This window comes from Phycisphaerae bacterium, from assembly GCA_024102815.1.
In the GTDB taxonomy this organism is placed as follows: domain Bacteria; phylum Planctomycetota; class Phycisphaerae; order UBA1845; family UBA1845; genus JAGFJJ01.
The window spans coordinates 1-51,547 of record JAGFJJ010000042.1; the positions used below are offsets into that span (position 1 = coordinate 1).

Annotated in this window: 43 protein-coding genes; 23 read left to right on the forward strand and 20 right to left on the reverse strand. The window is 59.6% G+C overall.

Annotated elements, in window-relative coordinates; all coding sequences use genetic code 11:
- Positions 1-537, forward strand: a 537-nt coding sequence (locus tag J5J06_09295; GenBank protein ID MCO6437266.1) for a hypothetical protein, incomplete at its 5' end; no start/stop codon positions are given.
- 27 nt (positions 538-564) lie between these two features.
- Here the strand turns inward: J5J06_09295 and J5J06_09300 are convergent.
- The 10 genes from J5J06_09300 to J5J06_09345 form a co-directional block, all read right to left on the reverse strand.
- A complete protein-coding gene (locus J5J06_09300; GenBank protein MCO6437267.1) occupies positions 565-1,185 on the reverse strand; it encodes a response regulator in 621 nt (206 codons plus the stop codon).
- A 25-nt stretch (positions 1,186-1,210) separates the two neighbouring features.
- A complete protein-coding gene (locus J5J06_09305) occupies positions 1,211-2,350 on the reverse strand; it encodes a response regulator (GenBank protein MCO6437268.1) in 1,140 nt (379 codons plus the stop codon).
- Positions 2,314-3,516 (reverse strand): HDOD domain-containing protein, encoded by a 1,203-nt coding sequence (locus J5J06_09310; GenBank protein ID MCO6437269.1) that lies wholly within the window; start codon positions 3,514-3,516, stop codon positions 2,314-2,316. Before J5J06_09310 ends, J5J06_09305 begins: the two co-directional genes overlap by 37 nt.
- Entirely contained in the window at positions 3,513-4,649 is a 1,137-nt protein-coding gene (locus tag J5J06_09315) for a response regulator (protein MCO6437270.1), read from the reverse strand. The genes J5J06_09310 and J5J06_09315 overlap by 4 nt, the downstream gene beginning before the upstream one ends.
- Positions 4,649-7,942: a PAS domain S-box protein gene (locus J5J06_09320; protein MCO6437271.1), complete on the reverse strand. Its 3,294-nt coding sequence runs from the start codon at positions 7,940-7,942 to the stop codon at positions 4,649-4,651. The genes J5J06_09315 and J5J06_09320 overlap by 1 nt, the downstream gene beginning before the upstream one ends.
- Positions 7,943-8,301: 359 nt before the next feature.
- A complete protein-coding gene (locus tag J5J06_09325; protein ID MCO6437272.1) occupies positions 8,302-10,272 on the reverse strand; it encodes a recombinase family protein in 1,971 nt (656 codons plus the stop codon).
- Positions 10,273-10,465: 193 nt separating this feature from the next.
- The gene (locus tag J5J06_09330) at positions 10,466-13,018 is read right to left on the reverse strand and encodes a hypothetical protein (GenBank protein MCO6437273.1); all 2,553 of its coding nucleotides are present in this window, start codon (positions 13,016-13,018) and stop codon (positions 10,466-10,468) included.
- Between the two features lie 622 nt (positions 13,019-13,640).
- On the reverse strand, positions 13,641-14,492 hold the full coding sequence (locus J5J06_09335) for a hypothetical protein (GenBank protein ID MCO6437274.1): 852 nt from the start codon (positions 14,490-14,492) through the stop codon (positions 13,641-13,643).
- Between the two features lie 668 nt (positions 14,493-15,160).
- Positions 15,161-15,889, reverse strand: coding sequence for a DUF2971 domain-containing protein (locus J5J06_09340; GenBank protein ID MCO6437275.1), 729 nt, complete (start codon positions 15,887-15,889; stop codon positions 15,161-15,163).
- A gap of 514 nt (positions 15,890-16,403) precedes the next feature.
- Complete coding sequence (locus J5J06_09345; GenBank protein MCO6437276.1) at positions 16,404-17,843, reverse strand: hypothetical protein; 1,440 nt, start codon at positions 17,841-17,843, stop codon at positions 16,404-16,406.
- Between the two features lie 471 nt (positions 17,844-18,314).
- Between J5J06_09345 and J5J06_09350 the strand changes: the two genes are divergently transcribed.
- Complete coding sequence (locus tag J5J06_09350; GenBank protein ID MCO6437277.1) at positions 18,315-18,578, forward strand: hypothetical protein; 264 nt, start codon at positions 18,315-18,317, stop codon at positions 18,576-18,578.
- Positions 18,579-18,936: 358 nt separating this feature from the next.
- Here J5J06_09350 and J5J06_09355 read toward each other — a convergent pair whose 3' ends face one another.
- A complete protein-coding gene (locus J5J06_09355) occupies positions 18,937-21,966 on the reverse strand; it encodes a class I SAM-dependent DNA methyltransferase (GenBank protein ID MCO6437278.1) in 3,030 nt (1,009 codons plus the stop codon).
- A gap of 861 nt (positions 21,967-22,827) precedes the next feature.
- Here J5J06_09355 and J5J06_09360 point away from each other — a divergent pair.
- The 16 genes from J5J06_09360 (at position 22,828) to J5J06_09435 (ending at position 37,763) form a co-directional block, all read left to right on the forward strand.
- A complete protein-coding gene (locus tag J5J06_09360; GenBank protein ID MCO6437279.1) occupies positions 22,828-23,424 on the forward strand; it encodes a hypothetical protein in 597 nt (198 codons plus the stop codon).
- Positions 23,425-23,449: 25 nt separating this feature from the next.
- Positions 23,450-24,091 (forward strand): hypothetical protein, encoded by a 642-nt coding sequence (locus tag J5J06_09365; GenBank protein MCO6437280.1) that lies wholly within the window; start codon positions 23,450-23,452, stop codon positions 24,089-24,091.
- An 11-nt stretch (positions 24,092-24,102) separates the two neighbouring features.
- Positions 24,103-25,698 carry a hypothetical protein gene (locus J5J06_09370; GenBank protein ID MCO6437281.1) on the forward strand — a complete coding sequence of 532 codons (1,596 nt, stop codon included), beginning with the start codon at positions 24,103-24,105 and terminating at the stop codon, positions 25,696-25,698.
- Between the two features lie 412 nt (positions 25,699-26,110).
- Positions 26,111-26,422 (forward strand): hypothetical protein, encoded by a 312-nt coding sequence (locus J5J06_09375; protein ID MCO6437282.1) that lies wholly within the window; start codon positions 26,111-26,113, stop codon positions 26,420-26,422.
- On the forward strand, positions 26,419-26,868 hold the full coding sequence (locus J5J06_09380) for a hypothetical protein (protein MCO6437283.1): 450 nt from the start codon (positions 26,419-26,421) through the stop codon (positions 26,866-26,868). Before J5J06_09375 ends, J5J06_09380 begins: the two co-directional genes overlap by 4 nt.
- Positions 26,869-27,119: 251 nt before the next feature.
- The gene (locus tag J5J06_09385; protein ID MCO6437284.1) at positions 27,120-28,130 is read left to right on the forward strand and encodes a hypothetical protein; all 1,011 of its coding nucleotides are present in this window, start codon (positions 27,120-27,122) and stop codon (positions 28,128-28,130) included.
- A gap of 277 nt (positions 28,131-28,407) precedes the next feature.
- Positions 28,408-28,821 (forward strand): hypothetical protein, encoded by a 414-nt coding sequence (locus J5J06_09390; GenBank protein MCO6437285.1) that lies wholly within the window; start codon positions 28,408-28,410, stop codon positions 28,819-28,821.
- Positions 28,822-29,509: 688 nt separating this feature from the next.
- The gene (locus J5J06_09395; GenBank protein ID MCO6437286.1) at positions 29,510-30,238 is read left to right on the forward strand and encodes a hypothetical protein; all 729 of its coding nucleotides are present in this window, start codon (positions 29,510-29,512) and stop codon (positions 30,236-30,238) included.
- 51 nt (positions 30,239-30,289) lie between these two features.
- Positions 30,290-30,571, forward strand: coding sequence for an EsaB/YukD family protein (locus J5J06_09400; protein MCO6437287.1), 282 nt, complete (start codon positions 30,290-30,292; stop codon positions 30,569-30,571).
- 55 nt (positions 30,572-30,626) lie between these two features.
- Positions 30,627-31,310: a MotA/TolQ/ExbB proton channel family protein gene (locus J5J06_09405; GenBank protein ID MCO6437288.1), complete on the forward strand. Its 684-nt coding sequence runs from the start codon at positions 30,627-30,629 to the stop codon at positions 31,308-31,310.
- Positions 31,307-31,981 carry a biopolymer transporter ExbD gene (locus J5J06_09410; GenBank protein MCO6437289.1) on the forward strand — a complete coding sequence of 225 codons (675 nt, stop codon included), beginning with the start codon at positions 31,307-31,309 and terminating at the stop codon, positions 31,979-31,981. The genes J5J06_09405 and J5J06_09410 overlap by 4 nt, the downstream gene beginning before the upstream one ends.
- Positions 31,982-32,001: 20 nt before the next feature.
- Positions 32,002-33,201 carry a ThiF family adenylyltransferase gene (locus J5J06_09415; protein MCO6437290.1) on the forward strand — a complete coding sequence of 400 codons (1,200 nt, stop codon included), beginning with the start codon at positions 32,002-32,004 and terminating at the stop codon, positions 33,199-33,201.
- Positions 33,198-34,004 (forward strand): Mov34/MPN/PAD-1 family protein, encoded by an 807-nt coding sequence (locus tag J5J06_09420; GenBank protein ID MCO6437291.1) that lies wholly within the window; start codon positions 33,198-33,200, stop codon positions 34,002-34,004. The genes J5J06_09415 and J5J06_09420 overlap by 4 nt, the downstream gene beginning before the upstream one ends.
- A gap of 12 nt (positions 34,005-34,016) precedes the next feature.
- Positions 34,017-35,264 carry an FHA domain-containing protein gene (locus J5J06_09425; protein ID MCO6437292.1) on the forward strand — a complete coding sequence of 416 codons (1,248 nt, stop codon included), beginning with the start codon at positions 34,017-34,019 and terminating at the stop codon, positions 35,262-35,264.
- A gap of 39 nt (positions 35,265-35,303) precedes the next feature.
- Positions 35,304-36,344 carry a hypothetical protein gene (locus J5J06_09430; GenBank protein ID MCO6437293.1) on the forward strand — a complete coding sequence of 347 codons (1,041 nt, stop codon included), beginning with the start codon at positions 35,304-35,306 and terminating at the stop codon, positions 36,342-36,344.
- Positions 36,345-36,482: 138 nt separating this feature from the next.
- Positions 36,483-37,763 (forward strand): hypothetical protein, encoded by a 1,281-nt coding sequence (locus J5J06_09435; GenBank protein MCO6437294.1) that lies wholly within the window; start codon positions 36,483-36,485, stop codon positions 37,761-37,763.
- Here J5J06_09435 and J5J06_09440 read toward each other — a convergent pair.
- Positions 37,725-38,180, reverse strand: coding sequence for a hypothetical protein (locus J5J06_09440; GenBank protein ID MCO6437295.1), 456 nt, complete (start codon positions 38,178-38,180; stop codon positions 37,725-37,727). The two genes, J5J06_09435 and J5J06_09440, sit on opposite strands and share 39 nt — an antisense overlap.
- Positions 38,181-38,269: 89 nt before the next feature.
- On the opposite strand from J5J06_09440, the gene J5J06_09445 reads away from it, so the two are divergent.
- Positions 38,270-39,328, forward strand: coding sequence for a hypothetical protein (locus tag J5J06_09445; protein MCO6437296.1), 1,059 nt, complete (start codon positions 38,270-38,272; stop codon positions 39,326-39,328).
- A gap of 407 nt (positions 39,329-39,735) precedes the next feature.
- Here the strand turns inward: J5J06_09445 and J5J06_09450 are convergent, their stop codons facing one another.
- Both J5J06_09450 and J5J06_09455 read right to left on the reverse strand, forming a co-directional pair.
- On the reverse strand, positions 39,736-42,012 hold the full coding sequence (locus J5J06_09450; GenBank protein ID MCO6437297.1) for a phage terminase large subunit family protein: 2,277 nt from the start codon (positions 42,010-42,012) through the stop codon (positions 39,736-39,738).
- A complete protein-coding gene (locus J5J06_09455; protein MCO6437298.1) occupies positions 42,002-42,229 on the reverse strand; it encodes a hypothetical protein in 228 nt (75 codons plus the stop codon). Before J5J06_09455 ends, J5J06_09450 begins: the two co-directional genes overlap by 11 nt.
- Before the next feature lie 191 nt (positions 42,230-42,420).
- Between J5J06_09455 and J5J06_09460 the strand changes: the two genes are divergently transcribed.
- The 3 genes from J5J06_09460 (at position 42,421) to J5J06_09470 (ending at position 43,503) form a co-directional block, all read left to right on the forward strand.
- Positions 42,421-42,765 (forward strand): hypothetical protein, encoded by a 345-nt coding sequence (locus J5J06_09460; protein MCO6437299.1) that lies wholly within the window; start codon positions 42,421-42,423, stop codon positions 42,763-42,765.
- Between the two features lie 81 nt (positions 42,766-42,846).
- Complete coding sequence (locus J5J06_09465) at positions 42,847-43,077, forward strand: hypothetical protein (GenBank protein ID MCO6437300.1); 231 nt, start codon at positions 42,847-42,849, stop codon at positions 43,075-43,077.
- A 54-nt stretch (positions 43,078-43,131) separates the two neighbouring features.
- Positions 43,132-43,503, forward strand: a complete 372-nt coding sequence (locus J5J06_09470; GenBank protein ID MCO6437301.1) for a winged helix-turn-helix domain-containing protein — start codon at positions 43,132-43,134, stop codon at positions 43,501-43,503.
- Between the two features lie 110 nt (positions 43,504-43,613).
- Here J5J06_09470 and J5J06_09475 read toward each other — a convergent pair whose 3' ends face one another.
- The 6 genes from J5J06_09475 to J5J06_09500 form a co-directional block, all read right to left on the reverse strand.
- Positions 43,614-45,041: a DUF3326 domain-containing protein gene (locus J5J06_09475; GenBank protein ID MCO6437302.1), complete on the reverse strand. Its 1,428-nt coding sequence runs from the start codon at positions 45,039-45,041 to the stop codon at positions 43,614-43,616.
- A 31-nt stretch (positions 45,042-45,072) separates the two neighbouring features.
- Positions 45,073-45,498 (reverse strand): S-adenosylmethionine decarboxylase, encoded by a 426-nt coding sequence (locus J5J06_09480; protein MCO6437303.1) that lies wholly within the window; start codon positions 45,496-45,498, stop codon positions 45,073-45,075.
- Positions 45,495-46,103, reverse strand: coding sequence for an HNH endonuclease (locus tag J5J06_09485; protein MCO6437304.1), 609 nt, complete (start codon positions 46,101-46,103; stop codon positions 45,495-45,497). Before J5J06_09485 ends, J5J06_09480 begins: the two co-directional genes overlap by 4 nt.
- Before the next feature lie 98 nt (positions 46,104-46,201).
- Positions 46,202-47,470 carry an AAA family ATPase gene (locus J5J06_09490; protein MCO6437305.1) on the reverse strand — a complete coding sequence of 423 codons (1,269 nt, stop codon included), beginning with the start codon at positions 47,468-47,470 and terminating at the stop codon, positions 46,202-46,204.
- On the reverse strand, positions 47,467-48,207 hold the full coding sequence (locus J5J06_09495; protein ID MCO6437306.1) for a hypothetical protein: 741 nt from the start codon (positions 48,205-48,207) through the stop codon (positions 47,467-47,469). The genes J5J06_09490 and J5J06_09495 overlap by 4 nt, the downstream gene beginning before the upstream one ends.
- A gap of 165 nt (positions 48,208-48,372) precedes the next feature.
- Positions 48,373-49,848, reverse strand: coding sequence for a ParB N-terminal domain-containing protein (locus J5J06_09500; protein MCO6437307.1), 1,476 nt, complete (start codon positions 49,846-49,848; stop codon positions 48,373-48,375).
- Between the two features lie 1,318 nt (positions 49,849-51,166).
- Here J5J06_09500 and J5J06_09505 point away from each other — a divergent pair.
- The gene (locus J5J06_09505) at positions 51,167-51,514 is read left to right on the forward strand and encodes a hypothetical protein (GenBank protein MCO6437308.1); all 348 of its coding nucleotides are present in this window, start codon (positions 51,167-51,169) and stop codon (positions 51,512-51,514) included.
- Positions 51,515-51,547: the final 33 nt, after the last annotated feature.

Here is a 51,547-nt window from a genome sequence, read left to right on the forward strand (position 1 = left end):
TCAGCAGCTTTTCGCGCCACCGACGGAGATTGTCAGCCCCTTCGATCTCATGCAATGCGGTTGTTGCTGGTCTTCCTCGGTTCGCTTGGCAACTATTTCTTAAACGTGGATCCACACCCGAAAATCAACGCGCCGTGCACCATCGGCCCGGGCGGTGGCGACGCCTCCAGGAAGTGGTTCCACGGCCGCTCCGCCTCTCCCTGCGGATGTGAAGCTGGGTCCTTCACGCGGCACGCCGTTCCAAGCCGGATGCTCACCAACGTGGCCGTAGTGCTGGACGCGGAGCACGATGCAGCCCGCGCCGTCGGTGCCGTCGAGCAGGCGCGCGCAGCGGATCGGCGGTATCGCGGTTGCAATACTGGACTTGGGCTGGGCATGGGTCGGGAAGAGACTTCCCGTGCTGAGGAATATTACGCTGTGTTGAACGCCGAGGATGTAGCTGCAACCGGGACACGGTCAACGAAGTACGCTCGATCCGGCTCCGCAATGCACGCTCCCTTCGAGGCTGCGCCTTGCTCGCGGCAATGCCATGTATAACTTCGCTTCAGCCCGGGTATTCGCAAATCAGAATATTGATGGATCGTCTTGCGATAGCATGTCCTTGCTACGTTCAAGCTCGTCCTCGATTTGCTCAAGCAATTCTCGGGTTGTCTTGGGTGGAGACTCTCTTGTCACCACCGCGCTACGCTCGCGGTGAGACATCGACTGCATGCGTCGGAGAATCCGGGCCTCTTCGATTAGGGCGGATTGCCGCTTGGCGAGGTCAAGCAGTTTCTGGCTCTTTTCCAAAAGCTCCTTCTGTTCCATTGCTCGACGGATGGCCATGGCCAATTCGACTTCGTTGCAGGGTTTAGTGAAGTATTGGTAGACATTTCCTCGGTTGATCGCGGTGAGCGCTGATTGGAGCGTCGGCTGGCCTGTCAGAACGATTCCGATGATGCTGGGCATTTTTTCCTGCAAGCGCGCCAGGAATTCTGTGCCAGTTATGCCAGGCATTTGCTCGTCGGTCACGATCAGATCAACACGATCCGTTTCGACTACGAATCCAGCTTCCGTCGCCGAGGCGGCGGTCACCAACCGGTAGCCTTCTTTGCGGAGGGCGCGCTTCAGCCCTTCCAGTACATGGGGTTCATCGTCAATCAGAAGGACAGTACGTTGCATTAGTTCACTCCTGAACGCGGCCATTGACAGCACTCAGTGCGTCCGGCACTCACCGCGGTTTACGAACCAGAACTTGCAGCCGATCGCTAAGCCGTCCGCTTTCCGCGAAGTTCACCAGGCGTTGCTTCATACCCAAAGTCACCTGTTGCCCGCGGAGCACCAGCAGGAGACCGTCGCTTGTTCTGACGTCTTCTGCCAGAATCATGTGGTTCTGCAGATCGGCCGGCGCCAACACGTGCCGCTCGAATTGCTCATCCACGCGAAGCGCCGACTGCAAAGCGTTCAGCAGCTCTTGGTCCTGACCGCCTCGCTCTCGCAATCGTAAGATCGCATCAACCTCGGAGAGCCCTTGCTGTGTGAGTTGATCGAATTCGGCCGCCAGCTTGAGAATGCGTGCGCCTATGGGCGCCTCGGTTTCCGGTCGATTCTGCTCGCGGACGAGAGCGGCGACTGGCTCGAGCCTTGGAATGTGGGAGATCAGCGCTGCGCCGAGCACGGGATGCTCGGCGACTGCTTTCTGCTCCGCATCGGATAGGCCGCCGCCGCGGTACGCTTTGTCGAGAACGTTTGGCGGGAGAGCGATGCAACCGAGTTGCGAGAGCATGGCGGCGATCTCAACCTGCCATGCGTGCTTTACGCCCAAGACTCGCGCCAGTGCCCGGACAAGGCGATGCAGCCGATCAGCGCGACCGAACGCCATTGGATTGGCAAGGGACAGGACCTCACAGAGTACCTTGATCGAACCGCGCAGCGTCTGCTCGAGAAGCACTTTTTCTGCCTGAACCAGCTCGAACTGCCGCAGGCCTTCATTTAGTGCGGCGGCGAGGGTCTCGGGGGGACAGGGTTTGGTCAGAAATCGAAAGACGTTGCCTGCGTTGACGGCATCGATCGCCACGGTTAGCTCGGCACAGCCGGTGAGCATCATGCGAACGGTGTCAGGCGCGCGTTGGCGAATCTCGGTCAGCAGCGCGACACCGTCCATACCTGGCATTCGCATGTCGGATATGATCACGGCGTATGGTTCGCCTCGCTGTAAGCACTCGAGCGCCTCGGCGGCGCCTGTGGCAACGTCCAAGTCGAATTGATTGCGCAGATTTCGGCGATAGCCGTCAAGGACGTGCGGCTCATCGTCCACGCACAGCACACGACGGTTCATATTGCTGTCCCCGACCGTACATTCGATTGACATGCCTGCTCCCAATCCGGAAGCCGGTGGTTGAGGTTCAGGCGGACCAAATGCTCAATATCGACCACCTCCTCGAGTTCATCGTCGTCCTCTCCCCGGTGCTCCAGCGCATTGGCGACGTGGACTGCCGTGAGCGGTGCAAAGTCTGACAGCGGAGTGGAAGAGGGCGTGTGGTGAAATGCCACAGCTTCCACCAGAGCATCCGGCAGCCCCCAAAGTCCGAGAAGATAGGCTCCCGCCTCCGCGTGCGTCACGCCGAAAATCGTCCTCTCCAGTTCAATATCGGGCTTTTCGCCGTGGCGTTGCAAGACCAGTTCGTACTCCCCGGGGTGGCAATTCGCCAAGATGAGCTTGCCGGCATCGTGCAGCAGGCCGCCCAGAAAAGCATGGCTCATAAGAGTCTTCTCGGCTTCCTCGCTTCGACAGATGGCGCGGGCGAATGTCGCAACACCCAGCGAGTGCGCCGTGACGCGTTCAATGGCAATGCCGGCCGAACGCGCGCCGTCGAATTGGCGGAATACGTGCATCGTCAAGATCAGCGAGCCGACGATGTCAAGCCCCAGGAGCTTTACCGCTTCTGCGGCACTTGATACTTCATGACGGAGACCGAAAAAGGCCGAATTGACCAGCTGGAGGACTTTCGACGTCATCCCCACGTCCTGCTCGATGATCTTGCCCAACCGGCAGATGGATGGCTCTGGGGACGACAACTCTTCTTGGACCTGGACATACTGAGTTGGCAGGCTCGGCAAGGACTCGATGCCGCCAATCGTGCGTTCCAACTTGTCGTTGTGAACGACAGCCCGTAAAGCGATCGCTCGTTCGACGCACTGGCGAAGCCGGTCAGGATCACAGGGCTTGGCCAGGTACTGATGCGCCGGTCCCACAGAACGGAGGATCATCTCATTATCGGAATGTCCCGAGAGTATGATGCGCACGATGTGCGGGTAAGTCTCCCGAACTTCGTTCAGCAGCAGCGCGCCGTCCATTCCTGGCATACGCATGTCGGAAACGACAACATCAAATGGGTGCATTCGGAGTCGGTCGATCGCCGCTTCTCCACTTTCTACGAAGTGCATGTCCCAGGTATCGCGCATGCCTCGCAGCATGCGGCGCAGTCCGTCCAGAATGCGCGGCTCGTCATCCACGAACAGAATGTGCTTTTTCATAACACGCTCACCAATTCGAGCGCCGTGGCGTCGTCGGCGAGCTTCGCCTGCGTCACTCGAATAGCCGGAATGGCAGACTCGAAGGCACGTACGATCACTGGGTCGAATTGCGCCCCCGCCTCCGCCCGAATGACACTCACCGCATGATCGAACGGCAGCGCCGGCTTGTAGGGCCTCTCGGCGCAGATCGCGTCGAACGCGTCAGCAACGGCGACAATTCTCGCTTCCCGCGGCGTCTGGTCACCGCGAAGCTCCCGCGGATAGCCACGCCCATCCCAACGCTCATGATGGCCCAGGGCAATCCTGGCAGCCATTGCCAGCGCCGGGTAGACCGGATCGGCGCACGCGTTCGGACTCATCCTCTCCAGCATCATGGCCATCGGCGGCCGCTCTCGGAGGATGGCCTCGCCAATCCGGCAGTGCTCCTGCATCACCGCGCACTCCGCCGCGGTGAGAGGTCCCGGTTTGCGGAGAATGTGATCGGGAATTCCGATCTTGCCGACATCGTGCAAGGGAGCTGCGATTAGCAACTCTCCGCAGTAATCGTCGTCGAGCCGAAGTGCCTTGGCGACATGAAAGCTGTACCATGCCACGCGAAGTACGTGGTGCCCTGTTTGTTCGTCGCGCAGCTCGCCGGCTTTGGCCAGGCGCCAAAGGATCTCGCGGCGTGAGTCTTCCAAGGCGGCCGTGCGTTCCAGCACCCGCCGGTCGAGCCGGGCATTCTGCTCGTTCAATTCATCCTCGAAAGTCTTGATGCGCAGCGCGTTGCGCAATCGGGCGAGAAGTTCCTCGAACTGCACCGGCTTGCTGAGCAGGTCTGCGGCGTCAAGGTCGAGCGCCTCGCGCTTGAGTTCCGCTTCCTGGCGACCTGAAAGGAAGATCACTGGCACGCGGCGGCCTTCGGGCGTGGCCCGCAACTGCGTTATTAGCGCGAAGCCATCCATCGCGGGCATCGTGCAGTCGGATACGAGTACGTCTACTTCGCCCGCTACGCATGCCTGAAGCGCTTTGATCGAATCATCCGTGAAGTTCGAAACGAACCGATGCGATTGCGATCGCATCATCCGCCGCAGCCCATCCAGAACGGCCGGTTCATCGTCAACGAAGAGAATCCGTGCTGGATGTGCGGGCATCAATCGGCGCCTTTCCGAGAAATAGCCAAGGGCAATCGGATCACGAACGTGGTTCCCACGCCCGGCTCCGACTCGAACTCGATGGACCCGCCGTGCTGTTCGACGATCACCGACCGCGCGACAGCAAGGCCTTGGCCAGTTCCCTTTCCGACGGCCTTGGTTGTGAAGAAATGCTCGAAAACCTTCGGGCGATTCTCCGCGGCGATACCTGAGCCAGTGTCGGAAACTCGAATCTCCACAAGCTCACCCAGGTCTCTGGTCTCTACGGTGATGCATCCTTTGTTGCCGGAATTCCTGCCTATCTTCTCCTCAATTGCATGGGCAGCGTTAACAACTAGATTCAAAATGACCTGGTTGAACGAGCCGAGGGCGACCGGCACGGAAGGCAAGTCCGGCGCCAGCCGCAAATCAAGGTCGGCAACATATTTCCACTCGTTCCGAGCAATGGTGACAGTGCTCTCGATGGCCTTGTTCAGATCGGCCGGCGAGCGTTCGTTCGTCGCTGGATGGGAAAAATCCTTCATCGCCCGCACGATGCGCGTCACACGCTCAAGTCCTTCCAACGACTGCTCGATGGCTCTCGGAACTTCCTCGGAAATGAAAGCGAAATCGAGTGCCTCCAACGCGCGCTCCAGCGCCTCGGCCCGCTTGGCAACTTCCGGCGAGTCACCATCCTTGAGCAGATCCCTACACTTCTGGACTGCCTGTACCAGATCGCCAGCACTCTCCCGAAGAAAGCGGGTGTTGTCGCTGACGAATTGAGTCGGCGTGTTAATCTCATGGGCGATCCCCGCAGCGAGCTGCCCGATAGACTGAAGCTTTTGCGTCTGCAGTCTCTGTGATTCCTCTGCTTCTTCCGACGTCACGTCCGCCTTGATGGCCACAAAGTGCGTTACGTCATTGCTATGGATCCGCACTGGTGTAATCGTCATCCGTTCTGTATACACCGTGCCATCCTTGCGGCGATTCTTAAGTTTGCCAGTCCAGACCTGGCCGCTCAGAATCGTTCTCCACATCTCTTCGTAGAACGCCTGCCCGTGACGGCCACTCTTCAATCTGCGCGGATTCCCGCCAATGGCTTCCTCGCGAGTGTACCCCGTCAACAACTCGAATGCGTCGTTTACCCACTCGATTCGTGCCGACCGGTCCGTTATAACGATCGCTTCGTTGCTGGCCTGAAGTGCATTCATTAAGAGCTGAATGTGGCGCGTGGACTTTTCCCGGTCCGAGACATCTCGGAAGACGGCCAGTACACGGCATGGCAATGTTTCACCTAGCGAAAGCGCAGATACGTCGGCAATTACATGACGACCGTCGTGATGATGGAAGTCAACCATAAACCGCGTATCGCCTTTCCCCCACAGCAATGACGTGAACTCCAGCTGTAGCCCCGCCAGCGCCGTCTCTTCGAAAAGCCCCAATTGACTAAAGGTCTGGCCCACAAGTTCCTGGACCGGGAGTCCAAGGATCAGTGAGGCCGCGGGGTTCGTATCCACAATACGGCCTTCGGAATCCAACTGGACGATTCCATCAGGAATATTCCGGACCAGGTTGGACCAGCGCAGTTCACTGACACGCAGGAGCTCGACACTTCGGGCGCTGCGGAGCGAAATAGTCGCCAACTCGCCAAACGCTTGAGCAAGGTCAGCATCTTCCCTCGTGAATCCGCCCGGTTTGTTACGCAGAGCAAGCAGTCCAATAGCTTTGCCATCCAGCACCAGTGGGGCGAATAGGACATTCTCAAGTGGAATATGGCCTTCGGCCGTGAACTTTGCCCAATCAGATGCTGCGCAAGCGTTATCGAATACACAACGGCCCGAACGATGCGCTTCGGCGCGCAGGCCTTGGATAGGCATGGGTGCATTCGGATCGGCCGAACAAACTTCCCCTCCGGCGTCGTGGAACAGGACTTCGTGCTCCACACCACTTTCTGCGAGAAGCGCAACGTATCCGGAAGTAGCGCCAACAAGCGTCTTGCAGGCGGAGAAGATATCTCGGGCCGACTCCGCAAACGAATCATGCTCAAGCACGGTTTGGGCCGCCCGTAATAGTCCCTCCAGTTCGCGCCGCTTCCGCGTCGCGTCCTCGAGGGCATTATTCAGTTGAACCTCGGCCGCCTTGCGCTCGGTAATATCGGCGAAAATGCCGAGAATGCCGAAAATCGATCCGTCCGAACCACGAAGCGGCACTTTGCTGGTAAGCAGCGTCGCTTGAGAGCCGTCGGAACGTTGCTGAGTTTCTTCGATGTCTGTGATCGGGCGGCCTGACTCCATCACCTTCTGGTCGCACGACCGATACCAGCCAGCCTCGGTCGCGCCCCAGGGCATATCAAAGTCCGTCAGTCCTTTGATACTCTCCGGCCCATCCAACCCCGCAATCCGGGCGAAGTTTTCGTTGCAACCGAGATACTTTAACTCACGGTCTTTCCAAAATACGTAGTACGGGATGTGGGAGACAATTTTCTCGAGGAGTTCTGCGGACTCGACCAACTGCTGTTGCTCGGCGGTCCGGCGGGATATGTCTCTGGCGATTCCGACAGCGTGGAAGCCCTCACTGGACCTATAAGCGGAGAGAGTCAATTCGATCGGAATCGTCGTTCCATCCTTCCGCAATGCCGTAAGTTCCATTGGTCGGCCGACAGCAGGCCCCTTCCCGGCGATCGCGAATTGGTTCAACGCCGCACGTTTCTTTTCATGGCATTCGGCAGGAATGATCAGCCCTGTCATATCGCTCCCGATGGCTTCCGCGGCCGTGAAGCCAAAGATGCGTTCCGCCGAGGCGTTCCAATCCATGATCGTGCCTCTCGCATCGGCAACAACAATGGCGTCGTGCGCTGTGGCGATAATTGCTTTGTCTCGTGCCTCGGAGATATGCTGGTTGGCCTCGGCGAGCCAGCGGGCCGTGATGTTCTCGTGGGCGATGACCAGATACGCCTCACCGTTTTCGACAACGCGCGTAATTCGGCCCAGAAACCACCGCTGCTCGTTCGGTGAGTGGCATGGGTATTCGCATTCGAAGCACTTGCGCGTGCCCGCAAGGATTTCCCGGCCAGCACCGGCAAAGGACTGCGCGGTCTCGCGATCCTCTCCGCCCGCCGCCTCGCACGCTTCAAAATAGTTGGCGCCTTCGCATACGCTCCTGGAAGTTGGGCCGTTAAGTTCGGCAAAATGACGCCAAGCGGCATTGACGGCAATAATGGTGCCTCTTGCGTCGACGACAGCGATGTGCGCATCGAGACTGTCAAGGATTTTCTCGGCGAATGCACCTTGAAGAAGGCATGACGACATGACCATTTCCCCGCGGAGCGGTGGGCACATTCGAATTGTACAGCCCCCGGATCCGGCAGAACCTCTGAGTCAAATGAGTCGTAAAGTGAGTGACCGCACCCAATTCATGCTCATCGAATGCCGTCAATGACAATCCCGTGGTTGATATCGGCATCTTCAGACCGAAGTCCGATCTCTTGTCGTTAGGCCGTAATTCGCCAAAAGTTCCTCACTGCGATTGTAGGGGAAAACCCTCACTGCTCGGCCTGCCCCTAATCCGCTCAGGAGAAATCCCATTCGCGGAGGCTTGGAACTGAAGAAGCTGTGTCGGGAATGGTCGTGCGCCGGCGCGCGGCACGCAACAATCACCTGTAAATTGCAGCGCACTATCTTCGACGGCCGCTGGAAGTCGGCGACAGCCTCGCCATGTGACTTATCATGCTGAGGAGGGGAAGGTTTCCACAAGCGAACGAAAGGTCGAAAAAGTCTCCCTTGCACGCGACGTGTCGTTTTGAGGGCGGTTTCGTTCCCTCTAGTTTACCTCCAGGCGACCGCCGCGTTGCCGACCCGTTCGCCTGTCCCCGCTTCCGCCCGATTTCGCGAGACTTCTTCGAATCCTGTCCCTCGTCCATCAGACCCCGCAATGCGGAATTGACCCGCATGACCCCAGTCTTGGCCGCAGGGTAAATCACAATTTCATCCACGTAGCTCGCCAGAACGCACCGAACGTGCTCATTACGTCGGCCAGCCATCGCGTCTGCCAAACCGCCAATTCGACTTCGCGCCCAGGTTCGTAACGCCTTTTCGTCACACGAGTTGCGGTTTGACTGTGCAAGCCGGTACTCGCCCTCCAACTGCTCCTTCCGCCGACGCAGTTGGGTCAACCTGTCATTCAGAAGCGGTAGATTGGCAGGGTCAATCTCGGTGAGGATTCCATTTACCGTCGTTTCGATTTCCCTCAGATCTCGTTCGATTCGCTTCGTATCCGGCTCCTGGACGTGCGTCTTGTTCATCAGAGCGACGAACCGGTCGATAGCGTCGTCCACGCCGCGACTATCGGCCAACACAAGCTGCTGCAATCTCTCCAGTACCCATGTCTCAAGGGGATCGGCCTTTACATGCGTGGACTGGCGGCAACCGTTCTCTCCGTATGCCCATCGGCCGGAGCAGGTATAGTAGTTCGTGACGACCTCGGCGCGACCGGGGATACGTCCTTTGCGCTTCCGTTCACCCCAGAACAGGCTTCCACATTCACCGCATCTAAGCACGCCACTGAGGAGCCAGCGATTCGTTTGCTTGCCTCCTCCTCCCTTGGCTTCGGATCGGCGTCTAACCATCACCTGGGCGCGATCCCATGTAGTACGGTCTACGATCGCGGGAACGGCATCCTCGATGATAATCCAGTCGTCCTTGGGCATGGCCTCCGGGCGGCCCGATTCTCTGTGTGCCTTCATCTGGTCCGCCCGACCATTGCGAACGGCGTAGAATCTCGATTCAGTTCTTCGATTCCAGACAATGTCGCCGCGGTACACCGGATTCTCGAGCAGAGACTTTACGCTCGTGAAGCTCCACAGATGACCGCGAGGGCTCGCATCACCCCGCCGGTTGAGGTCATCGGCAATACCCTTGAATCCCCGACCGTCTATGCACAATCTGTAGATGTCGCGCACGACCTTTACACGCCGGCCCTCGCTGAGAACCAGCCGGGCGCGGCATTCCTTGCCAGGCTTCTTGAGAGATTGGCCCTTAACGTAGGTCGCTTGGAGGCGTCCGTCCCGGTCATAGACCTGCCGGCTTCCGCCGGGCATGAAACGGATGCGATAGAGCGGGGAGCCGTCCGGGCCAACGATCTCCCGGTCGTAGCCGTAGGGCGTAATCCGCCCTGGGTCGGACGCTGACAAGACCGAAGATATCTGGCCACGCAGCGTATTCTGCGACAGGCTTATTGAGAATTGGCGGTTTTGAAACTGCTTCACAGTCCGTAATACGTCGCCGTCGATCCCCTCGCGAGCGAGGTAGTCTTCGGTCACGGATAAGAGAACGGCCCCCGCCTTGCGAAGCAGGTATCGATAGTACTCGGTCTCTGTGATATCGCCACGGGAGAAGCGGTCGGAATTCCAGACGATGACCGCATCAAAATTGCCACGCTGAGCGTCAGCGATCATCCGTTGAAACTCCGGGCGCTTGTCGGCGGAAGTGCCCGAGATGGCGTCGTCGACGTATTCACGAAGAAGCGTGTACCCGTTTTCCTTTGCCCAACGCCGGATCTCCGACCGTTGGTCGGCCAGACTCTGCTCCTGGCGGTCGGTCGAGCGGCGAAGGTACGCAACGGCGGAGCGCGTTTCGTTCAGAATCATGTTTCCTCCTCGCGTTCGAGATCGCCACACCCTTCCCTCAACTCGCCCCGGAAATCAAGGACCGCGTTGCGGGGTTTGCGGGTATTGCGGGGTTATTCTGAGCCCGTTCCAGTTTCTCACGCGCGCGCATGCGCGCGTGCGCGGGCAATACGAATCAAACCCCGATAACCCCGCAAACGACCATAAGTGCTTGTCATTCAACGTCTCCCGCTGCGGGGTTTCCATTGAGCTGACCCCGCAATCCTGCGGGGTTAGCGGGGTTAAGCTCGACGGAATCGCCTGTGAACAGGGGCTTAAGCGTCCAAGTGCGAACTTTGGAATGTGTGTTTTCCCCTGCATCGCAAAGCTTGCGGTCGTTGAAGACGCGCCCCGTCATGCGCGATAAATGTCTGCCCAACGAACGCCGTAATGAGCCGGGGCCACCGTCTTTCGAGACCAGCATGGCATCGGGAAGTTCAACCGGATCGACAGCATTCTCTGCGAACATCGCCGAGAAGAGTCGTGCGACCGTAACTGGTCTATCGCCAAAACGTGACCACCAGGCATCGAAAAGTGTCGCCCACTGGCGGCTGTCTTCATCTTGCACCGAGCGCGTCTCGTCGAGGTTATCAAGGAAACCCGGCACTTCAGCGAACGACAACACGCTACCGATGATGCCTGCCCATTCGTCGAAACTCCCGAACGGACGCATCGTTACCCGTGGGCAACCTGCGGAGAACCAGCCGCGAACAATCGTCAGCGCGGCCGAAAGAAGCTCACCGCGGTTCTCGCGTGCATGCGCCTCGATGTCGGCAATTCGGAATCCGCTGCGCTCCCAGGGACGTTCTTTCTGAGCGTCGAGACGGACTGAAATGCATCGGCGCGGCAGGTCGCCGGCCACGCGGAAGTTGTTGCCCGTCGCAACCCAAATAGCTCGTGAGGGCACTCGTATCGTCAGGCTCTTGCTGAGGATTCGATCTGACCATTCCGCCCCCGTGATCGCGGCGGCCAAGGCAGGAGAATCGAGACACGCATCTTCGGGAACGTTGTCCAACAGAACGACTGGAGAAGATGCCATCAACAGTGACGTGATCTTCTTCCTCCACTCATCCTCGTTTTGCTTGGATGGCACGGCCTCAACTGAAAGACCCCCAACAGCAATCGTGACCAGCACAATTACCAGAAGCGTCTTCCCAGTTCCTTGAGCGGGGGCGTCGAAGATGAACAACGGTATGTGGCCACGGATGGCAGGCCGAAGCAGGATGGAAAAGAGCAGCGAAAGCGCGTTTGACTTGCTCGCTTGATCCACGAAAGGGAATTCCCCGATGAGATCAAGCAGCGATCGAGTGCATGACTGGATCTCACCCTTGGTCGGAGAATCTGGAATCCGAAGATGCTCCAGTCCGGAATCAGGCGCATAGAACAACATCGTAGCCGGGTCGTAGCCGGGCGCAAGACAAATCGTGCCGTCCGGTCGGACGATTGGGGTGCGAACGAGTCCCAGCAAGAGCGGAAACGGCCATTGCCCTTGGGCAAGAATATTCTCCGTTAGTGCCTTTGGTGGAGCGATCGCTGTTCTGATTTCGGAGTCCCTTAAGCGCCGTACGGAATAGAAATCCGAAACGTCAGCAAGCCGGGCCCGGACGCGGGTTTCATTGAGCAACTCGATCGTCGCGATTTGCTTTTCATCTCCGACGACTCGAACCAGCGACCCGGACCGCACGAAGAACACGGGCGGGGCATTGGCTTTTTGGAGCGCGTCGATTGCGCATCTCGTAAGGTCCCTGAGCTGCAAGTCCGTCACAATGATCGCCGGCCGTGATACGCCAATGGAGGAATCGGCGGGATCGGGTGTGCTTGGCACGGATCGCCGCGGCGAATATTGCCCTCGCACTGTGGCCAGGGCACCTTCAATGGTCATCTGCCCGTAGGTTCGTGCACCATGTTGCTCGTCCCACTTGGCTCGCATGAGACCGGAACGCCGAAACAGTCGATCAAGCTGTCCCACGCTCTTGGAATAGAACGCTAAGTAGCACACGAGCGCGGAATCGGCCTCGCTCTGCGAACCGTAAGTTCCCTCCCACCTGCCCTCCCAAAGGGACCTGAACTTGTCGCCTGATTTCCGACTCTGCGAGGCAATTCGAACTATTTCATCATCTTCAAGCAGAACGTGCCCGTTGTTTGAAATGCGAGACTGCTGGGGCGATGAGCCGTTGGGAAACACTAGGGAGTAGAACGCGTCAAGTTCGGCCTGGCGCTCCTCGATATCGGCAGTTGCGCCCGGAAGTCGTTGGCCGGTGATTGTGAAGAAACGATCGGCGTCATAAATCTCGACGGCGCCGCCTTCGATTGCACGCTTGCATCGCGTGCCCGGTTTCCGGGCGATGAGGATGGTTTTGACACCGGCGCCTGAAGGGCTGGTCTCGGCGTAGCTCGCAAGCCGGTCGAGGTGCTCTTGTGCCCACGGCTCTAGTGTCCCTGTTTGGGGATCGACGCAATGATCGAAGTCGATTCCGGTGTAGGGGTCCTGCTTCGAGAATACAAAGCCGACACCGGCCACGCCTCTGGATCGCTGAGCCGCTTCACATGCTTGCTCGAATGTCCCCCACGTCGATGGATCGGTGGAGGAAGCGGCCTCGCCATTCTTTGGGTCGACGGGCACCTTGGTCGGCTTCCCATTTCGCTGAACGTATTTCCAATTGACCCATTGATGGAGCTCCTTCAAGCGGCGCGGCACGTTGCGGTGAACGAGGTCGATGTCGATCATGATCCGCCTCCCTCGCTATGCCCGCGCAACCATTCATTCACGAGCCAGGCTGCCAACGCATCAGCGCGGTGCGACTCTAAGTGAGCCTCCTCGTTCCCCATGTCCGCAACAACGATGCACATCTCGTATCCGGCTACACGGTTGGTCACCGCAGACTCAGAGCTCCTTTCGGGAAGTTTGTGCTTCACTGCCCGCCTCCCGCCCTGCGGGCGTCGATGGCATTCAGTTCGTGCCGAACGTGCGCAATCGCGGCGTTATTCAAAAGGCGGGCGTTCGCCAGAATGGCCGCGAGTTCACGCAGACACTCAATCGGCGGTAACGGAGCGGATTCGTTCCGCTCGGTTGCGGCGATGCTTGGGGCGGACCGTCTCATCGAGGCGGCACCGCTTTCCCGGCGCAATCGCGCTGCCGGAGCGACCTCCGCAAGTGCTGCACCTCGGCCAATGGAAGCAGCGCCCGCAATTCAGCGATGCGCGCCCGCAAGGAATCGATTTCCCGTCGGATCGTCGACGGTTCAGGCAGGCGTGGTGTTTTGATTCCCATAGCACCGGACATGCTAGCCAGCGCTTGATCAAGAAAAAGCGCGCGAAGAATGTCCTAGGAATGTCCAAGTTATGGCCGACTACAGCATCGCGTAGCCGACGCCACCCTTCTTGGGACGGTCGATGATGCGTTGCAGTCGTTTGTCGAGCCGGTTCAGCACTCGGTCGGGCCGTTGACGGATTTCGATTTGTAGAACCCCGGCCTTTACGCGCTCGCCCCTCTTTTCTTGGAGCACGTCAAGCAAACGGAAGGCTGCTTCTCCGCGGATTCGAATGATCTTCCCATCGAGTTGCGCATGATGGTCACTGCCGTCGGACGACCGGCGCAATTCGAGACGTGCCCATGCCGGTCCGCGCGGCTTGGAATTCTTTGGGCGATTCTCGCCGCGGTTTCTATTCGAGTCTTCGAGGGCCGTTCGCGCGTCCATCTCATCGAGCAGCTTGTAGCCATCGGGCAGCAGCTGGAAGGAACAGCCCGCCCTCGTTCCATTCGCCCGCTTCTGTTTTGACGGGCTCTGGGCCTTCTTCGCCCCGGAACCGGGTGCCCAGGCGTAATGCCGGACGAACTGTTGACCGTCGGGCGCGATTGCGCCGGGGCGTCGAACCTCGATTTGAGTCCAGTTCGAGTCGTGGACAAGCACCGACGCCCCGTCTTCGGTCTGATACTCAATCGGTGCTCCAGTGAACTCCCGATACCGGTCATACTTCCTCAGGTATCCACGATTGCACAGATCCTGAAGAAGTTCCCTGCTCCCACCGCTTGCGCAGAGATGGCCGATTTCCGCCTGCATCACCTGTGAGGGGACGGTCTCAAATCGGATGACGCAACCCAACCCGATCTCAGATCCTATCTTCGTGGGATGGATTCCCTCTTTGAACCGCTTGGCGGTGCGAAGTGCTTGCAATTGTGCGGGGTGTGGCTGGAATGGCATTGCTCAAGCTCGATTTCGGCTCGGCCTGTTCGATCGCGGACCTGAGTCGCCCCTTTATGTTGGGGACGAAATCGCGGGCAGTCACTCTCGACTTCCGGTGCGGGCATCTTATTGCGCGGGCCAGCCGGGTTCGAGTCGCATCCGACCCCCCCAAAAAAACCAACTTCCGCCGGGTGTCAAGCGGCGAGAACCTGCGGATTTGTCAAACATTGAAGGGGGGACCTGACGTAAACTTCGGAACAGCGACGCCGGGGGGTTCGGTTGCGCGCCGCTACCCGCGGTCGAACAGCCACGCCTTGCTTCGTTTCCAGAGCGTCATGCGTCGTGCGCCGCGGCCGACACCAGAGCCAAACAGCGATCAGGAGCCACCGCGTCAGCCGTGCGTAGGCGACTAATTCCGTTGGCAAGGATGGCCGTCAATTCCCAGCGACGTTCATGGGGCGAGAGGTTGGCCGGGTCGTCGGATGCAGTTCGCGTGGGCGCGGCCTCCCAAGGCCCACGCCGACGCGCACTCCGCGCCCTTCCGGTCGTCCGCCGATCGTAGCGATACTCACCGCCGACTCGATGCGGCGGCCTATCTGATATGTACGCGAAAGTGGTTCGAAGTGTCGCCTGGGGGGCCGAACGCAACCCCTGTAGGACACGGCACCGATGTAGGCCGATTTACCTCAATGATAGCGCGGTTTGCCGAGGAGGGTTGAGGTTACAAGCCCCGCCTGCAGGCCAATAGACTCGGAGGCGCGAATGATCGCATCGCGATCTTCCCGTGAGAGCTGCGGGCCAAGGTGGATACGATCGATCAGCTTCTCAGGAAGAAATGGCACATCGATACCGTCCGCTGGAACGGGAACGCCGAACTCCTCGGCTTGACGCACAGAGATAACGACTCGAAACTCCCGTTCAAACTCGAACGCTCTGTGCTTGAAGAAGAACATCTGTTCCATGCTCACGTTGAGCCTTTCCTTATGGAGGTCAACGTAGCGGACCGCTCCCCACTGGGGCTCTTCTTCGCCGCATTTCGGGGCCAATCGAAACGGCAGAAGTGCTTCTTGAAGTCGTTGAGCCGTCGTCTGAATGGCCACTCCCTTGCGGTCGGCGGCATAAAGCTTCCACATCGCGTTACATTCGTAATCAGCCCGGTGCCAGCAGCTAATCTTGGTGAGGCGCCGCAACTCCGCAAAAGCTTCGTCAAGAGGGTCGAGGTCGGGATAAAGAGGATCGACCGGCCAGTCGTGTGGCAACACGGCCACGGCGCCCTCAAAGGGATCCTCAAACTGCTGTGCAGCCGGAAAATGCAGAGAACCCGACCGAAGGGCCGAGATAAGGCGATCGGTTCTGAAGTACCGCCAGAGCGTCTCTTCCGGTCTAATCTCCTCGCCAGGCCAAATCGGACGCATTCGCAATCTCGCTTCCTACTCATGGCCAGCCGTCTCCACCTCCCCGCGAAGGAGTGGCGCCACCTGTTTTCGCGCGCCTTCTTATGACGAGGCTTTCAGCAGCCAACCGAGTGCAATTCAGTCTGGTCGTGAACGAGAACCAACGCAAGAAGCCCTGATCCTGCCTCGGTGAGTACAGTCCCGGATGCGAGCGGTTTGTGTGGCATCCGGGCTGCGAACGTAACCCCGCGTAAACCAATCCGGGGTGTCAGCCGCGAGAGGCCGGCGATTCGAGAGTTTCGGGGGCGAGAGCGGGCCTCGCCGTTGAGGTCGCGGAATCGATGGGTTCGCGTCGCACGGCCTCCGCACGCCTGCCTTTCTGGCACGGCGCGGACGATGCCCACGACGACCTTCGCTTCGCGACCGGCGCGTCGTCCGGCGGGTGGAGGCCCAGCGGCCTCCTACATATTACATACGCAGGCGGTTACCTGGATGGTCGCGGAGGACCGCAGAGTCGAGCAACCGTTCGACCCGCTTACTGCCGGAAATTGCGACGGCCAGACGGGGTCACGCCAGCGGCTTGCAGTCGCTGAATCAACTTGTCAAACAATTGCGCCGGCAGGCCGCCCGTTCGGAGGCGGGACTCGTATGTCACAAGCATGAATGCCAGACTAGAGAGTTGTTCGCCGATCCTCCTGGAGGGCACTCTGTCACCCAGGACGTCCATCACCGTAAGCCCCCAGGCGAGTACCATAGGGGTAAGTGCCTCACGTACTTCGCTCCGCAGCTCGCGAGCCAGATCTATAATCCGCTTGGAATGTCTTGCCACACCGACGACAATTTTCTCGCCACCGATACTGTGCATTCGTAAAAATTCTGGAGTAATACCTGCAGTTATAAGGGAACTTGCAAACTGAGGCCCGATGCCGGGGCCGGCAAAGAGTGCCGCACCTCCACCCTCGTTCAAGCATCCCTCCTCCGATGCAACGAACTGCCAAAATTCATCAGCCTCGCCGCAGTAGGCCGAGAGAGCCGATAGGAACCGGCGGACGAAGGGCCGTTCAGCGTAACTTCTCGCGAGCTGGCGGCGGAGGTTTTTCAATCTCTCAAGCTCGTGAGCCTGTCCTCCGCGGCATGCCAGCATCGTAAGAAAGAACAGCGTGGGCACTGTCACCAACACCCGCCGACCCGGTGAACCGCTGACCGCAGCGCGCATGACCTCAATATGTGCCTCTTCAATCCGGTCCCAAGCACGGTCCCACTGAGGGCGTTCAGCCTTGTCTCGCCCCAGCCAAGGCTTCGCAATCTCGTCATACGCACCGAGCACGTCCGGGGAATATGGGTTGTAAGCAGCGAACTCGGGGGTAAGGATCGCATCGAGGACGTCACTGTCGCTTCGCGCGTCGATAATCAGACCGGCGATTCCTTTTGCCTTAGCCTTGCGCGCGGCAACCGAATGGGTCTTGTAGGAGGTGACTCGGCCTTTTTGCCTCCGATCCCCTCGCTTTACACGCGACCGAGAATACGAATCCGCCTGCTCATCCGTTGCTCGCCGCGACACGCTGTCGATCAAGAGATTCTCGAGATTAGAACTCGACGTGCAGACCACCGAATCTGAAGCAACCGGATGAATTGCGTCGAAGTTAGTCTCATTCTTCTTTCGCCTCGACCATTTCGCCTGCTTGTTGACCTGCTCCTTGAACAATGCCACCACACTCAGAAGCCGCTCAAGTTCCTCCGCCGACGTCGCGGCGATAACTTGGCGCTCAACTTCCTTGACCTGCCCCCACTCGCCGGATTCTACCCGCAGGTGATGCATGCTCGCCTTTACCTGGCGTAGGTCTTTCGCGATGAGCTCTTGTAGCTGCCCGACAGTCATTGCAGTTCCCCGGCATGAGGTGGTGTACGGGTTGTAGCTAACCTCGGTCGCGGCGTCCAGAAAAAAGAAGCTTACCGGGGGGGTAATCTCGGCCATAGCTCAATGCATTATAGGGTGTCGGGACAGGGCGTTCCTGCCCGCAACAATCGGCTTATTGAAAGGAGTTAGAAATGGGGCTTGTCAGCCTGGTGGAGGACATCCTGGAGGCTATCGAGGTCGGGCTTAAGGAGATCGGAGGCCAAGATTCGGATGAGTAGTACCCGGCGGGGCCAAACGCACCCCGCGGGCGAACGTGCGGTCGAGCTTTGAGGCAGCTCGACAAAAAGTATTTCTTGCCTCGACTACTTAGCAAAGGAGCAGCCAAAATGGTTTTTTTCGAGTTTCTTGAGAGCTTCGTGGTAGGCGGACCGAACGATTGCGAGACGACGTCGGACGACTACAGCGAGGAGAGCGGCCCGGATAGCCCGCAGGTTACCTGGGGGCAGTCGTAAAGCACCACTGACGGGGGCCGGTCGGGTCTGGAGTGCCCGGCCCGGTCCCCGCCTCTTTATTCGACAGGAGGTATTCGTGTTCGACGCAACGACCTATGGCGGACGTTGTCCGTTCGATCCCACTCTTTCCTGCGAGCTTGGCTCCAGCGGTAACTGTGTCCACTCTATGCAATGTCGAGCCGCTATGATGTCGTTTGCCGACAGCAAAGAGGCGTGGCAAACCTACTACGACGCGCAGGCAGCCGATGAGGTGACGGCGATGGTCAACCGGATGTCGTTCGAGGCGAGACTCGATCTCGTTGCTCGACTATCTGCCGCTAAATTGTTGTCCGACCGTTAACTCACTGGATTCCGTTAACAAGAGAATTCGAGAGCGCGGGGCGGAAAAACGGGCCGGGGCGACCGCTGGGCGTCAACGCCGACCCGAACTGGCGTTCTCGCCTGCCGGCCGGCAGCGGCTCGGCACTCGTAAACTCTTGAAAATAAACGCGTTAGGAGCGGCTTGGGCGAGTTCTCTCGGGGCGGGTGGTAGCCGTGAACCGGCTGGTCGTGGCGCTCGCGACCGGACAAGAACCTCCCCGAAAGTAACCCTGGCAGCAACTCTCGCCGTAAAGAATCGCCGGCGGGCCGTGGTCGGTCGGCTGACTGCCGACGGATCCGGTGCCTCATCTGGGGACAGGCCGGGTCGCCTCGAAGAGCTATTTCGATCGTTCCAGGTTCATCCGCAACAAGTTCCCAAGGACGAGCTGGTCTATCTCTTTTCGGCGTACGGCCAAGGCGTGACCCGCGGGAAGGGGTGAGCCGGCGCCGGTCTCGGCCCAGACTTCCGCCCAATCCTCCTGCCAATTGCCGCCGGGATCAGTTTTCGCGTAGGCGGCGATGACGGCCCGGTCGAGTTTCTCGTGGGCGAGTTTCAGCCACGTCGGCCGTTGGTTGTAGAGGTTGGTCAGCGTGCGCTTCTTGAGCTTAGGGTCCTTGGCGGCGCGGGCCATGATGGCCGAGTGGCGGATCAGCTCCCGAGCTTGCTCGGGCACGTCGCGGAAATCGTCCTGGGCATCGGCGCGCGCCGCGATGGGGTCGATCCATTCCGGCGGGTTGAGCCAGCGCTCACGGTGCTCGTCCAGTTCCTTTGCGGCTTCGGCGATTCGGGAATACGCCTCGTCGTTCTCATGCTCCTTCCCAGGAGGCCAAGGCAAGGGAAAAGTCTCGAAGCAAGTCGTCGGTGTGTATCGAAACCCCGATTCGGCCTCGCGGAGCTGCGTCCCACGTCGCCGGGCCCATAGTTCGTGAATAGAACTTTGCAGAAGACCGAAGAAGTAATCGTCGGATCGCGCGAACGCGATCAATTGCGCATCAGATAGCACGGCAGGACTCAGCCACACGAATAACCTATGCTTGGTCACGCGCGGAGTTGCAACATAACGCAATCTGTCCGCCAGGGCTGCCCGCATTTCCGGTCTTGGACACCAAAGCTGCCAGAATGGATAAACGGATGAGTGTGCATACTTGGGTTTACCATCTTTCAGTTCATCGCGCATCGTTCGAATGGAACCAGCGGCTTTCTCGAATGGTGCGTGGAAGGCGGAGGCCTCGGTTTCGCTCCGGCCAACTCCGAAGTCGATTATCCAACGTCCACGATTACGTCGAGTAATATCGGTACCGTTAACCCAAGGGCGGATGACCTCGTCGTTTCGATGTACCGTTGGGTTGGGATCTCGTAGCATGGACAAAGCGTCGTGATAAGAAACATCGAATTCACCGCTGTTGATCGTGCCCTGGAAGCTGACACCCTCGTTCTCCGCGAGCCGCCCGGCGACTGTCAGGTCAACACCCGCCGACAGGTCCGCGTTGATGATCGTCACCGAAACGCCATCAAGCGTTCGCACTGACTCATTTCCGGAATCGAATCCAATAATGGAGATGTGAACCATCGCCCCATCGAGTGCCCATTCCAGATCGGACCAAGCAAGGAAGATTTCCCCACTCTGCTTGATACGATCCAAGACATGTCTGTTCGACCCGCCGCGAATCCCCTGTGTTGCGAGGAGGCCGCAACGCAGACCATCCCATTCCTCGACAAACTCGCGCGATTTTTCGAACCAGTAGCAGCACAGGTCCGCGCCCTCTGGCAACTGATCCCGGTAGACCCTTTGAAGCAAATCCACGTATGAGTCAGTCAATTCCAGGCGAGCCTTGCGACTGCCCAGAAATGGCGGGTTTCCGATGATGAACTCGGCCTCCGGCCAAACGGCGGGTTTGGGGTTTTCCGCATCGGACCGATCGAGAATCGCGTCGCGGCATTCGATGGATTGCAGCGGTTCCAGGATCGGGTTGCGCGGGACGTTGAAGCCGTTGTCGCGCATCCATTGCAGGTATCCGATCCAGATCACTACCTGGGCGAGCTCCGCGGCGTAGGGATTGATCTCGATGCCGTGAAGCTGTGTGGGCCGGACCTGGGGTAGCAACGAGAGTGCGATGTCCGGTCGGGCGGCGAACGTCGTAACCTCTTTCTCCAGGTCGAGGAGTTGCTGGATGGCCACGTACAGGAAGTTCCCGGACCCGCAGGCCGGGTCGAGAATACGAATCGTGGCCAGCCGTTGCACGAAGGCATGCAACGCATCGGCAATGGCCTTGTCGGCCCTCCTCTTCGCATCGGCCTTTCCCTTGCGACGGCGCTTGAGCTGCGCGTTGATTCCTTCCTTGACCGCCTCCCACTCCCGGCGGAGCGGGGCCATGATCACCGGCTCGACGACGAGCATGATGTCGTCGCGGCTGGTGTAATGGGCGCCGATCTGTGCCCGCGTGTTCGGATCAAGGGAACGTTCGAACAAAGTACCGAAGATGGCCGGTTCGACGCTGCCCCAGTCTGATTGGGAGGCAATCAGTAGTTTGGCGATGTCGTGCGAGGTAAGACGCAGGGCGGCCGAGTCGTCGAACAGGCCGCCGTTGAAAAAGTCAATGGGTTCGGCGCCGAAATCGCCGCCGGTGCGCATGGTGGCGAATAGCTCGGTGAGTCGATCGGTCAGCTTGGCGGGGTCTTTTTGGTACCGACGAATCAGATTTCCAAACAGATCCTTTGGGAGGAGCTCCACGTCCTCGGCGAAAAGGCAGAACATGCACTTCATCAAGAAGTGGGCGACGGTGTGGGCATCGTGCCCGAACTGCCGAAGTGACTTGGCGATCGTCGAGAACTGCGTGGCGATGTCTCGGGTTACGGACTCCGGCGTGACCGTTGGTTTGAATGACGCCGGATCGGTGAAGATGCGGCGGAGGAGGTCGAGCGATTCCGGCTTGTCCAGGTCGGCAAGAGCGATCTCGTGGACCTGCTTGACCGTGCCCGTAAAGTTCGTGTGAATCTCGGTTCGCTCGATGTCCGAGACGATCAATAGGGGCGGATTTTCGAGCGCCTCGCGGTACTGGCAAAGTTGCCGGTAGGCATCCTTCAGGTCCCTGTACTTGCCGCGGCGCTTGTACTCCCATGCGAACTTGCCGCGCCACCAGACGTCAGCAAAGCCACGTTCCCCGGCCGAACCTCGGGAGGCTCCGCCGGCTGGCGCTACGCCTTTCTCGAAGGTGTACTCCGCCCCGGTAGCGTCGTGTTCGGCTGGCGTCGGCTGACCCAGAAGGCGGCAAAGGTCGAGGAAGTGTTCCTGGCTTGCGGCGCGCTCCGAAAGCTTGATTTCGGACCACTTGGCAACGAACTCGGCCGGCGTTGACGGTTGCGCCATGGCGGGAAGATACGATAGCTTCCGAAGGCCGTCTATCAGCAGTCGTAGCCTTGCCCGGGAAGGGCCCAAAGCGGGATACGTCGCGCCGGACAACGCCCTTGGCGAAGATCGATGCGACCTCGCGCCGACGATCGGCGGGAGAAAGAAGTTCGTCCGCGCGCTGCTTTGGCATAACGGGCTCCACGCGGTCGGGCATGATCGCAAGAATCGAACGCGTTGCCGCATCCCGGTTACCGGGCGCTGGATTCCGAGCACCAGAGCTGCTTGTCTACTTCGCCCGGTCAGCAGAGTGAACCCGGAGACGCAAGAGCGCTACGAGGCCAACCTGCCAACGGTCAGGCGGCAGATACAGTATTCGGCTGGTGGCGAGGCTGACTGTTCTTCCAAACCGCCGGCGTGGTTGGCCACGATGTCCCGCGCATCAGCCGCATCGAAGGACACATTCCACACCCAGCGGCAGAGTCCTTTAAGCTCGATGACGGCTCTCGACAACGTCCAGCTCGACGAACATTGGAACCGCCCTCCGGGAACACATAACTGATTCCGGCGCCTTAGGTTATGTTGTTGCGGTCAGAAGTCGTGAACTGCGATGCAGTTCGTAGAGGTATTGTCATTTGAAGACCATCGAGAATCGGCGGAAAGCGCTGCCCGGGTGTATTCGGAATCGCGCTATTGGGGTGATCCTCCCCGCTTGACATCTGGTCAAGTGTCAGTAAACCTTCTGAACATCAGACCAGAGTACGGCTCAACTGCCCTCGTCGAGTCGAATGCGAGACACTCATGCCTGACCACCTTCTCCAAAGAAACTTGGCTTTCTTTCCGTGGGGTAGTATTCGGACGCAAGCCGCGGGTTCGATCGCCATGTACGGGCTACTGGTGATTGGCGCGTGCACATTTCTTGGATGCCACGATCCGACCCCGCCGCCCGCGGTCGGCCGCGGCATGGGCACCAGCGATGTCTGGGGGCTGCGCCCGGGCGATTTGGAGTCCTGCGCCCAACGGATGGCACGAGACCTAATTACGGATCCCCTTCTGCGACGTCCTGACCCACCTGTTCGAATTGGGATCGTAAGCATCGAAAATCACACGAACGAGCCTTTCGTTGGCGGAAGCGCTGATATGGTACTCGATCGGGTGCAGACAATCATATTCCGCAGCCTTAGGGCAAACGCTCAGGAAAGCGGGAGCACAGCCAAGTTCGTCACCATGCGCGAAGGTGTTCGCCGAGCGATTGACGAACAGCGGGCGGGAAAAAGGTCCGGCGAATTGTCCAGCCGTGGGCTCAACGACTTGCACGGTGTGGATTATTTCTTGTCTGGCGTCTATCACGCAAACGACAAAGCCGCTGCCGGGAAGCGAATGATCGAAATGCTCATGACGTTTGACCTCACGGACGCCGAGTCCGGCGAGAGTTATTGGCGAAACGACTATCTCGTAAAGACTGTGACGCCGCAGTAGCGCGTGGCAACCAGGAAGCGAAAAGATGAGGATAGGGCGCGAACGTGCAGGGCAATACATTGGGGCGGTCATCTTGGTCAGCGCGATGACTGGATGCGCGTCCACGCCCAAGGATTCCGGTCGAAAGGAACTGATAACCGGCTCATTTCTGTCAGACGTAGAGATGTCACGCGTGGCCGATCTGATGGCCCGCGATCTTGTACGAAACGGCGAAATGCTGCACACCGGCGCCGCTCCTCGCATCGCGTTCGTGAAGGTCGAGAACGACACAAACCAGTACTTCTTTCAGAAGGGACGATCAGCATACCTGGAGCGAATGCGAACGCAGCTCCAACAAGCGTTGAAAGAACGCGTGAAGTTCGTGGACGAAAAGGTCGAACAGCGCCTCCGGGAAGAGCTAGCCGGATGGCATCTCGACGAGGAAGGACAAGACTCCCTGGTTAGAGGCAAGGGCGCTGACCAAGACGTTGACTACTTGCTCGGAGCGACGTTTTCATCCCTGGACAAGGTCGTCCAAGTGGCGGACAAGCGAGGCAGACTCAACAATCGCGATGTTGTTGAACTCCAGATGACTTTCTACCTCGTTGACGCGAAGAGTGCCGAGATCGCCTGGCAGAATGATGTCGTTTCCGCGGCTTCGTATTCAACCCGGGATTTCCAGAATTAGGAGGACTGCGCGTGAGGGCATTGTGGCACCCGGGCAGATTGCCCTTCAGGCCCAGTGGGATCTTCGCCGCTCTCGCGGCACTGAGCTGCGGATTGGGCTTCGGAGGTTGTGCATCGACGCCCAAGCAGCCGCCACCTCCCGCGTATTCGTGGGGTAATTGTGCTTATCGACTGGTTGCCGACAATCTCAAGCCCAAGGTACAAGCGGAGCTGGCCAAGCCGATGCGAAAAAGGGCGAAGGATGCGGGCGTGACGCTGCTCGACTATGCGTCCGCTTGTCTGGCCAGCGGGCGATACGAAGAGGCCCAGCGATACTTTTACGAGGCGATCCTACTGACCAATGATTTGGCGCTCGACAAGGCGGGGGGCGAGGCCAGCCTCACATTCGCGGAGTCTCTCAAGACTTGGCAAGGTGAGGCCTACGAGCGAGCAACCATCGAACTCCTGCACGGCATCGCGCTCATGCGATTGGGCGATTTTGATAACGCGCGCGTAGCCTTCGACCGCGCGATTTCGACGGACAGGTTTAGCAAAGGGGCCGTTACCGGATACGAAGGAACCTCGACGAAGAATGGTTTGGCGTTTCAGCCCAACGAGCGATATTCACAACAAGGTGGCAGCGTCTATCAGCGTGACTTCCTAGCCGCGTATCTTCTTCGCACGCTCTGCTATATTCAGGATGGGCGCTTGTCTCGGGCGCGAAGGAGCTACGACGAGTTCAGGCGAGTCTATGCGGAGCTTCGAGAGGCGGCAGAGGCTGCACCGGTCACCGCGGGCACGAGGACCTGGACCGGCAGCGAGGGGCGCTATTCCTATCCGAACGTTTTTCTTTCTCCACTTTACCCGTCCGACCCGGGAAAGGCGTTCGCACTTTCGTTCGATGATTTGCGATCCGCCAATCTCCTCGTTGTGTCCGCGAACGGCTGTCGTCCGCGAAAAGTCAAGACCGGCCCGATGGGCTACAACAAGGCACACTTTGTTCATGACGCGTATCTGCGCCCCAGCGAGCCCGTTCATAAGGTCGACATGTTTGTCGACGATCGCTACGTCGGTGCGTTGACTTCGGCGCTCAATCTGTTCGGTCAGGCAGCTGGTCGTGGACCGTCGGCGAAGGACATCGCGCAGGAGAAAAAGGGCGGGGTTGAGACCTTTGGCGAAATCCTGCAGCAGCATGGCTCGTACGGGATCCAGTACATTGGCGTGCTCATCCAGGCAGTCAACCAGGAAGAAGCCGACGTGCGGCAGTGGGGGCTTCTCCCCAATTCCATCCATCTGTGGATCGGCCATGTACCTTCGGGCACGCACAACCTCGAGTTGGTCGCGTCGGGAAGAAACATCCCCGTTCGCGAACAGGGTTGGCCGGCGTACTTTCCAGGAGCGATTCAAGGCGACGAACGGGCGTACCTGTCTGATTGGTCGGGGTGGGAATATGCCCCCGGCGGCAGCCCACTTGCGCCCAGACACACTCTTTCCGAAGACGTTGTCGTGCCCGACGTCGGATTGAACACCGTCTTTCTTGCTGAGAATTTCAATGGCGACGTTTCCTCTGTTGCGGATTCAGAGACCCGCAGCTACGAGCTCCTTCCCAGGCGGGTCCCAGAGAAATGAAATGAGGGCCTTATGAATCGGAGGAAAGCGGAGATTCGAGCCCGGCGACGGATCGCAGCCTTGATTTGCGCGCTTCAATTTCTGGTCGCGGTGGGCGGGTGTGCATCTTCGGCCCCCAAGAAGCAGGTGTATATTGACAATCTGAGCGAGCTTCCGCCCTATGTCGTTCGCACCCGGTCGTCTATTGACTCCGAGTCCTCTGTAGCACCGGAGCCGCAATCAGCGGCGACCAGTCAAGAAGCGCCATGAGAAACACCGAGCCGGAGAACCGCTGATGGCGAGCAATCGAAGAAGCACATGTCGAAGTCAAGCGACCTCGTTGGCGGTTGCCGTCGCATCAGCTTCCTTAGTGTTGTTGCACGGTTGCCGAGCCGCCGACAAGTCCCTCGCAGAGAATCAATCGGTCCGTGTCATGGGCCGCTGGCTTGAGAAGAACGTGAAGGCCGAAGTGACTCGGAATCGTGTTAATCCATCATCCGGGCTTTACGAACTGGACGCCACCGTTACGGCGAGTGCCTTGGAGCCCGGGAAACTTGATGGTTACAGAGTCGTCGCGCGTACGCTTTTCTACCGAGGCAGCCGCCAGAACTTGGTGGACACATCAGCTTGGGCGGAACTGGCCATGACCCCGGGTAAGCCGGTCGAATATTCATGCTCGAGCCTGGAGCCGGCGGACGATTTCGTCATTGAATTGGGATACCCTGAGGAGGCGGGACTGCGATGAACTTCTCGTTGTCACGAACAGCCTGCGCATTGGTTCTCTCGATTGGGACTCAGATCCTGGTCGGATGCAGCGCTACGCGTCAGGCCCACTCGCCGATGGAAGGCACGACCCGGACCGAAGATGTATCCCATGTGATTTACAACTACCCTTGGCTTAAGAAGAATGTTTACCTTCGCGATTTTCAAGTCGACCGTGGTGAAGGAAACATCCTCCGGGTTGCGGCTCAATTGCATTCCCTGGACGAGCACACGTCTCGAACAGTTTACATCAAGACCGATTTCTATTCCGGGGAATTTGCCGCGGGCGGCAGATTGGTCGATTCCACGGCGTGGGAGCCCTTCGTTCTCGAACCTCGCCGACGCATGACGTATCAGGCCAACAGCTTGGTTCCAGCGGATGATTTTCGAGTGTACGTCAACTACCCACAGGACATCGGCAAGCCATGATACCCCCAACGACACGTTACGTTCGACAAGCCGTCGTCACGACATTTCTCCTAGGTACTGTCGGCCTCTTGGGGTGTAACCGTCCCGAGTATGAGGATCCGATAGTTCACGTGCCGCCGCGCCAACCGGAATCTCCTCCGATTCCTGAACGCGAACCCGTGTACCGGCGGGAACTAACCCCGTGTGAAACAGACACGTTGGCGGCCCGAGATTGCTTTGATCTCGCCTACCGGAGCGCCGGATCTCCGCGGTTGACGTTTGTCGCCAACACCGCCGCCAGTATTGTGGCTGATACGCGGGCACCCTCGGTCGGCAGCGGTCCGGCGGCGGGTCCGGACGATGTCGCTCCGAAGGTCGAGGTGAAGGACTCTCCCAATGCCGTTGTCGTAGCTACTGGGCAGGGCGCTGCGAGACAGGACCCAGCTGGCGAGGGCTTGACCGCCACATCTGATGCAGTGGGGCTTCCCTCGGCCGAGCGAATGGCGGTTCCGGTTGATCGCGCCGCGGTGGAAGACCATTTCATGGACGCCTTCGCAGCAATCTCCCCCGCTGTTCGGATCATCAATCTGGGCGTAGCGCGCGAACAACTTGAACGGGAGGCGCGCACGGTCGGAAGCGGCGGCGATGAGTCGTTCCTTCAAGCCCTCCGCGACAGGAACTTGGCGGACATTGCCGTGTTGTTCGATGTACGCGTTCTGCGGCACGGAACACCTTCGAGGAACGACGTTTCTTTGCGAACTGAGGTTGCTGTCCAGGGGCGAACCGCTACATCATCGGCCGAAGGATCGGCGAGCACCTCTTCCATCATCACCATCGCGCTGACAGGGCGCGCGGTGCGAATCAATGACGGCAGCGTGATTGCCACAGTCACGCCGCCTCGAAGTGAAGTCGTTGGCGAAGTCGCCCTCGGACAAGCACTGCGCGACGCTTGCGAGTGCGGAGCCGCCGCCCTGGCGTCCAAGATGTGTCTCCGACTGGGCGATGCTGCCGGGCGAATCACAATCGCGACCGTTCGAGTGTTACAGGCTCCCAACAACGAGTGCATTCTCGAGTTGATGCACTGGATTGAGACGGAGTTTCCGGGTTCCCGGACGGTGTTCCGGAGCTTCAGTACCGGTCAAGGAGAATTCACGGTCGAGTTGCAAGGCGGGATGGGTGATTTGATCTTGCGGGCTACTCGGCAAACGCAGCTACCGAACCTCAAGCTGGACGCTGGACGATCGAGCGAGAATACGTTGACCTTCGTGGCCCGCAAGAGCTGAGGGAATCATTGTGAACAAACGAGTACGCTATCGTGGCACGCGGCCGTCGTCTCCAAGCGGACGACGCGAAGTGGCCGTATTGGCAACTTCGATATTTGCAGCGGCGATCGGCCTGCAATGCAGCAGACCCAAGACCTTGGCATGCTATTCACGAACACCCACGGACATCAAGGCCGTCAGGAATCTACCGCATGACCGGCCGCTGCGCGTGGGGGTTGCCGTTGACCTACCCGCTCCAGTCCGACCCGCCCAAAAGCATGATCGGGATTTTGACCCGATGCTCGCAGAACAATCGGCTTACCGTGCAGCCCGCGACACCGCGGAAGCATTCATCAGCCAGGCCAAGGATTCGGGAAGGTTCGAGTCGATTGGTTGGGTGCGGCCTGAAACAATGCAGGCGCTCGACTGTCAATTGGAGTTGAGCGTTAGCCTCGAATCGAGCAGCCAAAAGGGTGTTCGATATTGCCTCGGCCGAATCGTGGCCAACATCTATGATAATGAACATTCACGGTTGTTGGATCGCGTCGTTCTTTTCCACGAAGTCATGTACACACCCAGGAATAGCAAACAGCCCTACGTGGCCTACGACGGAAGTAGCGTTCACAAGATTGTGCGAACGGGGCTGTTCGATCAATTGATGTGCTATCTGGCGGACATCCCTTATTCAGACAAGAACTCTTGCTCAGAATGAAAACGGTGCACCATTCGGTCGAGCCTAATTGCAACAACACCGCCCCCTTTTACTCAGCCACCCTTCACATCCAGCATCCCTTGGCTGCTCATCGCCCGCGACTATTCGCAGCTGGTGGCATCTCGGCTCGACGCCCAAGCGGCTGCCTTTTAGGGATGAACTCAATGTCTATTTATTCTATCCAAAATTCCCGTTTTCACTCCCATGGGCCCACGGGGCCGACCCGAAGTCCGTTGCTTCAGCGTTTTCTCCGCTTTATCATCGTGTTGTGAGTCGCGGGTCTGAATGGTGCCCAAGTTTAACTGGGTCTCCACAGCCCGTAATCTGCGCTGGGCGCACCTCGGTTGGCTCGGGGCAACGACGATATGATGTCGACCTGGGGCTTGGAAACGGGGCTCTCGCTCGTGACCCGGGCGCCCGTACGGGTTGGAGGTGCCGTTGCATGGCCGTGCCGCGAGAGAAACAATCTGGCGTGCCGGACCCGCCGGGTCCAGGCGACCCAAGGCACTGCGCATTCTGCAAAGAACTACTGACCGCGAAGACCGCCAAGCAATTCCGAAACGAGCTAATCTGCAACGAATGCGTCGCTGTTGTTGCGGCAGCCCAGCGGACACCGAAGCCAGCGACAAGCATCGCAGACCGGGCGGCCGCGATCGACACCGCCGCCATCGCGATGAACCGGCTGGCAATGGGCGTTGTTCTCAGCCTCCTTTCCGTTGGAGGGGTGGTCATCGGCGCCATCCTCGTTGGGCATGCCACAGAGGATACATGGGAGCTGGACAACGCTGCGAAGATTCACACGCTCGCTGCCGAGGCTAATCGACTTGACACAACAGACCAAAGGGCAGCGCTGTCAAAGTACGAGGAACTCAATCGCCTAGTTGGAAAACGTCAGGTCCACGACCCGGAACTCAAGCAAGTCGTCGAAACAGCCAAGAACCGATGCGGCGAGCTTGAGTCGAAGTTGGCCGCCGAACTCGCCCGTGAGCGAGAGGAAGCCCGCCAGCGTGAGCAGTCAAAGCGCGACAAACGACGACGGGATGAACTGGAGCAGCAGCAGAAAGAGGAAGCCAGACAGCGGGAACTGGCGCAGTGGCAGGAACAGGAGCGGCGGGAGAAGGAGGCGAGGGACAAACCGATCGACATCAGCGACATCGGCGTTAAGCTCGTTGACACAACCCCGTCACTCGATTTGTGTACCTACTCCTGGAAGGCGACGGTTACGAATCGGACAGCCTCGCCGGTGTCACTCTCCGTCATCCTTACGCTCTATGACGAGGAGGGGTACGAGCTGGAATCCGATTACAAATTTGGAGTGATAATTGGTGGGCAAAAGAATGAGGTCGTCACGGGCCAAGGCATGACGAAACTATCGACTTTCAACCGGGCGGCGAAATACGGAGTCAGCGTTCGGTGAAATCTCTGCCAAAGTGGTAGGGCCTGAGAATGACAAAACGGTGAAACGAACATGGGCATGGTTAATGTCGAGATTTGGGGCAGCACGGGAAACAAGCGACAGAATGCCGAGCTTCCCGACGACGCGCCGGTGGACAAGATTATGGCCGTGCTCGTCGAACGGATGAATCTACCCCGAAACGGGCCGGATGGAGCGCCAATGTCGTACAAGTTCCACCACAAGGCGTCAGGGAAACAGCTTCAGGATGAGGACACGCTCGCCGGGGCGTCCGTGGCGAACGGAGACATCTTGCGGCTTGTGCCTGAGATCACAGCGGGACAGGTCGTCTGTTAAACGCGTCGCCAGCACCGCGTCGATATTCGGCGCCTTAATGTGCGAGGTAATCGGAATGGTGGACACGCTCTATTGGCTAACGCGAGGCGGCGTGTTGATGGTGCCGATCGCGGCCTGCGGAGTAGCGGCCGCTATTCTCATCATCGAACGCGCAGTCGCATACCGGCGAATGCTCTCCGATCCCTCAGAAGTGGTGTCGGCGATAACGCAACATCTGCGGCGGCTCGATGTTTCTGCGGCACTGCGGGAGTGCCAAGGGTCAACCGACATCAGCGCGAGCGTCGTCGCCCCGGCCCTCGTGCATGAGGTGGAATCCACTGGAAGGACGCGGTCCGATTTGACGGTCGTGCAGGCGATCGTCGAAGAGGAGATGCAGGTTTCAGCGCTCCCCCGAATGTATCGAAGGTTGAGCCTTCTGGCGACTGTCGGACGCGTGGCACCGTTGCTTGGTCTGCTGGGGACCATCCAGGGGATGATTCAGATGTTTCTTGTCGTAAGAGGCGCGGGCATGGGAATGTCGTCGGCACTTGCCGGCGGGATGGCCGTTGCCTTGTCTACGACGTTCGCCGGGCTTTGCGTGGCAATCCCGGTCCAAATCGCTGAGGGCGTATTTGAAGAGAAGATCGATGCGGCGATTCCACGCCTTCGGCGCGACGTCTCCGCATTCCTTTCAGCACTGCGGGAATTGAGATTCCAAGAGCGGGTGATACGCATCGAGCACGCGGATCTGGCGGTATGACCTGGATTCTGAGAAAGCACGGCGACGGCCGGACGTTCGGCCCCCTTGATGCTGAGATCCTTCGGCGCTGGGCCTGGGACGGAATGATTGATCCGGACGACGAGGTGTCGAATGATGATGGCTTGACCTGGATTCGTGCAAGCAATGATTCCGCGCTCGACTCGTTCCTCCGGGAACAGCTGCCGCCGCCGTCGCTCGTTGGAGCTGCGACGATTCTGGGGACCACGCGATCCCGCAGGCGCAAGAGAAGCCTGTTGGATATGACCCCGCTCGTCGACTGCGTCTTCCTGCTGCTCATCTTCTTCTTCGTTGCAACGACGTTCAATGCCGGGGCGCCGTCGGCCGCAGGATCAAACGCCGGCTCCGACGTGGTGCCCTTGGATGTTTCGATTCCGAAGATTGACGACAGGCCGGAGTACGCAATTCCCGAGCCGCGGCACATTCGCGTGGTGGTCTCCGAAAGCGGGGCAATCAGCGTGAATGGCCAGGAGGTACCACTAGCCTCGTTGGTGAATTCTATTCGTTCGCTCAGAGACCAACACGAAGGGGTCACGGCAATCGTCCTGGCCGACGCGCAGGTCAAGTACGGACAGATTGCCCGCGTTGTGGCAGCGATCGAGGCTGGAGGAGTTGAACGAGTCCTAATCGGTGCAGCAGGATCGGACAAGTGACCGGATCGGGAGGAAAACAGATGAAGGAGGGCGTCCTGCGTATCGAGAATCTCGACGATGTAAGGAATGACCGATTTCATCGGTTCAAGCTCATCGGCTGGTGGGATCAGGAGCGCCTACACAACGCCAAGATTCTCGTCGTTGGCGCAGGTGCCCTAGGCAACGAGATCGTCAAGGATCTCGCTCTCCTTGGCGTGGGCCAAGTGTTTGTCATCGACCTCGACACTGTCGAGCATTCCAACCTTTCGCGTTCGGTCATGTTTCGCGCCGGCGACGAAGGGCGGTCCAAGGCAGAGGCGGTCGCGGAGTCCGCACGGAACATCTACCCAGAAATCAGAATCCAACCACTCCGCGGCAACGCCGTTTATGATCTCGGTCTGGGTGTGTTCCGGTGGTCTGATCTTGTGATTGGTGGGCTGGACAACCGCGAGGCCCGCCTTGCCATCAACCGCAGCGCTTTCAAAGTCAACCGCCCATGGATCGATGGGGCCATCGAGAAGCTCGACGGCGTTGCTCGCGTTTTTGCCCCCGGCGGGCCCTGCTACGAGTGCACTATGTCCAAGGAGGATTGGCGACTACTTGAACACCGTCGTTCGTGCGCCCTGCTCACTCGCAAACAGATGTCCGAAGGCAAGGTGCCGACGACGCCAACGTCGGCGTCCATCATTGCCGCGATTCAGGTTCAAGAAGCGGTCAAGCTCCTGCATGGCCTGCCGACACTCGCCGGGAAAGGATATCACTTCTTCGGTCTGACGCACGATTCGTACGTCGTCGAGTACTCACGCAAGGAAGAATGCTACAGCCACGATGCGTTCGGCAAGATATCCTCAATCAACAAGTCCACCGCGGAGACTGCCCTGCATGAGCTCCTTTCAGCCGTAAAGGAGAAGCTTGGCCCCGATACTGTCATCGAGCTGAACACCGATGTGCTGATTAGGCTCAATTGTACGCGATGCGGCACATCTGAGCCCGTGTTCAGGTCCCTCGGCCGTGTGACCGAGGGCGAAGGACGTTGTCCGCATTGCAAGGAGATGCGAGAGGTCAAGACCATCTCAACCTTGTACGGAGATGAGGACTTTCTGGAATTGAGCTTCCGCGAACTCGGCGTTCCCCTGTTCGACATTATCACCGCACGTAATGGGGATCGCCGACTGCACATCGAGTTTGGAGGAGACCGATCGACGGTGCTCGGAGCGCTGACTGAGGAGGGTTCCCAATGACGGTGGAATCTAGCTCCGCGCCGGACACCGCCCGAATAGCGCTCGGCGAGCTTCGCATTGCTCCCTTTCCGGTAGATTGTGACTGGGATCCCCTTCGCGTCCATATTGCACAAGAGCCCTATGATGCGATCATGGCTCATTCCAAGGAGAGCGACCGCATCGAGCTGTGCGGCGTTCTCGTCGGCGAGATTCTCAAGGACGAGCTCGGCCCCTTTCTCAGAGTGACACATACGATTCGTGGCGAACATGCGAAGAACGAAGCGGTGCAGGTAACCCTCACGCAAGAGACTTGGGCGCACATTCACCGCGTAATGGATTCGGAGCATGATGGGCGCGCGATCGTCGGGTGGTATCACACGCATCCGGGATTCGGAATCTTCCTCTCTCAGATGGACGTGTTCATCCACCGTCATTTCTTCGATTTGCCTTGGCAGATCGCATTCGTCGTCGACCCGCAAAGCGGAGATGAAGGTGTCTTCACCTGGCGAGACGGCGCGCCCACCCGGACACGGCGATATTGGGTCGGGCAGGTGGAACGTATGTTGATAACCGGCGCTGGAACCAAGGGTGTTGATCTCGCAACTGTACTTGCTGCGCTACGCACCGACGTAGATGCCGCCAAGAGCGAGCTGACTTGGTCACGCAAACGCCTTCGCCGACTACGCCTCGGTTACTGGGTCTTGTTCATTCTGATAATAGCGCTGGCTGCGTGGATTGCGGGCGGGATTGTCTGGCCGGCCGAGTGCAGGGAACTGATGAACCGGGCGACGGACTGGGCACGCAAGCTTGTCGAAACTCGATGAGGTAACTGTTTCATGGGCGATGGTGACAAGATCAGAATCGACTGGGACGACATCAATCGCCCGGAGATCGCCGAGAAAGTCGAGCGAGATCGCCGCTTCCGGCAGGCAGCAGCCCATTATGAGCAAGCGACGCAGGCCGGAACTGGGGCCGGCAGCGGCACTGAGCACAGGGTTTACGGGACGGTCGCTGGAGTGTCTCCCACAGCTGCCTCAAGAGGTGGCATGACGCGGCTGATGTATCACCCCGCCTTCAGCGCGGGGCTTGCGGCCTTGGTGGCGGCATTCCTCGCGTGGGCAGTCACCGAGCCTATTCCCTATTTCCAACAACGACTCGACATCGAAGCGGAACTGAGCCAGTACCTTGAGTCGAAGGGCTACACTCTCCTTTCGTTGATGCAGGAATCCGCTGCAACCCAGGAGTGGGTGCTGGAGGAGTTCAAGACAAAGACACGGATCAACATCTACGTCGAGACCATGATCTGGTTCGGTCTCATCGGCGCGGCAGTCGGCGCAGCCCTGTCTTCGGTCGAGTACGTCGTCGGTCGAGCCTACAGCGCCGCAAAATCTGCGGGCTTGATCGGCCTCGGTGTCGGCTTCATCGGCGGCGCTCTTGCCGGTGGGGTCGCGCAGTTCCTTTATTCGTCGCTTACATCGTTGAACGACGAGGGCAGTCAGACTATTCAGATTCTGGCACGCAGTGCAGGCTGGGGGCTTGCCGGCATGGTGCTTGGCGCAGGCCAGGGTATTGCCATGCGTTCGGGCAAGAAGGTTCGAAACGGCCTGATCGGTGGCCTTCTTGGAGGGCTGATTGGTGGGGCGCTCTTCGACCCAATTGCCAATTCGCTGCAATCCGGCTGGGCAAGTCGGATGCTCGCGCTATGCGTCATTGGCGCGGCGACGGGCGTGCTGATCGGAATCGTGGAAAGTGTGCTCAAGGATGCGTGGCTACTCGTGACAGGTGGCCCGCTGACCGGCAAGCAGTTTGTGATCTATAAAAACCCGACGGTATTCGGAAGCGCTCCCAAGGCGGACATCTACCTCTTCAAGGACGCGTCCGTGGAACCTCGTCATGCGGCATTGCACACGCAGACGCGAGGGTACGAAATTGAAGATCTCGGAACTCCCGCTGGTACGATGGTCAACGGGCAACGGATTGGTCGGCACCGCCTGAAGAGCGGTGATTCGATCCAGATTGGACAATACGCCTTCTCCTACACAGAAAAGTCGCGGGCAAAGCCGGGGACTGCTGGCGGCCATTGAGTATGGCGCTGTTCGCGCCGATGTCGATGCGGAAACGAAATGGACAAGATCGTCTTTACATGCGAATGCGGGAAGAGCGTAACGGTTGATCGTAAGTTCGCCGGACGACGCGGCCGATGCCCCCGCTGTAATGCTGTCGTCCAGATTCCGGCGGACGGCCCGGCAGTCGGCCACGCAGCGGCTCCGGGGCCATCACCAGTCGAGACGACGCGCAGCATGGTGCCCGACGCCAGGAGCAGGTCACTGCCCGAGGTGCTCCCGGCCCGGATGCGCGCCAATCGCCTCATAGCCGGCAAACTCTGCTCAATCTGCCAGACAGCGCTCGCCGTGGGAGATGAAGTGCGTAACTGTGAGCACTGTCGCTCATCCTTCCACGCAAGCTGCTGGCAGGAAGCGGAAGGATGCGGCACGTACGGTTGCCAGAATTCACCCGCGGCGGCACGAGCGAATACAAAGCAGCAGCCCGCGACCCTAAAGAGTGAACCGGTCGGCGGTGCGCCGATCGAAGGGTTTGCGGTAGCGACTCGCGCCGCTCTCTCTGAGACAAGCCCGCCGAGAATCTGGCGGTCACGCACAATACGCAGCGTTCTTATCGTTGCAGGCATCGTCGTGCTCGGCGCGGTCGGGTTCGTGGCATTGCGCAACAATGAACTGAGGACCAAGCTCGCCAAGTGCTCGTCACGCTCTGGTATTATGGTCCGCGTTTACTACGGCAGCTATTTGTCCACGAACGATGTCGTATTCGACTTGCGGGGAGTCGAGGGTAGTTCCGTTCGCAGGATTGATCCTGTTCATCTCCTTCTCCAATTCGGCCAGTTGCTCGACAAGCAAGCAACGAGGCGCTTGATCTTGGCCCGCGATGGTCGACTACTCATGTACCTTCGTTCGTCTGACCTAAGCGAACTTGCTAACGAGTACACGCATGGCAATCCCATGTGGTCGTTCAACCACTTACCGGAACGGCTGAAGACGATGTCGGGAAACAACGCCTATCCAACGTGGGAGGGTGGCTGGCTTGGTGTTCTGAAGGGACAATCAGAGGATCTCAATCAATTCATTACCGACTGGACTGGTTGCTGACGAGTCTGGCAATGCAACCTATACCGCCACTGCGAAGTGTGCTGGGCAAGCGAGGTTGATTCGATGTCAATGCGACTACGACGGCTGCAAGCGGACTTCGAGCGTCTCCGGGCGCGATGCGACCGCAGTCCCTTCCTGATGATCCGAAGCACGAAGGGCGATCCCCCCGAACGTTACGAGATCGCCTTTGCGGTCAAGGGCCTGCGTGTCGATTCCGAGAGCCGCATCGTCGAAGTCACAGATCACGTCGCCGAGGTCGTTCTCACGAGCGCATATCCCCGTCAGGCGCCCCAGTGCAGGATGCTGACGCCCATCTTCCATCCGAACATCGACGCGGCATCGATCTGCATCGGGGACCACTGGGCGGCTTCCGAGTCGCTCGACGACTTGGTTGTCCGCATTGCGGAAATCATTACTTTTCAGAGTTACAACACCAAGAGCCCTTTGAATGGAGAAGCGGCTCGATGGGCCGATCACAACGAATCATTGCTCCCGGTAGATTCCGTTGATCTGTGGCCGGCTGAGGAGAAATCCGTCAGAGCAGCGGCCGCCGTGCCGACGGCGCGCGCGGACGGCAACGAGGCCCGGTGCGTGAATTGTGGAACCACTGGCGGACATGCCCTGTTGACGGCGGACGCTCAGGGGCGCTGGATATGTCGCGACTGCGCCGGTGCATGTCAAGTGTGCAAGGGGCAAGTGGTGGTGGGCGAACTACTCTGTCGGCCATGTCAGGCAAAGGCAAGTGGTCGGATTGAGCATGCGCGACAAGCGTTGGCGCAGGGAAATGCGAATGAAGCGTGCGCAATCCTCGACCAGGCCCTCAGTGACTTTCCTGGCTTTCAGCCCCTCAGGGACGAAAAGCTGGCGGTGGTCGAGGCAATGGGGCAAGCACAGACGATTGTGGTACAACTCAAGGCGACGCTCAAGGCGCATCGTTATGAACACGCTGGGCGACTCTTGGCAAGAGTCAGAGAATTGCCGGTGCGTCTAGCTAATCTCGATAGCGCCACAGAGTTGTGTGCATCTCGCTGCACAAAGGCAGGTGCGTTGCTTGATCGCGCGCAACTCGAGATGGCTAGTGGAGGGGACCTGGGTGAGGCACTGCTGCGTAGAGCAAAGCAGGTATGTGATGACCACGCGGGTGTCAACGCGGCGATCGAACGCCTTGAGACGCAGAAGTGCCGGATCCCAGAAGTCGAGGGTCGGCTCTTGGCTGCATTGGAAAATGGAGATCCCTTTCATGCTCGCAGTGCGCTCTCTGAGTTGCAAAGGAACGGCGTCCTTCCCAAGGAGGCTGCCGTCCAGTTGGAAGCCCAAGTGGCTGTCCTTGAGAACTCTCGACGAACTGTCAGGCGATGTGCAGTGGGGGCTGTGATTTTGTCAATCGTTGTCGCGGCTGTCACAATGGCGTCGAGGTGACTGCGAGGCACCATAATGCACGCCGACGGAGCCTTGCTCGCCGTGGCGCAGCCACCCCGAGGCAACCAGTTTCTCGAGCTCCTTGGTCGGTGAGGTCATGTCCTGGAAGCCTTGGCCGAACTGCACGACCTCGAAATGATCGTCGTCGAGTTGCGTGGCCAACTGCGTGGCGTTCCAGGGGTCGATGGCCACTTCACGAATTTTGAACAGCTTGTCCAATTCGTTGAGCCGCTGGCAGATGACGCCGTAGTCGACGACATTGCCCGGGGTCATCTCGATCAGTCCCTGCCGCGCCCAAGTCACGTAAGGCGCACGATGGCGCTTCTCGGGCTTGGGTTGCGTTGCCTCGTGATCGAAGGGTAATCTGGTATCGGCGTGGGCGAAGGCGGCCGAGTCTTCAACGGTGTCGCAAGTCACCCTCGCGAGTCACCCATAGAGTTGTCCCTTGTGTGGAAGCTGTCCCGATGGCTACAAGAGATGGCCCGAAAGAGCCTTCGCGTCCCACCGTGAAGCGGCTGTTTGCCGTATCGGGGAACCGCTGCGCCTTCCCCAAGTGCTCCACGCCTTTGATTGATCCCGAGTCTGGGTCAGTCGTTGGAGAGATTTGCCACATCAAGGGTGAGAAATCTGGGGCGGCGCGATACGACGTTGCTCAGTCCAATGTAGATCGTCACGGGTTCGACAATCTCATACTGTTCTGCAACGTGCATCACAAAATCGTGGACGATGATGAAATCGCGTATACGGTCGACCGGTTGATGGGAATGAAACGGGAACACGAATCTCGACACTTCGGTTCGTTACCCGTAGAAGAAGCGACCGCCGAACGATTCGTCAAATTGACCATCAACAATTTTGTGTCCCAAGCGACGGTCATCACGAACCAAGGCCAAACGGGAGGGCAGACGGCGCACACGATACACAACTATTTCGGCGCCCCCGGCACGGTAGAGGCAGTGCGACTTGAGGCGAAGCTGGAATTGGCCGGGGATCTCCAACTCATGAAGGCCATCGGCTGTCCAGGGATGCGCCTGACGGTGGTTTGTCGAAGTTCGCGTCCGGCAAGAATCCGTTCAGCTCATTTTCTCATCGATGGCGTCAATGTGATGGAAGGGTTGCAGCAGGGATTCGGCGCTGATTTCGGGTACACGCCGGTGGAAGGGTCAACGCAGACGTTGGATGTCACCCTCATCCCGCTCACTCGACCGAACTCGCCGGAGGGCTATGTTTTGAATCTAGACGATGCGGCTCGTTTTCTGTACCCATTGCCGTTGCAGTCAACCGCGTTGGCGCTACGTGTCAAGTCGGAGAGTCTGTCAATCGCTGTCAAGTTCCTTGATGACACCAATCAGGTCGTTCTCGCAGGCGAACCGATAGTGGATACCCTCCGGGGCGTCCACCACCTGTTCCAGAAAACTCCCGGGCATCTGAAGGTGCCCGTCAATATTTCCGTTAGAGTCAGTTCGACCACGCCTCCGGGTCCTGAGGCGGCCGACCTCATAGGCAAAACCAATCAAAATCATGTAATCCTTACCGAGCCGGAGGACGGAACGACAGAGTCGTAGCGTGGCTGGATCTGGAGGGTTCGGACGCCTGCCTTGCAGCGACGAACCAGCGGGGGCGCCCCGAAGACGGCGCCTTACTACGGAGTCCAGGTTCTCCAATTCATGGCTTCGATATCCTCCGCCGACGCGAGGTGGGCAGCGCAGCGACCGGCGGAAAGGGCCACCATCATGGCCCGCTCGGCGTCTACGCGTCGGTCGCGGCCGCGCCTGCGGCTTCTTCGCTTCTTGGTTTCCACACAGCGCCTATTGCCTCGCTGTGGGGCTCATCGCCCAGGGTCCTTCCAATCTCTCGTTCCGCAACATCGAGGGCTTCGTAGAGCACCTCGGCCGCGGAAGGAAACATCCGCAATCGGGACAGACAATCCCTTGAGGATTCACGGGAGTCGGCCAGCGTCTGCGCCCGACCGTCATGCCCAACGCCGGCGGAGATCCTCTTGCGTATAGTGCTTGCGCTGCGGCCTGGCGTCATTTTCCCCAAAAGCCTGTACGCCGAGCATGGACGCAGCCACGGCGCTTCCGACCAAACAGTCCAGCCAGTGATTGTCGGGGCCCTCGGCGCGCAGTTTCCATTCGTCTACCGTGCGGCCACGGCCCGCGGTCTTCACGCGGTACTCGGCGGTCAGGTGCTCGGCCAGCAGGCGATGCTGCTCGAGCTTGCGCCCGAAGAGGGACAGCGAGCCGGCGTCGCCCATCGACACGGCAAGCCGCGCGTGGACGAACGACTTCCAGTAGTTGGTGTCGAAAACAACATGGCGGACGGCGCGTTTGCCGGTGACAACCGGAATCAGCCAATGGTGTCCCACGCGCTCACCGGGCTTGCGCCGGTATTCTGTGAATGGGATACTCGATGCGCCGACGTAGCGGCCATGCGACGGCATGACGATGTTCGCATACTGGCTCTGCCGACAGAATTGATAAACCACGTCGGTACTCTGGCCCCAGTTGGCATCGATGAGGCAACGATCAATCCGCACCATCGCGCCATCATCCCGGCGCCACTCACGCTCCAAAGTCGCCTTGGTCAGTCGTTCCAGGCCGGCGTAGATCGCGCCTTCGAGTCCGGCACGCGGCGCCGCCATCGCCAAGGTGCGGCGAATATCACGCAGCGTGAAGTACTCGGCCTTCTGGTCCGGTTCGGTGCCGTAGTCAACAACATAGCCGGTGAAGTCATCCCCCCACGCCGCTACCAGGTAGAAGAGCGCCTTGCCCTGCACGTCGATGAACATGGTGAGATGCGTACAGCCGATGGGCACCTCGCCGCGCTTGTGCCCGTTGACCTTGGCCGCGATCTGCTCGGCGGTGAGCAGATCCTCGTCGGCGTGCTCCTCGGGAAGTGGCTCGTTCTGATATTCGGCCCAGAACGCCGCCTCGCCGCGATCGAGCTTCAGGTTCATCGCGTGTTGAATGGCGGACAGTTCATCCGGGTGATGGCGCTCCGGCCACGCGACCTCCGCGCCCTCGTCCATTGCCTCGCGGTTGGCACGGTAGAACTCGGTTGCGTCGGTGATTCCGCGATCAGCGCGCATGCCTTCGCGCCACAGTTCCGCATACCGCGTCCACATCGCCTCGTTGGTCGGGAACGAGTAGACCATCTTCGTGCGTTCGCCTTGCCACTGTGGATGCTTGTCGCGGTCGAGAATGCGGTCGGCCAGATCATCGGGCCGCACGACGGTCAGGGTCATCAACCCGGCGATCTTGCGCCCGGGCCCGGCCAGGCCGAGGATCGCTCCGGCGAGGATGCGCTCGCGCGTCACGCACTGCGACGGCGACCGCGCCGACTCGTCGGTCTGCGGATCATCGATGAGCACGAGCGCCGGACGGATCGAGGACCCGTCCACCCGTTTGTGTTTCATGCCCCGGATGCGACCGGTGATGCCGGCCACGCGGATGATGGCGCCCGAGGCCTGCGAGTCGGGGATCGTCGGCAGGACGATCTCCCGCGCCGTCCAACCCATGTGCGTCTGCTTGCCCCGGTGAAGCTGCCCGCCGGCGCGCTGGTGGATGCCCTCCAGCGATCGGATGGGGAAGACAACCTCGGGGAAGTCCTCCAGCAGCGCGTCGCTGTTCTCCAGTTCGGCCTTGATCGATTCCAGCATGTTCGACGCGTGCTCTTCATCGCTGCCGATTAGCGCGACGAACTCGCGATGGCCATACAGCAGCGCCCACAGGCAGGCCGTCTCGCACATCGACGTCTTGCCGCTTCCTCGCGGCATGGCCATCGCGAAGAGGCCGCCCTCCAGCACGGCCAGTTCGATCTTGGCGACGACCTTCAGATGGTCCGGCGACCACGGCAGGTGGAACGTGGCGGGGAAGTACTGCTCGCAGAAGAACCGGAAGTCCCGCTCGGCCCGGCGCTTTCGATCGGCGTTGACCACGACGGGCATCTCGCCGATGTCGCGCCCGCTCAGCGACAGCTCGCGGTTGCGCTGCGCGGCGCGTTCGCGATGCGCGTCGTAGCCGGTCAGGCCGTCGGGCTCCGGCTGGGGGCGATGGCGCTCAATCACCAGCCACGCGACGTAGCGCAGCAGATCGATGGTGCGCGGGTCGGCCGACGATGTGATCCGCAGACCCGCGCGCGTGCGATGCCGGTACAACTGCCGCTCGCTGATTACTTCGCCGATCGGCGTGCTGTTGAGCAGTTGTACGAGCTGCGTCGGTCGCAGGCGGCGCGGATCAATCGCCACGGTTCGACATCTCCCGAATGAGCCAGGCTGCGTAGTGGATGATGTTGATCGTGCCGTCGCCGTTGGTCGGCGCACCGGCGTCGATGTCGGCCAGCAACTGCTCAGTCGTCACCGCCTGCTTGCCTGCGGCGCTGAGCAATCGCGCGGCGTCGGTCACGGGCAGCGCGGCCGGGTTCAGCGTCGGCTTGGCTTCAATGGCCGCGTCACCGCCGGACATCACGCCGCCCTCCACGCGGTGCGGCCACCCACAGGCAGTTCGTGTGCCTGGCGCGGCCGAATGCCGCATGCGCTGGCCACGAAGATTCTGCCGGAAGCCCCCGGAATTCCCGGGGAATTAGCTTGATTCCGTTCGCGACAGTTGCCCTCATGTGGGTGTACGCATGGGGCGTACCGAACGCGGAGAAAAACATGATGACGGACAACCTGCCAGAGACGACCAGCGACGAGCCGACGGACCTGCTGGACACGCTGAAGATCACCAAGTTGCAACAGCGGGACGCCGGTGGCTCGTGGGTGATGGGCAACATCGGTGGCCACCGCTTCGACGCGCTCGTGTTCCCCGAGCATGCCGTCTGTCCTGACTACGAGTTGGACGCGAGTCGCATTTCGAAGCTCTGGGTCCAGCGCATCGCCGACCGCGCGGTGGTGGTCAATTTCGACCGCGGCTGGGACGTTCGGCCGACGACACCGGTCGCCGAGGAGATCGTCGACCTGTTGGTCGCGGGTCTGGCCGACACCGTTTTCGCCGATTGAGCGGGTCGCGAATGCACGAGATTCAAGACCATTTGGCCGCGTCGCGTCGGCATGGCAGGCACCAAACGAAGGAGATGAACATTGGCAACGAGAACGATTGAAGTTCGCGGGATCGAGTTCAAGACCGGTTGGGAAGCGCTGCAATGGTGCGAGGCCGACGGCGGACGGGCGGTACGCTTGGCTGGCCGCAACATGGTTATCGCCGAGAGCGAGGTTGAACGCCTGGAAGCGGCGGGCGTCGAGTTCGCCATTCTTGGCGACATCGTGATGCCCGACGGTCAGCACCGCATGGTCACGATCCCGATCAATTAGTTCACAACGCCGCGCCGGGTTGGCGCGACCAGTTCCTTGTACAGGAGAACATCGATGGCAACGACGAAGAAGACCGGATCGAAGAAGACGAAGGGTGGCGCCAAGGCGAAGAAGGGGGCGGCGAAGTCCACGGCGAAGAACGCCAGCGCGAAGGACACCAAGGCCGAGAGGCCCGCCAAGCCCAAGCGTACCAGCGCGTTGGACGCCGCCGCGACGGTCTTGAAGAGCGCCGGCAAGCCGATGCGAGCCCAGGAACTGATCGCCACGATGGCCGAGAAGGGTCTGTGGTCCAGCCCCAACGGCAAGACGCCGCACGCGACGTTGTACGCCGCGATGCAACGCGAGGAGCGCGACAAGGGCGAGGCGTCGCGGTTCCACAAGATCGATCGCGGCCTGTTCGAGTACCACACCCCCAAGTCCGCCTGAGCACATCATCCCGCCTCCGTCAACGCCTCGCATGTTTGCGGGGCGTTTGCACGGCACGCCATTCACGCTTTCCTACCAGATCGGACCTGCCCCACATAGCAAGACGCACTTCAAGCGTTTCTCGGCGGTACCGGCCTCGTGAATTGCACGCCCTTGGCTGGATTCTCCACGGCCTCCCTTGACGACGGGTACTGTTCCGATCTGACCTGGCCGCTCCAACGATGTTGTTCATGCTTCGACAATTTGGTCTTCGCGAGTGGTCGTCGAACGGATTCCGGATCAATACCTGCTCGCATCGCCGCAATTACCCCGACCGCCTCCCAGTAATTGCTCACCTGACAAAACTGGCCCGGCGCCCAAGGAAGCGCAGTGAGATCATTCTTCATGAGATTGCGATTCTCGCGCACGGCGATCACTGTCATTCCCTGTTCAAGGGCGGCAAGCGTCGGGAGCCCCAGGCACCCGTCTGGAATCACCAGACACGCAATATCTGCAGCCGTGAAAACTTCTGGCCGATTCATCGCTTCTGAATCGGTGACGATTCGAGGACTGCGTTGCAGGCCCTTCAGCGTACATTGCAGAAATGTCGCGGAGACCGCCTCCGCTGCCATCCGAGGATCGACAATGCCTGGGTCCATGTTGGCGATTTCTTCCGATTCAAACATGGGCGAGTGGGCCGTGGGTACGTTGTACATGCTCGACAGAGCGTGCGTCAGCATGGCCTCGACACCGCCCCACGGATTCACCATTGCGCCACCAGCGTCGAAATACCCCTGGTGGAACTCGTGCGGCACGTCAATGACCGACGAGATCGCCACGGCATCGTATTGATCCCTACGCTCTTCAAGGAGCGAACAGAGACCCTCCATCTGCTCGACGCGTCCAGACGCCCGGCCGGAGCCCGAAAAGCGTGCCCTGAGTTTCACGGGGGGGTCAAGGCATACGACTTCCGCGCACGAAAGGCCATAGGCCGCACGTGCTCCGCTGACCGAATTAACAGCCGCGTTGACGAAGTACTCATCACGATGAGCGTCGATCACCACCAGCACCCGGTTTGAGCGGACTGGCTGAAGCCCCACAGTTCCCATGAGGAGCCTAGTCAAAATGCTTCCTTCGACGTACAGCGCGTTGGGAGGCATTTCGTTAAGGTCGGAGGCATTGACCACGTTCGGGTGCAGGACCAGCGTGTCCGACACTTCCGCAAGCATCCGTGCCACCGGTCCGGCGTCACCTGCGTGCCCGCCGATTTCCGCACCGATACCCGTCGGAACCACGAGAGCGAGGTTGAATCGCTGCGTATTTACCGTCAGCCGCCGCCGAAACTCAAGCACTGGCGGGGGTGGTACACGGCCCGCTTCTGCCAAACCACAAACCGCACCGAACTCTCCCCGGTAGCCTGAAGCAGACGATTCCGTCAGGACAACCCTGACTGGGACAAGACCGTCGGCTATCCTCGCCTCCCGAAGGTGTGCGAGCAGCCCTCGGTGAGCCTCGACAGCCGGAATCCCGAACTCCTGTTCAATCAAAAGAAGCGCCATAAACTCTCCGTCTCTTGTTCGTCGACGGCCATTAGCGCCGCACCACAACGTTCGCGGTCCAGTCCTTCGAGTCAAACCACTTGGCCGTAAACCGCGCGGCCTCGTCCGTGTCAAACTCCTTGCACGAGAAGATGTTCACATACGCCGCCTTCATCAAATCGAGTGTATGGATCACGATTGTGCTCGTGAGAATAAACTGTACGGCGCTGGTTCCCTTTGTTTTGGGATGCGTCTGCTGCTCCTCCTCGGGCACGCCGACATCGTCCCAAAAGTGCAGGTCGCAGCGCTCCATGTCGATCAGATCGCAAAGCTCAGTGCAAAACGCTTCGATGCTGGCCCGCGTGAAAACACTCGTGTTGCAGCCATGCAGATCAAGAATGAGTTCCTTGCCGTAGGCGGCCATTGAGACATCGAATGGAGTTCCTTTGGCGTCCATGGGTCTATTCGCATGTTTCATGGGATTGTCAATCCGAATCGCTCGCCCAACTTCTTCATCCGGGCGAACTCCCTTGCCATTCCGGCAAACTTCTCCTTCGAGCTAACAAACCGCTCGAACGGCTGAAGCGCAGCAGCAAGACAATCATTGTCACCGCTTTTCTTCGCCGCCAGCAATTCAAGGTACCGATTCTGTAGCACATCGTTAAGGCGCTCGAATCTCTCTCTCCAGAATACCGCATCATCTATACCCGTAACCTCGATCGTTACGCGCCCGCGCTGGCTTCCGTTCCTTGGCGTCACCTGACCATACAACGGATCCATGTCATCGAGAATATAGGTCAAATGGTCTTCAGGATTCTCACCTGAAGACGGATCAATTATGGCGGCCTTGGGTTCGGATGATGCCCTGATGTAGACGACTTTCGCCGCACCTTCATTGTCTGTCAGCATTTCTGGGAATTGATCACGCTTCCTTCCATTACATTGCGGACAGACTAAGAGAAGGTTAGGCCAATCGTTGCGCGCCCACTTGAAGTGGGCCTTGGGTCGGAAGTGCTCGACGGCCTTACCATGCCCCTCCTCGGGAATTAGTATCTCGCTGTAACAGCACTTGCCATGCTGCATTCTCCAAAGCGCATTGACGACTTCCTTTTTTCGGTACAGTTCCCCTTCCGTGGTACTGGCCGCCAGGCATGCGGGGCATGCGGTCCGGTGTATTCGGATCATGCTTGTGACTCATCTTGACCAAACAAATCATGCTCCAAGCTGCGAATCTCACGACGTCGTTTCTGCCTCATTTCGAGCTCAACATCCCGTTCCACGGGACTATTTGAGGTAAACAACGAGTCCTCAATGCGGTCCCTAATCCGCTTCAGTTGGCGCCTTTCAGCTTGGGTTAGAGTCTTCTTTGCAAGTAACTCGGACGCACGTCGAAGTCCGTTTCGGAACTGGGGGTCGGCGTGAATCTGGTAGCGGAAAGCCCGGGAAGCCAATACCTGATCCATCCGCCAGCCATTCATGTGCGGGTGGTCGAACGCGGTTACTCGATTGCATTCCTGCAGCTCAAGAGCAAACAACTTGTCCAAGTTGGCCTCCTCTTTTATGAGTCCGACACTTGAGGCAATGAGTGGTGAGTGTGTTGTGACGAGAAACTGGACGCCTGGAAGTATATGGCGCAAATCGTCGATAACGGTGCGCTGCCATCGCGCATGCATGTGTTCTTCCAATTCGTCTATGAGAACGATGCCGCGGAGTTGTGCAAGGTCGTGCAACTTGGGATTGAAGGCGACAGCCCAGCCAAGCAAATCAGTTAGCCACAGAATCGCGCCGCGGTATCCGTCGGCAAGATCGCGCAAGGGCATGTCATTGCCCCAAGGCCCGTCGACCAGTACGCCGGATTTCTTCCGATGGACTTTTTTCGTACGAGTGAACTCTGTCAAGGCCTTTTCAATCTGGGCGCCGTTACTGTGGCGCCGCAGCATAAGCTCCGGGTTTTGGAGGCCTTCGGTATAATTAAAGAGGTTATAGACGGCGTTGATAGGTGTATAATCAGCGACGTCACCAGTGCCAGCCACCCCGCGGCCTGCGCCGTATGCCGCCAAAAAGAGAGCATGCCAGGGGAACGCGCCCTTGGCAGGGTTAGTAGATTGTCGTACCCGGTCAACGGCGATGCGGCCGGGCTTGATCCGCTCGATTGTCGTACGGATCTGCAAGGGCTCCTTTCGCCGAGTTGGGCTGAACAGGTCGAGCGTAATTGTTGCCCGTTGGCAGCCCCGGCGAATGTATCCCTCGTCAGACTCTTTCATTAGCCCCGCTGCGCTTGATTCGTCGCACAAGCCGAGCGCAATGCTACGCATCAATGCCGTTTTCCCAGTGGCGTTATCGCCCACAACGACGGCAAGGCGTGTCGGTTGGGCGGACGCTCCGAGCCGAAGGTCAAGGGATTCAAAGCATCGAACATTCTTGAGTCGTATGCGTGTCAAATACATCATTCGGCCACCTGGGACAGCGTCGCGACGAGCTCCCCGACAATCGAGTCCTTAACCGAACCGAAGCGCATTGCTCCTCCTCCGGCTTCGCAGGCAGCACCCCGGACGCAGATGACATCGACACTGATAGCCCACAACCCAGGCAAGTCGCTTCCGGAAAGACTCCCTGCGAGCCAAGCTTCCTTGCCAAGGGCGTGCAGATCATTAACAAACGCGCGAAGCCGATCGATCGTGAAGTAATCGAGAAGGCCTTTGCCGATGTCCTTCCGAAACGTGTCGATCAGCAGTCCGTCGCAGCCGATCTCCTCAACGAGCTTCGGACCGTCGGTCAGCGGGTCGAATGAAACCGCGAACTCCTCCTCCGGGAATACCGCCGGATACACTTTGCACTCCGGGCACCACTCTTTGACGGTGCGGACGAGGTTCCGGCCAAGGTAGGCGGCGGCCTTAGGGTCAAGGCCCGCGAGGCCGCACTTCACGTAGTTCGCTCCCGCTACGGCAACGCCGAGAGCGGCCTGGCACGCCGAGCTTCGTACTCGCTGCTCCTCGCCGATATTGGTGGAGATCGGCAGATCTCCGAAACCGTCCGCATCCAAGGCCTCGCGGACGGCCTTGATGTTGAGGGGATAGGGCGTCCCAAGGGCTGAACCAGGGTGCTCAACGTCGGCAATGTGTGCCCCCCCTCGCGCGGCCGCCAAGGCCTCGACAGGTCCCCTCACGCTTACCAAAAGACGTCCCATCGCAACTCCCTTCAGATCACACCGCTCGGTATTCTGCCTTCCATGAACACGATAACGCCTGAACTGGCGGTATACCAGCATTGAACCCAAACGGGCGGAGCTACGCCCTGGTCAAGGGCCCGCCGCCCTTCGGAATCGCTTCCATCAGAGGTGCGATCATTGAGTTCACTTCAGCTGACCTGCCTTCGGAGGCTTGACGACGACCGGCGCTACCTGTCCGGTCGGCGCGTCTCGCCCGTGGGCGCTGACGCACTCCGCCTTCCTTCCGCTGAACTTCTCCCATCTGGCGACGATCACATCGCAATAGAGCCGGTCCAACTCCATTAGATACGCTCGCCTTCCCGTCTGCTCCGCCGCGATAAGCGTCGAACCACTCCCGCCAAACAGATCAAGCACGGCCTCGCCGACGCGCGACGAGTATTGAATCGCCCGCACGGCCAGTTCGACGGGCTTCTCGGTCAAATGGATCATCGATTGCGGGTTGACCTTCTTCACCGACCACACGTCGGGCACGTTGTTCGGACCAAGAAAAACATGCGCCGCGCCTTCTCTCCATGTATAGAAGCACCACTCATGGTTACCCATGAAGTCTTTCCGCGTCAGAACGGGGTGTTCCTTGACCCAGATGATGGCCTGGGAGAAGTAAAGCCCGCAGGCCTTCAGCACCGGCGGGTAGTTGGCGCAGTTGGCGTACCCACCCCAGATGTACGCCGCGCGTCCTGGGGTGAGCACGCGGGCAATGTTGCCAAACCAAGCACGCAACATCTGATCGAACGCCTCATCGCTTACGAAGTCATTCGCCAACGGCCGATCCTTGGCACGGAGTTTCTGGTGCGTGGCGTGCTTCACACCCTGCCTGGCTACGTCGAATGCCTGGTGGTGATGCAGCCCCTTGTTGCCACGCGCCGCGTCGACCGCTTGGGTCAGTTTCTGACTCTTTGGCATAGGAAAGGAACTGTTCCCCGCCGCGATCGCATTGTTGCTGCGCGGCTCGACGCGGACATTGTACGGAGGGTCACAATTGCAGAGATGGATTGGCAACAGCGCGGGTACGACGTCGGAACCCGCCGGCAGATCAGCCGCCTTCACTGGATCGACCGCGATCAGCAGGTTCACGTCCGCGGCCGATGAGCTGTCGCCGCAGAGGAGACGGTGATCGCCGAGCAACCACAGGTCGCCCGGCTTGGTGACGGCCTCGTCGGGGGGCGCGGGGACCTCATCGGGGTCCGTGAGACCCTGTTTGACGCCGGGGTCGAACAGGTGGGCCAGTTCGTCCTGGTCGAAGCCGAGCAACGACCAGTCGATGCCTGCGTCTTTCAGTTCGCCGAGTTCGATCGGCAACAGTTCGAGGTTCCACGACGCGAGTTCGTTCGTCTTGTTGTCGGCGATGCGGTACGCGCGAATCTGCTCCGGCGTCAGATCGGTGGCCACGTGGACCGGCGCTTCGGTCAACCCGAGCTTCTGCGCCGCTTTCCACCGCGTGTGCCCGCAAACGATGACGCCGTCGGCATCGATCACGATGGGTTGGCGGAACCCGAACCGCCGGATGGACTCGGCGACCGCGTCGACGGCAGCATCGTTGTCACGCGGGTTCTTCTCGTATGGCTTAATCCCGGCCAGCGGCAGCAGCTCGACATTCATCTGTTAGCCTCCATCTTGGGCGCGAACACCGGTGTCGCGCCGCGTCCTCGCGCCGCGCCACCGGCGTGGCTGTCCTCGACCTTCGGGGTTGGCCCCAAAACGCGCCCCGACGCCCCCCGTGGCCACCGGGCCACCGAGGCGTACGCCGGTACCACCCGCCGCCCTCTTTCGACTACGGCCCAACGGGCCGCGTCCCGTGGCCTCCTCGAAAACCGGACCGGACCGGACAACCGAAACAAACTCTGTTTCCTTTGGGGGCAGGTTCGTTGGGCCTCACCGGCCAGCCTCGCCAGGAAGTACCTATTGCCGCAGCAGCCCGCGCTATCACGTGCGTACACACGCCCATAGTCACCCGCGCGGGGTGGGCCCCTAACGCCGCCTCGTGGCCACACGGGCTACCGTGTGGCGAGATCGCGGGCCGGATGGCCGTTGGGTACGCAATAGCGATGACGGTGCGCCAAGGGCCGGAGGGGCGCGTTGAGTGACGCTGACTGACGCTATGCGACATCCTGGACCCCTTGCGGACCCCAGGTGAATGGAAACTCAATTGGGCTTGTATGAGACGGATCGAGCTGCGGCGGTCGCGAGTTGCTGGAACTCCGTGCCCCCGCTAGTTGGCGGTCGAAAGCGAAATCCGCCGACCCAGGGGTTAAGAAACGACGCCGGCGCGGAGACGCGCCGGCGTTTTCGTTTCTATCGCCGGTTCTGGTAAGGGTTTACCAACCGCCTCGCACCATGCGTCGGGTCGAGAGACGCCGTCGCGCGACCTCGCGGAGGTCACTTTGCCGGACACGTAGCTCGTGTTTCGCCGAGAGTCCCGGAGTCTCCTCGGCCAAGCAATGGGTCATCACGATCGATAGAGTTTGCCCGTCGACCGGCACCTTCCTCAGATGCCGGAAGTCTCCAGCAATAGCCCTTTCGTCGTGAGTCTCCGGGCGACTCGCGCGTGAACGGTATTCGTAACGGGTGCGGTCGGATTCCCATCGTACCTTCGCGCTCGACCGCATGGAGCCTGATGGACCGAGACACCAGGCGGGGCAAAGGCTCCATCCCGCCGCGATTCGGCGCGGGGTCGTACCGAATTCCGCAAGGGCCGTCGTCCGGGTCACCGCCCCGAGGCCAACCAGGGACGTTGCGACAGCCACACCTTTAAACTCAACCTGTGTCAGCGCCTGGCCGTGGGATTACGTCTGCCGCCGATCGGTCCACCGGTCATCCGGGAGAATCAGGCTCTGACGACCACCGATACAGGCGATACTCGACATCGTGCTCTGCATCCGCCCGAGCCCTAGCCGCCATATTTCATGATGCGGGTCAGATGGAAGAAGCCGAGAAGGCGAAGGCCGAAGCAGAGAAGCTCCGTGCCGAGTACGAGGCGCAGTTGGCCGAGGCTCAGGCAGAGCGGACGCGGATCATCGACGCGGCCCGCGGCGAAGCCGACACCGTGAAGGCGGACCTCGTCGCCAAGGCGGAGGCTCAAGCAGCGGAGATCCTCGACAAGGCACGCGCCGACGCCGCGGCCGAGAAGGCCCGGGTCATGGCCGACGCTCAGCGTGAGGTCGCGAACCTGACCGTGGACCTCGCCGAGAAGGTGGTCGGAACCAACCTCGACCGTCAGACCCAGCTCGGGCTCGTCGAGCAGTACATCGCAGAACTGGAGCGGTAGGTGAGCGAGCGGATCGCAGGTTACGCATCAGCT

Coding starts and splice junctions, on each gene's coding strand:
- J5J06_09300 (MCO6437267.1), bottom strand. CDS start 1,185: ATGGCCGCGTTCAGGAGTGAACTAATGCAACGTACTGTCCTTCTGATT.
- J5J06_09305 (MCO6437268.1), bottom strand. CDS start 2,350: ATGTCAATCGAATGTACGGTCGGGGACAGCAATATGAACCGTCGTGTG.
- J5J06_09310 (MCO6437269.1), bottom strand. CDS start 3,516: ATGAAAAAGCACATTCTGTTCGTGGATGACGAGCCGCGCATTCTGGAC.
- J5J06_09315 (MCO6437270.1), bottom strand. CDS start 4,649: ATGCCCGCACATCCAGCACGGATTCTCTTCGTTGACGATGAACCGGCC.
- J5J06_09320 (MCO6437271.1), bottom strand. CDS start 7,942: ATGGTCATGTCGTCATGCCTTCTTCAAGGTGCATTCGCCGAGAAAATC.
- J5J06_09325 (MCO6437272.1), bottom strand. CDS start 10,272: ATGATTCTGAACGAAACGCGCTCCGCCGTTGCGTACCTTCGCCGCTCG.
- J5J06_09330 (MCO6437273.1), bottom strand. CDS start 13,018: ATGATCGACATCGACCTCGTTCACCGCAACGTGCCGCGCCGCTTGAAG.
- J5J06_09335 (MCO6437274.1), bottom strand. CDS start 14,492: ATGCCATTCCAGCCACACCCCGCACAATTGCAAGCACTTCGCACCGCC.
- J5J06_09340 (MCO6437275.1), bottom strand. CDS start 15,889: ATGCGTCCGATTTGGCCTGGCGAGGAGATTAGACCGGAAGAGACGCTC.
- J5J06_09345 (MCO6437276.1), bottom strand. CDS start 17,843: ATGGCCGAGATTACCCCCCCGGTAAGCTTCTTTTTTCTGGACGCCGCG.
- J5J06_09355 (MCO6437278.1), bottom strand. CDS start 21,966: ATGGCGCAACCGTCAACGCCGGCCGAGTTCGTTGCCAAGTGGTCCGAA.
- J5J06_09360 (MCO6437279.1), top strand. CDS start 22,828: ATGTACGGGCTACTGGTGATTGGCGCGTGCACATTTCTTGGATGCCAC.
- J5J06_09365 (MCO6437280.1), top strand. CDS start 23,450: ATGAGGATAGGGCGCGAACGTGCAGGGCAATACATTGGGGCGGTCATC.
- J5J06_09375 (MCO6437282.1), top strand. CDS start 26,111: ATGGGCCGCTGGCTTGAGAAGAACGTGAAGGCCGAAGTGACTCGGAAT.
- J5J06_09380 (MCO6437283.1), top strand. CDS start 26,419: ATGAACTTCTCGTTGTCACGAACAGCCTGCGCATTGGTTCTCTCGATT.
- J5J06_09390 (MCO6437285.1), top strand. CDS start 28,408: ATGCTCGCAGAACAATCGGCTTACCGTGCAGCCCGCGACACCGCGGAA.
- J5J06_09395 (MCO6437286.1), top strand. CDS start 29,510: ATGGGCGTTGTTCTCAGCCTCCTTTCCGTTGGAGGGGTGGTCATCGGC.
- J5J06_09400 (MCO6437287.1), top strand. CDS start 30,290: ATGGGCATGGTTAATGTCGAGATTTGGGGCAGCACGGGAAACAAGCGA.
- J5J06_09405 (MCO6437288.1), top strand. CDS start 30,627: ATGGTGGACACGCTCTATTGGCTAACGCGAGGCGGCGTGTTGATGGTG.
- J5J06_09410 (MCO6437289.1), top strand. CDS start 31,307: ATGACCTGGATTCTGAGAAAGCACGGCGACGGCCGGACGTTCGGCCCC.
- J5J06_09415 (MCO6437290.1), top strand. CDS start 32,002: ATGAAGGAGGGCGTCCTGCGTATCGAGAATCTCGACGATGTAAGGAAT.
- J5J06_09420 (MCO6437291.1), top strand. CDS start 33,198: ATGACGGTGGAATCTAGCTCCGCGCCGGACACCGCCCGAATAGCGCTC.
- J5J06_09425 (MCO6437292.1), top strand. CDS start 34,017: ATGGGCGATGGTGACAAGATCAGAATCGACTGGGACGACATCAATCGC.
- J5J06_09430 (MCO6437293.1), top strand. CDS start 35,304: ATGGACAAGATCGTCTTTACATGCGAATGCGGGAAGAGCGTAACGGTT.
- J5J06_09435 (MCO6437294.1), top strand. CDS start 36,483: ATGATCCGAAGCACGAAGGGCGATCCCCCCGAACGTTACGAGATCGCC.
- J5J06_09455 (MCO6437298.1), bottom strand. CDS start 42,229: ATGTCCGGCGGTGACGCGGCCATTGAAGCCAAGCCGACGCTGAACCCG.
- J5J06_09460 (MCO6437299.1), top strand. CDS start 42,421: ATGATGACGGACAACCTGCCAGAGACGACCAGCGACGAGCCGACGGAC.
- J5J06_09470 (MCO6437301.1), top strand. CDS start 43,132: ATGGCAACGACGAAGAAGACCGGATCGAAGAAGACGAAGGGTGGCGCC.
- J5J06_09475 (MCO6437302.1), bottom strand. CDS start 45,041: ATGGCGCTTCTTTTGATTGAACAGGAGTTCGGGATTCCGGCTGTCGAG.
- J5J06_09480 (MCO6437303.1), bottom strand. CDS start 45,498: ATGAAACATGCGAATAGACCCATGGACGCCAAAGGAACTCCATTCGAT.
- J5J06_09485 (MCO6437304.1), bottom strand. CDS start 46,103: ATGCAGCATGGCAAGTGCTGTTACAGCGAGATACTAATTCCCGAGGAG.
- J5J06_09490 (MCO6437305.1), bottom strand. CDS start 47,470: ATGATGTATTTGACACGCATACGACTCAAGAATGTTCGATGCTTTGAA.
- J5J06_09495 (MCO6437306.1), bottom strand. CDS start 48,207: ATGGGACGTCTTTTGGTAAGCGTGAGGGGACCTGTCGAGGCCTTGGCG.
- J5J06_09500 (MCO6437307.1), bottom strand. CDS start 49,848: ATGAATGTCGAGCTGCTGCCGCTGGCCGGGATTAAGCCATACGAGAAG.
- J5J06_09505 (MCO6437308.1), top strand. CDS start 51,167: ATGGAAGAAGCCGAGAAGGCGAAGGCCGAAGCAGAGAAGCTCCGTGCC.